Raw genomic sequence first — 56,128 nt, 5'->3', positions numbered from 1 at the left:
GCGCAGCAGCCCACCGGGCAGACGTTCCACATCGGCCCGATCTCGCCCGTCGCGGCGGGGGCGACCTCCTCGCCGCGCTCGAGGGCGGCCCGCTCGACGAGCAGGTCACGGACCATCGCCACGAACCGCTGGTCGGTGCCGGCGGTCGCCGCGCGGGCCGCGGGCAGGCCGATCTTCTTCGCCGTCGCGAGCGCCTCGGTGTCGAGGTCGTAGACGACCTCCATGTGGTCGGAGACGAAGCCGACGGGGATCACGACGGCGGCGCGCGCGCCGGCGGCGTGGATCTCGGTGAGGTGGTCGTTGACGTCCGGCTCGAGCCAGGGCACGTGCGGGGAGCCCGAGCGCGAGCAGTAGGTCAGCGCCATCTCGTGCTGGGTGCCGGTCTCCTCGGCCACCCGCGCGGTGATGGTGCGGGCGACGTCGAGGTGCTGGGCGACGTAGGCGCTGCCCTCCTCCCAGTCCCGCTCGGGGTCGCCGCTGGTGGCGCTCATGGCGGTGGGGATGGAGTGGGTCACGAAGACCAGGTGGGCATCGGAGCGCACGTCCTCGGGGAGCTCTGCCAGGGCGGCCAGCACGGCGTCGACGTTGGGCTCCACGAAGCCGGGGTGGTTGAAGTAGTGGCGCAGCTTCTGCAACTGCACGGGCGAGCCGGCGGGGCCGCCGAGCGGCTCGATGGCGTCCCAGAGGTTCTCGCGGTACTGCCGACAGCTCGACCACGAGCTGTAGGCGCTGGTCACGAAGCACGCCGCCCGCGAGATGCCGTCCTCGGCCATCTGCTGCAGCGTGTCCGTGAGGTAGGGGTCCCAGTTGCGGTTGCCCCAGTAGACCGGCAGGTCGATGCCGGCGCCGGCGAGGTCCTCGCGGATCGCGGCCAGCAGCGCGCGGCACTGGTCGTTGATCGGGGAGCGACCGCCGAAGAGGAAGTAGTGCTCGCCGACCTCCTCGAGCCGCTCCTTGGGGATGCCGCGCCCGCGCGTGACGTTCTCCAGGAACGGCACGACGTCCTCGGGCTTCTCCGGTCCTCCGAAGGAGACGAGGAGCAGCGCGTCGAAGGGGCGCACGTCGGGGGTCGCGTCGGGGGCGGTCATGACGCCATCGTAGGAACCCGCTCCACCACCCTGCCGGTGCGAGCGCGGAACGCGGTCGGATTGGTGGGGTGTGGTCCTGCCGCCTAGGTTCCACCTCGTGGTGGGAGGAGCGATGAGGACCTACCGGGACGTGCTGGCACTCCCCGGCGCCCTGGCGTTCTCGCTGACCGGCCTGGTCGCCCGGCTGCCGATCTCGATGGCCGGCCTGGGCATCGTCCTGCTGGTCGAGGGCGCCACGGGCTCCTACGGCACCGCGGGCTCGGTCTCGGCGGCCTACATGGTCACGAACGCCGTGCTCGCGATCCTCCAGGGACGGCTGCTGGACCGCTTCGGGCAGGGGCGGGTCCTCGCGGTCGCCGGCACCGTCTTCGGCGCCGCCACGTCGGTCCTCGTCTGGTCGGTCGAGGCCGGGTGGCCCTTGACGACGGCGTACGTCGCCGCGGCCGTCGCGGGCGGCTCGCTGCCCCAGATCGGCTCCGCGGTGCGCGCGCGCTGGGCACACGTGCTGGAGCGGCCCACCCAGGTGCAGACCGCCTATGCCCTCGAGGCCGTCTTCGACGAGGTCGTCTTCATCCTCGGACCGATCCTCGTCACCGTCCTGGCCACCCTCGTCGACCCCGTCCTCGGCCTGGCCGTCGCGGCCGTGGCCGGCTCGCTCGGCGCCTGGGGCTTCGCCGCGCAGCGCGCGACCGCTCCTCCCGCGCACCGCCAGCGCCCCGTCGAGGAGACGACGGCCGCCCTGCCCTGGCGCACCCTCGTGCCGCTCACCGTCGTCTCGGCCTGCCTCGGCGTCCTCTTCGGGGCGGCCGAGGTCACCACGGTGGCCTTCGCCGACGAGCAGGGCTCCCCCGCCTGGGCAGGCGGTCTGCTGGCCCTGTGGGCCCTCGGCTCCCTGCTCTCGGGTGTCGTCACCGGCACGGTGAGCTGGCGCCGCGGCCCGGCGTACCGGCTCAAGGTCGGCGCCACCGCCATGGCCTGCGCCATGGCGCCGCTCTTCCTCGTCGGCTCGCTGCCGCTGATGGGACTGGTGCTGCTCCTCGGCGGCGCTGCGATCGCCCCCACCCTGATCGCGTCGATGTCGCTGGTGGAGTCCGCCACTCCTCGCGCGCGCCTCACCGAGGGGATGGCCATGGTGCAGACCGGCCTGGTCGCCGGCGTCGCCCCGGGCGCGGCCGCCTCGGGCTTCGTCGTGGACAGCGCCGGCGCCAGCGCGGCGTACCTCGTCTCCCTCGGCGCCGGGGTGCTCGCCGCCGTGGCCGCCCTCAGCCTGCCGCGGGATGCCGCGCACCAGGACGAGGACCACGTCGAGGCGACGCCCCTCCCCGCCTCCTGAGGAACGCCGGGGCGCGGACAGCCGTTCAGACGCTGGCCGACCCCCGGGGCGTCGGCGCCTCCCAGCCCCGCCAGAGCGCGAGCAGGCGCCACACCAGGCACACCGCCGCCCCCGCGGCCGCGGCCAGGGCGAAGGGCAGGTCAGCGCGGTCCATGAGCACCGCGACGAAGGCGCCGGCCAGGGCCGGGGTGGCGTAGAGCTCGCCGCGGAAGATGACCGGCACCCGGCCGGCGAGGACGTCGCGCAGGATGCCGCCGCCGATGCCGGTGGTCATGCCCAGCAGCGCGGCCGGGACCGGACCCAGACCGTAGTCGACGGCCTTGAGCGCGCCGGCGACGCAGAAGAGCGAGAGCCCGAAGGCGTCGAAGACGTTGACCATCCGCTCCATCCGTCCCAGCGTCGGGTGGTAGCCGAAGGTGAGCAGGCCGGCGGCGACCGGCACCAGGAGGTACTTCCAGTCGGTGAGGGCCGCGGGCGGGGTCGCGTCGATGAGCACGTCGCGCAGGAAGCCACCCCCCAGCCCGGTGACGCCGGCCAGGAGCAGCACGCCGAAGACGTCGAGCTCCTTGCGCACGGCCACCAGGGCGCCCGAGATCGCGAAGACGAAGATCCCGAGGAGGTCGAGGACCACCAGGGTGCTCACGGCGTACCTCTCGTCGGTCGCGGCGATCCGGTCCTGCTCATGCCTCCATCCTCACCCGAGGCGCCGGGTGCGAGCGACGCCACGGTCACGGTGGACACCGAGGTCCGCGGGGAGGCGGTCGCGCTGGCGTAGGCTCGCGCCACCCCGGGAGTCCGGGGTGACGACGAGGAGCAGTGTCCGATCAGCAGGGAGGTGGACCGACGTGGTGCACCTGACCCTCGCGGGCACGAGCGAGGACGGGAAGCGCCTGCTCCTGGTCAGCGACACCGGCGAGGAGTTCACCCTCGACGTCGACTCCCGGCTCCGCAGCGCGCTGCGCGGCGACACCTCACGACTCGGCCAGTTGGAGATCCCCATGGACAGCGTCCTGCGCCCCCGCGACATCCAGGCCCGCATCCGCGCCGGCGAGACCCCCGAGGCCGTCGCCGAGGCCGCCCGGACCACGGTGGAGAAGATCATGCCGTTCGCGGGACCGGTCCTCGCCGAGCGCGCCCACGTCGCCGAGCGCGCCCAGCGCAGCTCGATCCGCCGCCGCAGCGGTGACGGTGCGCGCATCCTCGGCGAGGCCGTCGAGACCCACCTGCGCAGCGTCAACGTCGGGGCCGACAGCGTCACCTGGGACGCCTGGCGCCGCGAGGACGGCCGCTGGGTGCTCACCGCGGCGTACGCCGCCCAGGCCCGCACGGGCACGGCGACCTTCACCTTCGACATGCGCGGCAACTACGCCGTGGCCGAGGACGACGACGCCCGCTGGCTGGTCGGCGACCAGATCGCCACTCCTCCCGCGCCCCCGACCCAGGACGACCTCGAGCAGGTCCGCCGCCGACGCGCGGCCGCCGTCGACGAGGGCGCCGAGGAGCTGCCGCTGGGTGACGACGCCATCCACCTGGTCTCCCCCGCCCCCGTCGAGGCCTACCTCGAGCCCCCGGCCGCCCCGTCCCCGGCCGCCGAGTCCCCGGCCGCCGAGATCCCGGCCGTGGCCCCCACCGAGGCGCCCGCACCCGTCGCGGAGCCCGGCCAGCCCGAGCCCCCCGCCGCGGCGGCGGACGAGGAACACCACGACGCGCCGCCCGCCCGCCGGCCGGCGCGCAAGGGCCGCGGCCGCGCCTCGGTGCCGAGCTGGGACGAGATCATGTTCGGCTCCAAGGACTGAGGCCCCCACCGGTTCCTCCGGACCGGTGCCCAAGGCGGGCGCAGCGGGCTAGTCTCCGGCCATGTCGTACTTCGTGACCGGCGCCACAGGGTTCATCGGCCGTCATCTCGTGGCCGAGCTGCTCGACCACCGTGAGGGCGAGGTCTTTGTGCTCGTCCGCTCGGGCAGCCTCGCGCGGATGGAGGCGCTGATCCGGCGTTGGGGCACCGACCGCGTCACCCCGGTCGTGGGCGACCTCTCCGCCGACGCCCTCGGCGTCGACCCCGCGTGGGTCGAGGAGCACCGCGGCCGGATCGACCACTTCTTCCACCTCGCGGCGATCTACGACATGACCGCCGACGACGCCACCAACCAGGTGATGAACGTCGACGGCACCCGGCACGCGGTCCGGCTCGCCGAGGACCTGCGGGTCGGCTGCTTCCACCAGGTCTCCTCGGTGGCCGCCGCGGGCGAGTACCGCGGGCGCTTCGACGAGACGATGTTCGACGAGGGCCAGCACCTGCCCTCGCCGTACCACCGCACGAAGTTCGAGTCCGAGCGCATCGTGCGCGAGGAGGCGAGCGTCCCGTGGCGGGTCTACCGACCCTCGATCGTGGTCGGCGACTCCCAGACCGGGGCGATGGACAAGGTCGACGGCCCCTACTACTTCTTCCCGCTGATGAAGGCGATGCGCGACCGGTTGCCCGCCTGGCTGCCCCTGGTCGGCGTCGACCTCGGCGACACCAACGTCGTGCCGGTCGACTACGTCGCCACCGCGATGGACCACATCGCCCATACCCCCGGGCTCGACGGCCAGGCCTTCCACCTGGTCAACCCCGACCCCCAGCCGGTCGTCGACGTCGTCAACGCCTTCTGCGCCGCGGCCGGGGCCCCGCGCTTCGCCACGCCGGTCGACCGGTCGGTGACCCAGGCCGGACCACTCGCCCTGGTGCCCCGCGCGCTGCGCCCCTCGACGTACGCCGCGGCGCTGGCGCGCAACGGCCTGGTGCAGTCCGCGCTGGACCCGGTCACGAGCCAGCTCGGCGTCCCCGCCGAGGTCCTGGGCCACGTCGGGTTCGCCCCCGTCTTCGACTCCCGGCGCACCGAGAAGGCGCTGTCGGGGTCCGGGATCGGCGTCCCCGACCTGGAGACCTACGCCCGCACGCTGTGGGGCTACTGGGAGGAGCACCTCGACACCTCCAGCGGGCGCGACAAGGGCAACCGTGCCGCGCTCGAGGGCAAGCACGTCGTGATCACCGGCGCCTCCTCGGGCATCGGCCAGGTCACCGCGCTCAAGGTCGCCCAGTGCGGCGGCATCCCGGTGCTGGTGGCCCGCGGCAAGGACAAGCTCGAGGAGACCAAGGCGGTCATCGAGTCACGCGGCGGCACCGCCCACGTCTACCCGTGCGACCTCTCCGACCTCGACGCGATCGACGCCCTGTGCGCCCAGATCAGCGCCGAGCTGCCCTCGGTGGACTTCGTGGTGAACAACGCCGGTCGCTCGATCCGCCGCTCGCTGAAACTCTCCCACGACCGCTTCCACGACTTCGAGCGCACGATGCAGCTCAACTACTTCGGCGCGATCCGCCTGGTGATGGGGCTGATCCCGGTCATGCGCGAGCAGCGCCGCGGGCACATCGTCAACATCTCCTCGATCGGCGTGCAGACCAACCCGCCGCGCTTCTCGGCGTACGTCGCCTCCAAGGCCGCCCTCGACAGCTGGTCCAACGTGGTGTCCTCGGAGCTGGTCGGCGACGGGATCACCTTCACCGGCATCCACATGCCCTTGGTGCGGACGCCGATGATCGCCCCGACCAAGATCTACGACAAGTTCCCCACGATCAGCCCGGCGCAGGCCGCCGACCTGGTCATCAAGGCGATGGTCGAGCGCCCGCACGAGATCAACACCGCGCTGGGCAACGCCGGCGCGATCGCGCACACGGTGGCGCCGAAGCTGGCTTTCCGGATCCTCAACATGGCCTACCACGTGTTCCCGGACTCCGCCGCCGCCCGCGGCGACGCGGGTCAGGGCTCGCGCGAGTCCGAGCAGATCATGCTCGCGAGGGTCTTCAAGGGGATTCATTGGTGACAGGTCGCGACGGGTCCGTGATCCACCCCGACCAGCTGCCGGGGTAGAGCGCGGCCCGCACTCCGGCCAGCTCCAGCGCCAGCACGTCGAGGCAGGCGGTGACCCCGGACCCGCAGTACGCCGCGACGTCGGCCCCGGGGACCGCCCCGACCCCGGCGTACACCTCCCGCAGCTCCTCGACCGGGCGGAACCGACCGCCATCGGTGAGGTTTCGGGCCGTCGGCACGTTCACCGCACCGGGGACGTGGCCTGCCACGGGGTCCACCGGCTCGACCTCCCCGCGGTAGCGCTCGGGCGCCCTCGCGTCGATGAGCACCTCGACGTCGAGCACACCGTCGGCCTCCACGACCGGCATGTGGCCCGGTTCCCCGTCGAGGTCGCCGGGCTCGGGAGTCACCGGTCCGGTCTCGACCGGTCCGCCGTCGGCCACCCAGGCCGACCAGCCGCCGTCGAGCACGCGGACGTCAGCGTGCCCGTGGTGCCGCAGCAGCCACCAGGCCCGGGCGGCGGCGTGGCCGGACCAGTCGTCGTAGACCACGACCGGCCGGTCCGCGCGCACCCCGGCGGCCCGCATGGCCGCCAGGAATGAGGCGCTGTCGGGCAGCGGGTGCCGACCGCCCGCACCCGGCGGGGCCGCCAGGTCGCGGTCGAGGTCGACGTACGCCGCTCCGGGGACGTGGCCGGCCTCGTGCAGGGGCTCACCGGGCGGTCCGCCCAGCCGGTAGCGCACGTCCAGCAGCACCGGCCGCGGCTCGCTGGTCAGCAGCGCGCGGAGCTCGGTCGTGGACACCAGCGGCGACACCGGGAGGTCGGGCATGCCCGTCATCCTGCCCGACGCGCTTAGGATCTCGCCCCGTGGCTGAGCTCCAGTTCTTCACCGGCACGATGGACTCCGGCAAGAGCACGTTGGCGCTCCAGACCAACCACAACCACGCCGCGCGGGGTCGACAGGGTCGGATCTTCGTCACCCGCGACCGGGCCGGCACGGGCCGCCTGTCCAGCCGCCTCGGGCTCACGCACGAGGCGATCGAGGTCGACGAGGCGTTCGACTTCTGGCGCTACGTCGTCGACAGCCTGACCCAGGGCGCCCGGATCGACTACCTCGTCTGCGACGAGGCGCAGTTCTACTCCGCCGACCAGGTCGACCAGCTGGCCAAGGTCGTCGACGAGCTCCAGATCGACGTCTTCGCCTTCGGCATCCTCACCGACTTCCGCACCGCTCTGTTCGCGGGGTCGGCGAGGCTGGTCGAGCTCGCCGACCGGATGCACGTGCTCCAGGTCGAGGCGCTGTGCTGGTGCGGCAAGCGGGCCACGCACAACGCGCGCACCGAGAACGGCGTCATGGTCGTCGAGGGCGAGGTGATCGTCGTCGGGGACGTCGAGCAGCCGCAACCCGGCCCCGGCGGCGGGGACGCCGACGTGGACGTGGCCTACGAGGTGTTGTGCCGCCAGCACCACCGGCGCCGGCTCACCGCGGCCCGGGCCAAGGCGGTCTCGCTCGCACCGGAGCCGCTGCCCTTCGGCTGACCCGGGCCACGCCCTCCACCGCCGTCACCGCGTCGTTCACCACCGGTGTCCGTCCCGTGCACGGGTCGTGGATGCCGCTGTCGGCCTCGGCGGGTAGCGTGAGGACAGGCGGGGGCGCTCGGACCTCCGTCTGATCGAGCCGGGGGGCCCACATGCGCGAGGAGCGCTCGACGTTGTCGTCTGTCCATGCCACGCGGACGGGCGGCGCCCGCGCACCCGTCGGTCGCGACGACCAGCTGCGCACCGCCGAGCAGGTGCTGCGCACCGACTCGGTGCAGGTGGTCGGCATGCCCGGCACCGGCGTGACCGCGCTGGTCGAGACCGTCGTACGCCGTCGCGCCGACGCCGGGCACCCGGTGCTGCGCGTCCCACCGTCCCCGTGGTCGCCACGGCCCACCACGCCGCTCGAGCAGGTGGGGACGCTGCTGTCCCACACCGACTCCCCCACCGTCGTCGTCGACGACGCCCACCTCGTGCCGGTGCCGGACCTCGAGGCGCTCCTGGCCGCGGTCGAGGGGCGCGGTGGCCGGGTCGTGATCGGCGTCCACCCCGGCGACCTCGTCGACCGCGACATCGTCCACCTCCCCGGGCTGCCCCGCGACGCCGTCCGGCGACTCCTCGAGTCCGCCCTGGGCCACCGTCCCGGGCTCTCCGAAGAGCTCCTCGTCGCCGGGCTCGCGCGTGTGACCCGCGGCCACGTCTCCCACCTGCGCGCGCTGCTGGAGCCGGAGGTGCTGCGGGTCCTGGCCGGCCTGGCCGCTCGGGAGCAGGACCTCGACGCGCTCCGCACCCCCTTCGCCGACGCCCTCGCCACCCGCACCCATGCAACCCTCGCGGACCTGGACGAGGACAGCCGGCTCGCCGCGAGCATCGTGGCCGTCGCCGGCCCGCACGCGCCAGGCGCCCTCCTCGACGCCGCCGCCGGCATCGACCAGCTCGCCCGCGCCCGCGAGGCCCGCCTGCTCGAACGCCACGGTGAGACCCACCGCTACCGCCACGCCGCGGTCCGCGACCTCGTGCGCCGCAGCCTCCCCGTCGACGTGCTCGCCGAGGCCCGCTGGCGCCTCGGCGTCGGAGCCCAGGCCACCGGGCTGCACCACGCCCCGGCCGGGGTGTTCTGAGGGGGCGGTCGAGGCGGCCTGCCACCGCCACCTTCCGGTGGTCGAGCAGGCGAGCGCCAGCGAGCCGTCGTCGAGACCCCGCACACCGACATGTACGGCGGTTGAGGAGGCGCGCCAGCGCCGTCTCGAAACCCCGTACGCCGGTCGCTCTGCCGCCCCCCGGGTTGCTCCCTGGGTCGCCGTCGGCGGGTTGTGGCGGGTTCGCGCGGCAGCAGGTCCTGGATTTCGAGAAGGCGTGGTCGCCCTCGGCGCCGCTTGGGCTTCTTGGTCGCGGTCCGCTCCAGCCTCGCCCCCGCCTGGGGTGCTCGCTCGGGCTGGGCTTCGATCGGACGGCAGGAATGTTGCGAAAAAGTGGACCTGACCTGGGGAAATACTGTCCCTCGAACGTGTGTTCAACTATACTTTCACCATGTCCACCAGCTCCCTCCTCGACGCGATCCTCGCCGCCAGGCAGCGTGAGGACGACGCTGCACGCGAGCTGCTGATCGGGGTGGGCGAGTGGGCAGACCTCCACACCACGGGTGCGTTGATGCCGGACCTGTACGGCACCTACAGCCACCCCGACGAAGAGGCGTACGACGTCGCGGAGTCGGCGTGGGTGTCCCGGTTCGGGATGCCCGGTGCCGACACGATGCTCGACCTCGCCGGCGCCGGTGCACCCGAGGTCTCCGACTTCGCCGTCACCGAACTCGCCACCGCCCTCGGCAGGACGAAGGAGTCCGGCCGCCTCCTCGTCGGCGACGTCGTGGAGGCCAAGCACCGCCTCCCCAAGGTCTGGGCACGCATGGTGGCAGGCCAGGTCACCGCGTGGCGGGTCCGCCGCCTCGCCCAAGCCACCCGCGGACTCTCCGCCGAGGCCGTGGCGTTCGTGGACGCCCAGATCGCCCACGTGATCCACACCGCCGGCCCCGTCACCGTCGACCGCCTCGTCCTCGAAGCCACCGCCCGGTTCGAACCCGAATCGACCGAGGTGGCCGAGTGCGACACCCGCGCCAACCTGTTCTTCGACCTCGACCTCGCATCACCCGCCACCTCCGTCGGTGCGGCCTCCGCCGTGAGTGCGGACGGACTGCTCGACCGTGCCGACGCCGAGGACCTCGAAGCCGCGATCCGCCACATCGCCCACCAGCTGCTCCTCGACGGCTCCACCGACGACCTCGCGGTGCGCCGCGCCAAAGCCCTCGGCTACCTCGCCCGCGGCCAAGACCTCCTCCCCGACACCCACCCCGAGGCGACCGACCCCGAGGCGACTGACCCCGAGGCGACGCAGGATGGTCGAGCAGCGAGCGCCAGCGAGCGTCGTCGAGACCGCGCAACCCACACGCGCACCGCACCCCGCCGGGTCGTGGTCCTCACCGTCCACCTCTCCGACGTCGCCCTGACCGGCGCTCCGCAGATCGACCCCGTCACCGGCACGCTCGGCCTCAACCTGGCGCGCCTCGACAACCACCGCCAGCTGCTGACCGCCGACACCATCCGCGAGTGGTGCGGCACCCGCGGTACCCAGGTCGTCGTGAAGCCCGTCATCGACCTCCACGAGACCGTCGCAGTGTCCTCCTACGAGGTCCCCGACCGCATCGCAGCACGCGTCAAGCTCACCCGGACCACCTGCACCTTCCCCCACTGCAACAGGCCAGCCGAGTCCGCCGACCTCGACCACACCATCGAGTACTCCGACACCGGCCCACCCGACCAGACATCAACAGACAACCTCGCGCCCCTCTGCCGCCACGACCACAGAGCCAAGACCCACCCCTCCCCACCGGGCCGACCCTGGGCGGTCCGCGGACTCAGTCCAGGCCACTGGCTCTGGACCAGCCCCCACAGCCAGCACTACCTCGTCCACCCCGACGGCACCACCTCACTCTGAGCCGCACCTCCTGACCCTGCTCGTAGCCCGACCACCACCCTGGTGGCCGGTCTACCAGCACGCCCCGACGCCGTACCGCCCTCCATCCCACCGCGAGTCGCCGAGCCGGCCCGTCTTTCCGGAAGAACGCGCCGGCTGGGCGCGGCGACGGCTGCCGCGACGCGCTCGCGGGCGCTCGGTGGGGGAACCTCCGGACCAGGACCGGTGGATCTGGGATCAGGAAGCTGCGTCCAGGGCGCACAGGTAGCGACGGGTCATCAGCCGCTGGAACCACCGCGCGGCAGGACCGCCGACCTTGGTCAGGACCGTGCCCGGACGGGAGAACGCGCGGATCGTGAATACCGGCTCCCCCTGCGCGCCGCGCTCGAGCAGGAACAGCTCCTCCCCGCACTCCGGGTGACCGGGCAGGGTGCCGTAGGCGAAGCCGACCCGGTCCGGCTCGTCGACCACGGCCACGACCCGGCACGGGATGCGGACGGCCAGTGGTCCCAGGCCGAGCCGCATCTCCACGACCTCGTCGAGAGCGACCCGTGGCGCGGACGGGGCGACCCGGAGCCCGGCCCGCACGGGCACCTGCCAGGTCATCAACAGCGCGGCGGCCTCGTCGAAGCCCCGCCCGACGACCGTGCGCGAGCCCTCCACGACGTGGTAGCCCGGCGGGAGGACGGAGCGCGAGGTCCCGCCCACCTCCTCGTAGGTCAGCGGCGCGGCGCGCAGCGCGGCGACACGTTCGCCGCCGAGCGGCCTACTCGACATCCAGCAGCACCTTGCCGACCGCGCCGCCCTCGACGGCGGCGTGGGCGTCGGCGGCCCGCTCCAGCGGGTAGTGGTGCAGCGGCAGCCCGGCGTCTTCACCGACCCGCAGCGCGCCCGCCTCGACCGCAGCGGTGACGTCCTCGGCCGCAGCAGCGAGCAGGGCGGGGTCGAGGGTGTAGAGCAGGACGCCCTGGAGGCGCAGGTTCGCGGCGAAGGTCGGCCGCACCGGCACCACCGCCTCGGCACCCCCGTTGTCGGCGTAGTAGGCGATCGTCCCGTGGGTGCGCACCACGGCGACGTCGATCGCGATGTTGGCGGCCAGCGACACCTCGACGACCAGGTCGACACCGTCCGGGGCGACCTCGCGGATCGCCGCGACGGTGCCGCCCGTGTAGTCGACGACGTCGTGGGCGCCGGCTGCGCGCGCCAGCGCGGCCTTCTCCTCGCTGCTGACCGTCGCCACGACCCGGGCACCGGCCCAGCGGGCCAGCTGGATCGCGGCGTTGCCCACCGCACCGGCACCGCCCGCGACCAGGACCACCTGCCCCGCGAGCGCGCCCGGCGCCAGCCGCGTGACCGACCCCGCCGTCAGCGCCCGGTGCGCCGTGACGGCCGGGACGCCCAGCGAGGCCCCCAGGTCGTACGACGCCGTGTCGGGCAGCCGCACCAGCCGGCTCGCCGGCTGGACGGTCCGCTCGGCGGCCGTGCCGCCGGGCCGCTGCCACTGGGCCAGGATCGTCCACACGCGGTCACCGACGGCGAGGCCCTCGACCCCCTCACCGACCTCCTCGACCACGCCGGCGCCGTCCTGCCCGGGCACGACCTCGTCCCAGGCGCCGTTCATGCCGTTCGCGCGGAACTTCCAGTCCGTCGGGTTCACGCCGGCGCGGACCAGCCGCACCCGCGCCTCGCCCGGGCCGACCGGTGGCACCGGTCGGTCGACCACCTCCAGCACGTCGGCGGCGGACCCGGTCTCTCGGTAGACGACTGCTCGCATACCGGGCCCAGCCCCCAGAGCGTCCGGATCATTCCCTCACAGTGCCTCGGCCATCCCCGCGCAGGCGCGCAGCCACGAGCGCCGGGTCGCCTTGGACAGCTCGGCGTAGGGCACGACCGAGCCCGCGACCAGCGCCGGGTCGTAGGGCACGCGGTAGACCGCGCGGGTGCGCTGCTCGTAGACGTCGACCAGGTCCGCGGCGAGCTTGTCGTCGACCTTCGGCGAGGGGTCGGAGAGGACGGTGATCGTCTTGTGCTTGACGTCGGCGTACCCCGCGTCCTGCAGCGCGTCGAGCATCCACAACCCGGAGTAGCCGGTGTCCTCACGCACGGTGGAGGTGACGACCAGCAGGTCGGCGGAGTCGGCGGCGGCCAGCCAGTTCTCGGCGCGCATGTTGTTGCCGGTGTCGATGAGCAGGATCCGGTAGAAGCGCTCGAGCAGCCTGTGCACCGCCACGTAGTCGTCGGCGCGGATCATGCCGGTCACGTCGGGCCGCTCGTCGGAGGCCAGCACGTCGAAGTGCGCGTCGCCCTGGGAGCGCACGAACGCCCCGAGGTCGCCGATCCGCGACTGGTAGACGTCGCTGAAGCGCTCCAGGTCCTCGAGCAGCTCGCGCGTGGTGTTGCGGTGGCTGCTGCGCGTCCCTCGGATGCCGAGCGTGCCGCGGGTCTCGTTGTTGTCCCACGCGACCACGCCACCCCCGCGCACGGTGCCGAACGTGTAGCCGGCGGCGAGGACGCCGGTCGTCTTGGCCGCTCCGCCCTTGGGGTTGATGAAGGCGATCGTCCGCGGGCCGTCGAAGTCGCGCTGCAGCGTCCGGCGCAGCGACTCGTGCTCGGCCTCCGAGGGCCCCATCGCCAGCTTCAGCAGCCCGCCTGTGGCCCGGTTGAGCCAGCCGCGCCAGCCCCAGGTCGCGGGGCCGAACCCGACCTCGTCGGCGCGCCGGTCCAGGAAGTCCGTGGCGGTCATGAAGCGACGCGGCGCCTCCGGGGTGGCAGGAGCGATCCCAGCGGGAGCCTCGGGTGCCGCCGGGACGGCTGCCACCTGCGTCGTAGCGGTGCCCGCGGGCTCGGCCCAGGGGTCGGCGAGCGGGTCGCGGCGGCGTCCGTACGCCGCCAGCTCCTCGGTCGTGTAGAGCCGGTCGCTGGTGTCACCGGACGTGCCCTGGGTCATCGATTCCTCCGAGATGTGGGGACGGACCACCGTGTCCTTCCCAGCACCGCCGCCGATGACACCACCTGCCGGGCGCGTCACAGGCCGCAGGCGTCACAGCCCCGTGTCGCGCAGCGCGCTCCCGATCACCCGGTGGAAGGTCGGGTAGGCGAGGTGCATGCGCGTGAGCACCGGCACGGTGAGCCGCGCGTGGACCGCGGTGCTCAGCAGGCCCAGCACCTCCCCGCCGTACGGCGCCACCGTGGTCGCCCCGACGACGACCCCGCTCGAGGCGTCCGCCACGACCTTCACGACCCCCGACGCCTCGTGGATCCAGCCCCGCGAGCTGGAACCGACGTCCGCCGTGCCCACCGCGACCTCGATCCCCTCCTCGCGCGCCTGGGCCTCGGTCATGCCGACCGAGCCGACCTCGGGATCGGTGTAGGTGACCCGCGAGACCGCGTGGTACTCCCCCCACGGTCCGTCCTCGCCGAGCAGGTCCCGCACGACGATCTCTCCCTGGTAGAGCGAGACGTGCGTGAAGGGACCGCGCCCGGTGATGTCCCCGACCGCCCACAGCCGCTCCCCCGCGCGGCAGCGCTCGTCGACCTCGACCGCATCGGCCTCCGGGTCCAGCCCGACGGTCTCCAGCCCGACGTCGCCGATGTTGGGCGAGCGACCGGCGGCCACGAGCAGCCGCTCGACCTCGAGCCGACCGCCGTCCACGTCCAGCAGGAACCGCCCTGCCTCGTGGGCGACCCGGTCCACCGAGACACCGGTGCGGACGTCCACGCCCTCGTCGCGGAAGACCTGCGTCACCACCGCCGAGGCCTCGGGCTCCTCGCCTGCCAGGATCCGCTCGCCCTGCTCCAGCAGCGTCACCTGCGTGCCCATCCGGGCCAGGACCTGCGTGAGCTCGGCGCCGATGTTGCCACCACCCAACACGGCGACGGAGCGCGGCACCTCCTCGAGGTGCACCGCTTCGCGGTTGGTCCAGTACGGCGTGCCGGCCAGCCCCTCCACGGGCGGGACGCCGGGCGAGGTCCCGGTGTTGAGGACGACCCCGCGACGGCCGACGAGCAGCACCGGTCCGTCCTCGGTCTCCACGCGCACCCGGCCCGGGCCGTCGAGACGGCCGCGACCGCGCACGAGGAGGACACCCGTGTCGACCAGCGGGCCTGCGTGGGCGTCGTCGTGCCAGTCGTGGCCGGACTCCCGGATGCGGCCGGCGGCGGGCGCCAGCGAAGGCTCGACCACCTCCACGCGGCCGGAGAGCCGTGCCGCCACGCGGGCCTCGGCCAAGGCGTGGGCGGACCGGATGAGCAGCTTCGAGGGCGTGCAGCCCCAGAACGGGCACTCGCCGCCGACGAGCCGGGACTCGACCGCCGCGACCTCGAGCCCGGCACGCGCCAACCTGCTGGCGGCCAGCTCCCCACCGGATCCCACCCCGAGCAGGACGACGTCGACCTCGTGGGTCGTGAGGGGTGCGCTCACGTGCTGAGGTGCTTGGCCCGGGCCAGGCAGAACACGCCGTAGCTGATGATGCCGAGCGCGATGGCGCCGAGCAGGACCGGGCCGAAGGGTGCCTCGAGCACGGTCTGCAGCGCGACGTCGAGCCCACCGGACTTCTTGGCCGAGTGCTCGATCGCCGCCCAGACGAAGAGTCCGCCGATGATGCCGACGGCGATGCCCTTGGCGACGTAGCCGACCTTGCCGAGCACGACGTACGCCGACCCGACGTCACCGCTGGTCGCGCCGGTCTCCAGGTCCTCGCGGAAGCCCTCGGTCCAGCCCTTGTGGACCTGGTGGAGGCCGTAGCCGATGACGCCCAGCCCGACCGCCCCGACCAGGAGCTGCCCGCCGGGCATGGCCATGAGCTCGGCGGTCCAGGAGTCGGTGCCGCCCTTGGAACCGTCGCCCACCGCGACCTGCACCGCCGAGACGCCGATGGCGGCGTACAGCAGTGCCTTGAGACCGGCACCCCACTCGTGGTCGACCACGACCTCCAGGACCCGCCAGACGACGAGGAGCAGCATGCCGACGGCGACGCCCCACACCAGCGCCGCGCCCATCGGCTGGTCGGCCAGCTCGTGCAGCGCCCCGCTGCTGCTGGCGCTCCCGGACTGGTCCCCGAAGGCCAGTTGCAGCGCCAGCCAGCCGATCAGCAGGTTGACCACGCCGTAGGCCACCATCCCCAGCCGGGCGATGGTGCGCACCCAGGGGTGGTCGTCGCCGCGTCGTGCCAGGTCCTGTGCTGCTCCGCCGACTGCTCCCATGACAGGTGGTCTACCCACCCCCACGGGGGACACACACCACCCGGTCAGGACAGGTCGCCGAGCGCTGCCTCGATCGCCCGGTGGAAGGTCGGGTAGGCGTAGATCATCGAGCGCAGCGTGGGCAGCGGCACCTCGGCGTGCACCGCGAGCGCGAGGTGGCCGAGCACCTCGCCAGCGGCCGGTCCCACGACGGTGGCGCCCACGAGCACGTCGCGGTCGGCGTCGGCCACCAGCTTGACCAGGCCGTCGCCACCGGGCCCGTGCAGCCAGCCCCGTGAGCCGAGACCGCCCGACCCGACCTGCACGCGCAGCCCCCGCTCGCGTGCCTGGTGCTCGGTCAGGCCCGCGCCTGCCACCTCGGGGTCGGTGAAGGTCACGTGGGGCAGCGCGTGGTAGCTCGCCGGCGGCCCGTCCTGGCCCAGCACGTCCCGCAGCGCGATCGCCGACTGGTACATCGAGACGTGGGTGAAGGCCCCCTTGCCGGTCACGTCGCCGATCGCCCAGACGCGCTCCGCACCGGTGAGCCGCAGCCGCTCGTCGACCTCCAGCGAGCGTGTGGTCGGGTCCAGGCCGACCGTCTCCAGCCCGAGGTCGTCGAGGTTCGGGGTGCGGCCCGCGGCGACGAGCAGCTTCTCGGCGGTCACGGTCTCGCCGTCGACCTCGAGCGAGAACTGCCCGTCGGCGTGGGTCACCGACCCGATCGAGACCCCGGCCATGACCCGCACGCCCTCGTGCACGAGCACCTCGGCCAACGCCTCGGACGCCTCCGGCTCGAGCGGTCCGAGGATGCGGGGCCCGGCCTCGAGCACGGTCACGCGCACACCGAAGCGGGCGAACACCTGGGCCATCTCGCACCCGATGGGGCCACCGCCGACCACCACCAGCGAGGACGGCAGCGAGGTCACCTTCACCGCGTCGCGGTTGGTCCAGTACGGCGTGCCCTCCAGGCCGGGGATCGGCAGCCGGGCCGGGCGGGTGCCGGGGTTCAGGACCACCCCCCGCTCCACGGCGTACGACGTCGACGACCCGTCGGGGGCCTCGACCTCGACCCGTCCGGGACCGGCGAGGCGCGCGGTGCCGTGGAGCACGCTCGCCCCGGCGTCGCGCAGCCGGTCGACCGCGACGGCGTCGTCCCAGTGGTCGGTGGCCTGCTCGGCGATCCGGGTGGTGACCGGCGCCCAGGACGGCTCCACGGTGACGGACCCGGCGACCCCGGCCACCCGTCCGGCCTCGGCCAGCAGGTCAGCCGCGCGCACCATCATCTTCGACGGGACGCACCCGTAGTAGGGGCACTCCCCGCCCACGAGGTGCTTGTCCACGGCCACGACCCGCAGCCCCGCCTCGGCCGCGCCGCTGGCGAGGGCCTCCCCGCCCGGACCGAGCCCGATGACGAGGAGGTCGCAGGTCTGGTCGGTCTCGCTCATGCGGCCACCCTGCCAGGGGCACGGGAACGGCGTCAGACCTCGAGGGTGGCCTTGTCCCTCAGGATCGCGCTCAGCAGGCCGCTGACGAAGGTCGGCGAGTCATCGGTGGACAGCTCGCGCACCAGCTCGGTGGCCTCGGACACCGCGACCTGGTCAGGCACGTCCTCTGCCCAGACCAGCTCGTAGACGCCGAGCCGCAGGACGTTGCGGTCCACGGTCGGCATCCGCTCCAGCGTCCAGTCCTTGGAGTACTGCGAGAGCAGCTCGTCGATCCGGGCCTGGTGGTCGGCGACGCCGCGCACCAGGACCCCGGTGTAGTCGTTGGTGGGCGCCGGGCCGTCGGTCGTCACGCGCTGGAGCGCCTCCACCGGTGACTCGCCGCGCAGCTCGGCGGAGAACAGCACGTCCAGCGCCCGCTTGCGGGCCTTGGAACGGGCGGACACAGGCGGTGCCTCAGCCCTTCACGCGGCCGAGGTAGGACGAGTCGCGGGTGTCGACCTTGACCCGCTCCCCCTGGTTGATAAAGAGCGGGACCTGGATCTCGTGGCCGGTCTCGAGCGTGGCCGGCTTGGTGCGACCGGTGGCGGAGTCGCCGGCGACGCCGGGCTCGGTGAAGGTGATCGTCATCTCGACCGACGGCGGCAGCTCCACGAACAGCACGCGCCCCTCGTTGGTGGCCACGATGGCCTCGTTGTTCTCGAGCAGGAAGTTCGCGGCGTCACCGACGATCTCGGGCGCGACCTCGAGCTGCTCGTAGGAGCTGGTGTCCATGAAGACGTAGGACGTGCCGTCGTTGTAGAGGTACTGGTAGTTGCGCTTGTCGACGGTGGCGGTCTCGACCTTGGTGCCGGCGTTGAAGGTCTTGTCGACGGTCTTGTTGGACTCGACGTTCTTCAGCTTGGTGCGCACGAACGCAGGACCCTTGCCCGGCTTGACGTGCTGGAACTCCACCACGGCCCAGAGCTGACCGTCGAGGTTGAGGACCATGCCGTTCTTGAGGTCGTTCGTCGTTGCCATGCGCGCGAGCCAGCCTTTGTTCGTGAGAGGGGTGGAGCCAGGGTCGTGGAGGCCCGAGGGCCAGCGCCGGAGTCTACGGGGCGAGGTGGCGCACGAGCACGTCGAGGGCCATCCGGTAGCCGTCGATCCCGTGCCCTGCCACGACCTCGACGGCGTGCTCGGTCACCACCGAGTGGTGGCGGAACTCCTCGGGCCGGTCCTTGGGCTGGGAGATGTGCACCTCGACCAGTGGTGCGACCAGCTGGGCGCACGCGTCGAAGATCGCGTAGGAGTAGTGCGTCCACGCAGCGGCGTTGAGCACGACCGGCGTGGCTGCGTCGGCGGCCTCGTTCAACCAGTCGAGCATCCGGCCCTCGTGGTTGGTCTGGCGCACCTGCACGTCCAGCCCGCGCTCGCGGCCCCACTGCTCGCACAGCTCCACCAGCTCGTCGTGGGTGGTCGAGCCGTAGATCTCCGGCTGGCGGCGGCCCAGCCGACCCAGGTTGGGCCCGTTGAGGACCAGCACCGGCGTGCGCGCGCCGCTCACGCCCGCGCCACCATCGCGTCGTACGCCGCCCGCAGGTGCTCCTCGGACGGCCCGGCCAGGACGCGCGGGTCGGCCAGGTCGTGCAGCACCACGAAGCGCAGCTGGTCACCGCGCGACTTCTTGTCCACCGCCATCGCCGCCCGCAGCTCGTCGTACCCGGCTCCGGCGTAGCCCGTGGGCAGTCCCACGCGCCCGAAGGCTGCCGCGTGCCGCGCCGCGGTCGCCTCGTCCAGGACTCCGGCCAGGCGAGCCAGCTCGGCGACGAAGACCGCGCCGACCGAGACCGCCTCGCCGTGGCGCATCCGGTAGTCCTCGGCGCGCTCGATCGCGTGGCCCATCGTGTGGCCGTAGTTGAGCGCCTCGCGCCCCGGGTGGCCCGCACCGGCGGTGCCGGCGGTCTCCTTGAGGTCGCCGACGACGACGTCGATCTTCACCTGGATCGACCGCTCGACGAGCTCGCGCAGCTCTGGGCTGTCGGCGGCCCCGTCACCGGTGAACACCGCCGGGTCGGTGGTCTCCACGAGCTCGAGGATGCGCGGGTCGGCGATGAAGCCGCACTTCACGACCTCGCCCATGCCCGCGACCAGGTCGGCGCGCGGCAGCGTGCTCAGCAGCGACAGGTCGCACAGGACGCCGGCGGGCTCGTGGAAGGCCCCGACGAGGTTCTTGCCGGCGGCGGTGTTGACGCCGGTCTTGCCACCCACCGCCGCGTCGACCATCGCCAGCAGCGTGGTGGGCACGTGCACGACCGGCACGCCCCGCAGCCAGCCGGCCGCCACCCAGCCGCCCAGGTCGGTGGTCGCGCCGCCGCCGAAGGTGACCACGGCGTCGGAGCGGGTGAACCCGGCCTCCCCCAGCCGGTCCCAGCAGGCCGCGGCAGTGGCGACGGTCTTGGCCGCCTCGCCGTCGGGGACGACGACCTCGGTCAGCCGGTACGCCGAGGAGAGTGCATCCCGCACGGGTCCGGCCAGCTCGCGCAGCGTCTCGGGCACCACCAGGGCGACCCGGCTCGGGCCCCCGCCACCCCCGCCCAGCAACCCCGTGAGGCGCTCGGCGACGCCGTGGCCGACGACGACGTCGTACGGGCTGTCGCCGCCGACGTGCAGGACCGTGCAGTCGGGCTCAGGCACGGGCAGCCACCTCGCCGGCGATCTCGTCGGCCACCTCGTCCGGCGTCCGGCCGTCGGTGTCGACGGTGAACGTCGCGACCGACTCGTAGACCGGCGTGCGCTCGTCGAGGAGCGCCTTGATCCGACCCCGGACGTTGCCCATGAGCAGCGGCCGGGACGTGCCGAGCCCGACCCGCTTGACCGCGTCGGTGAGCCCGACGCTGAGGAACACCACGGTGTGCCCGGCGAGCAGGTCGCGGGTGCCCGGGTCCAGCACCGCTCCCCCGCCCAGCGACAGCACGCCGTCGTGCTCGGCCAAGGCCTGGGCCACGGCGTCGCGCTCGAGGGCACGGAAGGCGGCCTCGCCGTCGTCGACGAAGATCTCGGAGATCTCCTTGCCCTGCGAGGCGACGATGTCGGCGTCGGTGTCGCGCACCTGCACGCCCCAGCGCGCGGCGAGCAGCTCGCCCACGGTCGTCTTGCCGGCCCCCATCGGGCCGACCAGGACCACCCGCGGACCGGGGCCGCTCACCCGCGGTTCCAGGTCAGCTGCTCGGGCAGGGCGGCGAGGTAGGACTCGACGTTGCGGCGGGTCTCCCCCACCGAGTCGCCGCCGAACTTCTCCAGCACGGCGTCGGCCAGCACGAGCGCGACCATCGCCTCGGCCACGATGCCGGCGGCCGGGACGGCGCAGACGTCGGAGCGCTGGTGGTGCGCCACCGTCGCCTCCCCCGTGGCGACGTCGACCGTGCGCAGGGCGCGCGGGACGGTCGCGATCGGCTTCATCGCGGCCCGCACGCGCAGGACCTCGCCGGTCGTCATGCCGCCCTCGGTGCCCCCCGAGCGCGCGGAGACCCGCTTGATGCCGCCCTCGCCGGGCACCATCTCGTCGTGCGCCAGCGAACCCGGGGTGGCGGCCAGCTCGAAGCCGTCACCGACCTCGACGCCCTTGATCGCCTGGATGCCCATGAGCGCGCCGGCCAGGCGGCTGTCGAGGCGACGGTCCCAGTGGACGTGCGAGCCCAGGCCCGGCGGGAGCCCGTGGACCACGACCTCGACGACGCCACCGAGGGTGTCGCCGTCCTTGTGGGCCTGGTCGATCCGCTCGACCATCGCCTGCGAGGTCGCGGGGTCCAGGCAGCGGACCGGGTCCTCGTCGAGCCGCGCGACGACCTCGGCGGAGGCCGACTCCGGCCAGGAGCCGCTCGGGGCACGGACGCCACCGAGCTCGATGACGTGGGACACGATGCCGATGTCGGCGACCTGCTGCAGGAAGTTGCTGGCGACCCGACCCAGCGCCACCCGGGCCGCGGTCTCGCGGGCGGAGGCGCGCTCCAGGATCGGGCGGGCCTCGTCGAAGTCGTACTTCTGCATGCCGGCCAGGTCGGCGTGCCCGGGGCGCGGCCGGGTCAGCGGGGCGTTGCGGCCGGTGTCCTTGAGCAGCGAGGGGTCGACCGGGTCCGCGGACATTACGGTCTCCCACTTGGGCCACTCGGTGTTGCCGACCGTGATCGCGACCGGACCGCCCTGGGTGCGCCCATGCCGCACGCCGCCGGTGATCGTGACCTGGTCCTGCTCGAACTTCATCCGCGCGCCGCGGCCGTAGCCGAGGCGGCGCCGGGCCAGGGAGTCGGCGATGTCGTCGGAGGTGACCTCCACGTGGGCGGGGAGCCCCTCGAGGATCGCGACCAGGGACGGGCCGTGGGACTCGCCCGCGGTGAGCCAACGCAGCATGGGGCCAGTCTTCCACGCAGGCGGCAGCGCTCCCCTGCCGGTCAGGCGCCCGTGAGACTTCCCAGCACCGCCGGGCCCAGGCACAGGCCGACGAGCGCGCCCAGGACCATGAACGGGCCGAACGGGTAGGCCACCCGCAGCAGGCCCCGGTCGCGGCGCACCAGCGCGAGCACGACCCCCGGCACCGCGAACAGCAGGAACGGCAGGTAGACGCCGACCACGAGCTCGGCCCAGCCCGCGTGACCGAGCACCAGGCCGAGCAGCGCCGCCAGCCGGACGTCGCCGAAGCCCATGCCGGCCGAGTGCACGAACCACAGCACCCAGAAGAGCGAGCGGGCCACCAGCAGCCCCAGCAGCGCTCGCAGCGGGTCCTCGCGGTCGCCGGTGACGCCCCACTCCGCAGCCACCACGAGCAGCAGCAGCCCGGTGGCGGGCAGCACCAGCCGCGACGGCAGCAGCCGGGTGTGCCAGTCGACGAAGGCCAGGGCGACGCACACCGGGACGGCGAGCACCACGAGGGCCAGGGTCCACCCGGGGCCCACGACCGCGCCCGCCAGCGCACCCGCGGCGAGCCCGGAGAGCGCCGCGCCGGGCAGCAGGCCCGGGCGCGAGCCGAGGGCGGCGTACGTCGGCTTGGGCGGCTCGGCCTCCCCACGATCGGGGTCCGGGGCAGGCTCGGGCAGCGTGCGCACCACCCACGGGACGGCCAGCGACAGCAGGCCGCAGAGCAGGCCGCCCAGCAGGGCGCCCTCCCACACCGCGGGCAGGCTGCTCACCCGTGGCCCCGCGCCGCCAGCGCGGCCTCGCCGGCCGAGCGCAGGACCTCGACGGGCACGCTCCGGCCGGTGAACTGCTCGACCTGGAGCGCGGCCTGGTGCACGAGCAGGTCCAGGCCGGAGACGAGGGCGGTGCGGCGGTCCAGCGCGGCCGCGGCCAGCGGGGTGGGCCACGGGTCGTAGACGGCCTCGAAGAGCAGCGCGGCGCCGCAGGCCGACAGCAGTCCCGGGTCCTGGGCGTCGGCGGGCACCGTCGAGACGAGCACGTCGGCGGCCGGAACCCCGCCGGCCTCCCCGCCGTCGTGCTGCACGGCCGCCGGCTCGAGCGCCCGCACGTCCGGCGCCGAGGTGTGCGCCGCGACCGTGCGCAACGTCTCCGCGGCCCGGTCGGCCGAGCGCACGAGCAGCGTCACCTCGCGGGCGCCGAGGTCGCACAGCGCGAGCCCGATCGAGGCCGCGGTGGCACCGCCGCCCAGGACCAGGACCCGCTGCACCGGACCGTCGTGCCGCTCCCGCACCGCGGCCACGGCTCCCGGGAGATCGGTGTTGTCGCCGCGCCAGCCCGCGGCCTCGCGCACCAACGTGTTCGCGCCTCCCGCGGCCCGGGCCCGCCCCGAGACCTCCCACCCGCGCTCGTCGGCCAGCGCGAGCAGCTCACGCTTCAGCGGCATCGTGAGCGAGAGGCCACGCCACTCCGGCCCGAGCCCGTCGAAGAAGTCCGGGAGCGTGCCACCGGGCACCCTCACCGGGTCGTAGTGCCACCCCTCGAGCCCCAGCCAGGCGTACGCCGCCCGGTGCAGGGCCGGTGACAGCGAGTGCTCGACGGGGTCGCCGAGCACCGCGCACCGGGTGGTGGACGCGGTCACGGCCGGCTCAGCAGCGGTCGGACTGCGTGGCGCAGTACTCGTCCAGCTCGCCGCGGAAGGAGAGGAACTCGTCGTAGGACTCGGTGAACTTGGTCTCGCCGGTCTCGAGGTTCACCGTGACGTAGAACAGCCACGGGCCGTCCGCCGGGTTGGCGGCCGCGTCGATCGCCGCGTCGCCGGGCGCCTCGATCGGACCGGGCGGGAGCCCCGGCTGGGTGTAGGTGTTGTACGGCGAGTCCGAGACCGACTCGATCTGGTCGGTGGTCAGCCGGGCGATCGGCTCCTTGCCGAGCGCGTAGTTGACCGCGGCGTCGATCTGCAGCAGGCCGTTGGTGACCCCGTTGTCCGGGTTTTCCACGCGGTTGTAGATCACCCGCGCGACCTTCGGCATGTCCTCGCCCCTCCCCTCGGCCTCGACGAGGCTGGCGATCGTCATCAGCTCGTGGGGGGTGTAGCCGAGCCGCTCGGCGGCCTCCTCCAGCCCGGCTTCGTCGGCGGCCTGCCGCCAGCGGTCCACCATGGCCGCGAGCATCTCGGCGGGCTTGGCCTTCGGACCGAAGGCGTAGGTCGCCGGGAAGAGGTAGCCCTCGGCCTCGCCGCCGGCGTAGTCGGGCAGGCCGATCTTCGCCGGGTCGTCGAGGTGCTTCTGGAACTGCGCGGCGGAGAAGTCGGTGCCCTCGGCCAGCAGGGCCACGATCTGGTCGGTGTTGAGGCCCTCGGGGATCGTGACGCTGCTGGTCACCAGGTTGGCCGGGTCCACGAGCACGTCGAAGGCGTCCTCGGAGGCCATCTCCTTCTTCAGCTCGTAGAAGCCGACCTGGATGCCGCCGGAGCCGGGGTTGGCGTTGGCCGCGGCGATGCAGGCGTCCACGGACGCCACGACGTCCTGGTCCTTGAGGTTGCGGCAGATGATGGTGGAGCTGTCGCCGCTGGCGACCTCGAAGACGACCGAGCCGCGCCCGGGACCGGGGTAGTCCTCCGGTTCCTCGACCAGGTCGCGCAGCGCGGCCAGGCCGGCGTTGCCGGCCCACCACAGGCCGCCGGCGATGACGGCCAGCGCCACCAGCACCGCCAGGCAGCCGGGGATCCGGCTGCGCTTGCGCCGACGACGTCCGCCCGGGACGAGCTCGTCGACGTGCTGGTCCTCGCTCATGACTGCGTCCCCTCGTCCGTCCTCGCCACGACCTCGCCGGGCGCAGCCCCCGAGGCGCGCTCGGTGTCGAGCGCGTGCTGCAGGATCACGACGGCCGCCGCCTGGTCGACGACCGCACGGCGCTTGGCGCCCTTGCGACCCTGGTCGCGGAGCATAGCCTCCGCCGAAACAGTCGAGAGCCGCTCGTCGACGAGCCGCACGGGCACGTCGAGCCGATCGGCGAGGGACGCGGCGAACTCCCGGACCTTCGCCGCCGCAGGCCCCTCACCGCCGTGCAGCGAGCGCGGCAGCCCGACCACGACCTCCAGGACGGTGGTCTCCTCCGCCAGGTCGGCCACGATCCGGCGCAGCCGCGCCAGGTCGCCCTTGCCGCGGCGCACCGTCTCCACCGGCGTGGCCAGCATCCCCGAGGGGTCGCTGCGCGCCACGCCGATCCGGGCGTCGCCCGGGTCGACGCCCACCCGGGTGCCGTGCCTCATGGGACTCAGGCCCCGACGACCTTGCCGACCTCGCCGGCCACGAGCGCGAGCGCCTCGTCGAGCCGGGAGGCGTCCGCGCCGCCCCCCTGCGCCACGTCGGCCTTGCCGCCGCCCTTGCCACCCAGCAGCGGCGTGAGGGTGCGCACCAGGTCGCCGGCCGACAGGCCGCGCTCCTGGGCGAGCTCGTTGGTGGCAGCGACCAGGGCGACCTTGCCGTCAGAGACGCCCGCCACGACCACGACGCCTGGCTCGCCCTGCGGCAGCCGGCTGCGCACGTCGAGGGCCAGGGTGCGGACGTCGCCGCCGCCGGCGCCCTCGACCCGGTGCGCGACGACGAGGACCGGACCCACCCGGCTGGCCCCTGCGGCGACCTCGGCGCCGGCACGCAGCAGCTGCTGCACGCGCACCTGCTCGATCTCCTTCTCCGCGGCCCGCAGCCGGGAGACGAGGTCCGAGACCCGCTCGGGCAGCTCCTCCGGGCGCGCCTTGAGGGTCTCCGAGAGCTGGTTGACGAGGGTGTGCTCACGGGCCAGGAACCGGTAGGCGTCGCTGCCGACCAGCGCCTCGACCCGGCGTACGCCGGAGCCGATGGAGGACTCGCCCAGCAGCTTGATGACCCCCAGCTTGCCGGAGCTGGCGGTGTGGGTGCCGCCGCACAGCTCGCGGGCCCAGTCGCCGACCGAGACCACGCGCACGGTGTCGCCGTACTTCTCGCCGAACAGCGCCATCGCGCCGGACCTCACGGCCTCGGCCTGGGACATGTACTCCGCGTGCACGGCGAGGTCGTCGAGGACCACGTCGTTGACCCGCGCCTCCACGTCGGCCATCACCGAGGCGGGGACGGCACCGGTGGCGGAGAAGTCGAAGCGGAACCGACCGGGGGCGTTCTCCGACCCGGCCTGGGTGGCGGTCTCCCCCAGCGCCTCGCGGAAGGCCTTGTGCACCATGTGGGTCGCGGTGTGGGCGCGGCTGATGGCCGTGCGGCGGGCCAGGTCGACGTGCGACTGCGCGGCCACCCCGCTGCTCACCTCGCCCTCGAGCACCCGGGCGCGGTGGACGACCAGCCCGGTGATCGGCGACTGGACGTCGAGCACCTCGACCCGGGCGCCGTTGGCCAGCTCGATCACGCCGGTGTCGGCCAGCTGGCCACCGCCCTCGGCGTAGAACGGGGTGCGGTCCAGGACCAGCTCGACCTCCTGGCCGGCGCCCGCGACCGGCACGACGGCGCCGTCGGCGACCAGTCCGCGCACGACGCCCTCGGTGGTGGTCTCGGTGTAGCCGGTGAAGTCGACGGCCGCGCCGAGGGAGTCGGCGACCTCGCGGTAGGCACCGGTGTTGGTGTGCGCGCCCTTCTTGGCCTTGGCGTCGGCCTTGGCCCGCTCGCGCTGCTCGCCCATGAGCCGGCGGAAGCCGTCCTCGTCGACGGCCAGCCCCTGCTCGGAGGCCATCTCGAGGGTCAGGTCGATCGGGAAGCCGTAGGTGTCGTGCAGCGCGAAGGCGCGCTCGCCGGAGAGCACCGAGCCGCCGGACTTCTTCACCTCGCCCGCGGCGACGTCGAAGATCTGGGTGCCGGCCTTGAGCGTCGAGCGGAACGCGTCCTCCTCGGCGTAGGCGACCGTGGAGATCCGGTCCCAGTCGCGGTGCAGGTCGGCGTAGGTCTCGCCCATCTTGTCGCGGCTGACGGGGTAGAGCTCCGGCAGCGCCGGGTCCTCGTAGCCGAGCAGGCGCACCGAGCGGATGGCGCGGCGCATGAGCCGACGCAGGACGTAGCCGCGGCCCTCGTTGCCGGGGGTGACGCCGTCACCGATGAGCATCATCGAGGAGCGCACGTGGTCGGCGACCACGCGGAAGCGCACGTCGTCCTCGGGGTTCGTGCCGTAGCGCTTGCCCGTGAGCTGCTCGGCCTTCTCGATCACGGGGTACATCACGTCGATCTCGTACATGTTGTCCTTGCCCTGCAGCAGGAACGCGACCCGCTCCAGGCCCATGCCCGTGTCGATGTTCTTCTTCGGCAGCGAGCCGGCGATGTCGAAGTCCTCCTTGGACCGCACCGCGGACAGCTCGTCCTGCATGAAGACGAGGTTCCAGAACTCCAGGTAACGGTCCTCGGCCGAGAAGTCGCCGTCGGGGCCGTACGCCGGGCCGCGGTCGATCAGCAGCTCCGAGCACGGTCCGCCCGGGCCGGGGACGCCCATGGACCAGTAGTTCTCCCTGGGACCCAGGCGGGCGATCCGGTCGTCGGGCAGGCCGGTGACCTTCTTCCACAACGCCAGCGCCTCGTCGTCGCCGTCGAGGATGGAGGGGTAGAGCAGGCCCTCGTCGAAGCCCCACCCGCCGTCGGCGACCGGCTTGGTGACCAGCTCCCAGGCCAGCTCGATGGCCCGCTCCTTGAAGTAGTCGCCGAAGGAGAAGTTGCCGCACATCTCGAAGAAGGTGCCGTGGCGCGAGGTCTTCCCGACGTCCTCGATGTCGGGTGTGCGCACGCACTTCTGCACGCTGGTCGCCCGGGTGTAGGGCGGGGTCTCCTGGCCCAGGAAGTAGGGCTTGAACGGCACCATGCCGGCGGGGACGAAGAGCAAGTTGGGGTCGTCGGCGAGCAGCGAGGCCGACGGCACCACGGTGTGTCCGGCCGCCTCGAAGTGCGCGAGGAAGTTGCGGCGGATCGCGGCGGTGTCCATCAGGGGGTGCCTCTCTGCTGTCGGTGGGCGAGCTCGGGTGTGTCCGGGGGGCTGCTGATCTGCGGGGGCGAGGATGCTCCGAGCCGGGCCCGCACCGCGTCCTCGGCCTCGGCACGGCCCTGGGCGACCTCGTCGCGGAAGAGCCGGGCGCCCACGGCCAGCGCGCCGAGCCGGTCGTGGAGGCCGTCGTAGGTCAGCACCTCGGCCGCGCGCCGGCCACGCACCATCGCGTAGATCCCGGCGCCGGCCCCGGCTGCGAACCAGAGCCCGCGACTCATGCGGCTGCTCGCTCGCGGTCGTGCAGGTCGCGGCGCGCCGCGCGCAGGTCGGCGCGGCGCTGCTTGCGCGCCCGCTTGACCTCGCGCCGCATCTCGAAGCGGATCCGGTGCCGGGTCTCCGGGCTCAGCGCCCGGCGCAGGCCGGCCGCGAGCGTGGCGGCCTGCACGACGCTCTCCCGCAGCACCAGGTCGGCGAAGACCGGGGCGGGTACGACGGGTGCCGCCGCTGCCGGCGCAGGCTCCTCGCCCAGGTGCGTGATGACGTACTCACGGTCCGTGGCCACGGTCGCGGCGGCGCCCCCCGGAGGGACCGTCTCCTCCCGCGCGGACAGACGCTGCTCGAGCTCGCCGACACGACCCAGCAGCGCGTCGGCCTCGTGCCGGACGCGCACCAGCGAGCGTCGGGTCGCACCCACCAGGAGCACCAGGACCAGCAGCGCCGCCAGCACGCCGGCCACCAGCGCGACGACGACCCAGACGGGGGCGGTCCACTGCTGGTTCATGGGGCCTGACCCTACCTGCCGCGGATCCGCCGGCGGACCCGCTCCCAGCGCTCCCGGATCGCGCTCTCGGCACCGATGTCTTTGGGCTGGTAGTAGGTCGCGTCGGCGACGACGTCGGGGGCGTACTGCTGGGCGGCGATGCCGAAGGGCTCGTCGTGGCTGTAGGTGTAGCTCGCGCCGTGCCCGAGCTTCCTGGCCCCTCCGTAGTGGGCGTCGCGCAGGTGCGCGGGGACCGGCCCGATCTTGCCCGCACGCACGTCGGCGGTCGCCGCCGCCAGGGCGGTCGTGACGGCGTTGGACTTCGGGGCCATGGCCAGGGCGATCGTCGCGTGCGCGAGGTTGAGGCCGGCCTCGGGCATCCCGATGAGCTGCACGGCCTGGGCTGCGGCCACCGCGAGCGGCAGCGCCGCAGGGTCGGCCAGCCCGACGTCCTCGCTGGCGAGGATGACCAGCCGCCGCGCGATGAACCGCGGGTCCTCGCCGGCCTCGACCATCCGCGCCAGGTAGTGCAGCGCAGCATCGGCGTCCGAGCCGCGCACGGACTTGATGAAGGCGCTCGTGACGTCGTAGTGCTGGTCGCCCTGTCGGTCGTAACGTACGGCGGCCTGGTCGACCGCCGTCTCCGCGGTCGACAGGTCGATCACCTCGCTCCCGCGGCCCGTGGCCGCTCCGGCCGCGGCCTCGAGGTAGGTCAGGGACCGGCGCGCGTCGCCCCCGGCCAGCCGCACGAGGTGGTCGGCGGCGTCCTCGGTGAGCGTGAACCGGCCGCCCAGGCCGCGCTCGTCGACCAACGCCTGGTCCAGCACCCGGCGTACGTCGTCGTCGGTGAGGGACTCCAGGCGCAGCAGCAGGCTGCGCGAGAGCAGCGGGGAGATGACCGAGAAGAAGGGGTTCTCCGTGGTCGCGGCCACCAGCGTCACCCACCGGTTCTCGACCCCCGGCAGCAGGGCGTCCTGCTGGGCCTTGGAGAAGCGGTGCACCTCGTCGACGAAGAGCACCGTCTCGCGGCCGCCGCGCACCAGCTCGCTGCGGGCCGACTCGATCGCGGCCCGCACCTCCTTGACCCCGGCGGAGACCGCGGAGACCTCGACGAAGCGCCGGTCGGTCCGGCCGCTCACGATCGAGGCGATGGTGGTCTTGCCGGTGCCGGGCGGGCCCCACAGCAGCAGCGACAGCGAGCGCTGGTCCTCGATCAGCTGGCGCAGCGGGGAGCCCGGCTCACGCAGCTGCGGCTGCCCGACCAGCTCGTCCAGCGTCCGCGGTCGCATCCGCACGGCGAGCGGTGCCGAGGCGGTCGTGTTGGCCGCCAGGCTCCCGGACGCAGCGGAGCCGCCCCCGGCCGGGTGACCGGGGGCGGCGAAGAGCGCGTCGTCGTCGCTCAGGCCGAGACCATCTGCTGCGAGCCGAGGTCGAACCACTCCTTGTCGTAGCCGGGGTTGGTCCCGACCGGCTGCGGGGTGGTGCCCGGGTCGGGGCTGCCCTGCTTGTCCACGCCCAGCAGCCCGGCGGTCACCGGAGTGGCGGGGTGCCGACCGATCTCACCGGCGAAGTGGCAGGCGACCTTGTGCCGGGGGCCGATCTGCAGCAGCGGCGGCTCGACCTTGGCGCAGATCTCCTGGGCCAGCGGGCACCGGGTGCGGAACCGGCAGCCCGAGGGCGGGTTGATCGGGCTCGGGACGTCGCCCTCGAGCCGGATCCGCTCCCGGCGACCGTGACCCGCGGACTTGATGTCCGGCACGGCCGAGAGCAGCGCCTGGGTGTAGGGGTGGTGCGCGTGGCCGTAGATGCTGTCGCGGTCGGCGATCTCCACGATCTTGCCGAGGTACATCACTGCCACCTCGGGGCAGAAGTGCCGCACGACGGCCAGGTCGTGGGCGATGAAGAGGAACGCGATGTCGAACTCGGCCTGCAGCTCCTGGAGCAGGTTGATGACTTGGGCCTGGATGGAGACGTCGAGGGCCGAGACCGGCTCGTCCGCGACCAGCAGCTTGGGGTTCAGCGTCAGGGCCCGCGCGATGCCGATGCGCTGTCGCTGCCCGCCCGAGAACTCGTTGGGGTAGCGGTTGTAGTGCTCGGGGTTGAGCCCCACGATCTCCAGGAGCTCCTGGACGCGCGGCAGCACCTTGTTCTTCGGGACGACCTTGTGCACCTCCAGCGGGGCGCCGATGATGGCGCCGACGGTGTGCCGCGGGTTCAGCGAGGTGTAGGGGTCCTGGAAGATCATCTGCACGTCGCGCCGGATCGGCTTGAGCTCGCGGTTGGACATGGTCGCGAGGTCGACCTGCTTCTCGCCGAAGCGCATCGAGCCGGCCGTCGGGGTGTAGAGCCGGGTGATGAGCCGCCCGGTGGTCGACTTGCCACAGCCCGACTCCCCCACCAGGCCCAGGGAGCCGCCGCGCGGCACCTGGAAGGAGATGCCGTCGACGGCCTGCACGTGGCCGATGGTGCGGCGGACCAGGCCCGAGGACTTCACCGGGAACCACATCTTGAGGTCCTCGACGGTGAGCACCGGCTCCACGTCCGTGCGCAGCTGCGCGGCCGCGTGCCCGGAGTCGGCCAGGTCGGCGAACGACAGCCGCTGCTCCCGGTTGTCGGCAGAGAGCTCCTCGCCCTCGGTCACGGCCGGGTTCTCCGGCTGCTGGGGAGGGTGGTTGACGTCCGTCATCTTCTCAGCTCTCCTCGAGCAGGTCGGGGGCGATGACCGGCAGCACCTCGGTCTCGAAGACCGTCGCCGGGTCGCTCAGGTGGCAGCGCGTGAGGTGTCCGGGCCCGCTGGGGCCGGGCTCCAGCCGGGGCAGCGCCGTCGAGCACAGGTTGCCCTGCACCTTGTCGCTGTGGGCACACCGGGGGTGGAACGCGCAGCCCGAGGGCGGGTCCAGCAGGCTCGGCGGGTTGCCCGGGATGGGCACCAGCTTCGCGGCGGTGTCGCCCGCGACGTCCGGCACGCTGGACAGCAGGCCCCACGTGTAGGGCATGAGCGGCCGCGTAAGGACCTCCTTGGCGGGCCCGTGCTCGACACCGCGACCGCCGTACATCACCAGGATGTCGTCGGCCATCTCGGCGATCACCCCGAGGTCGTGGGTGATGATGATGACTGCGGAGTCGAACTCGCGCTGGAGGTCCTGGAGCAGGTCGAGGATCTGTGCCTGCACGGTCACGTCGAGAGCCGTCGTCGGCTCGTCGGCGATCAGCAGCTTCGGGTCGTTGATCAGACCCATGGCGATCATCGCCCGCTGCCGCATGCCGCCGGAGAACTGGTGCGGGAAGTCGTCGACGCGACGGTCCGGCTGGGGGATGCCCACCCGGTCCAGCATCTCGACCGCCTTGCGGCGCGCGTCGCGCTTGCTGGCGGAGGGGTGGTGCACGAGGTAGGCCTCGGCGAGCTGAGAGCCGACCTTGTAGAAGGGGTGCAGCGCAGCGAGGGCGTCCTGGAAGATCATCGCGACCTCGCGGCCGCGGAGCTTGCGCAGCTTGGACTCCCCGAGCCCGACGACCTCCTGGCCACCGACCTTGATCGATCCGGTGATCCGCGCCGTGCGGGTGTCGTGCAGTCCCAGGACCGCCATGGACGACACCGACTTGCCCGAGCCGGACTCCCCCACGATGCCCAGGGTGCGACCCTGCTCGACGGAGTAGCTGAGCTCGGTGACGGCGTTGACGAGGCCGTCCTCGGTGGGGAACTTGACCGTCAGGTCCTCGACGACGAGGAACGGCTCGGTCACGACAGCCTCACTCTCGGGTCGAGGACGCTGTACAGCAGGTCCACGACCAGGTTGGACACGATCAGGGCGATGGCGGCGAAGAGCGCGGTGGCCTGGACGATCGGCAGGTCCTTCTGACCCACCGCGTTGAGGGCCCACAGCCCGATGCCGTTGATGTCGAAGATCTTCTCGGTGAAGATCGTGCCGGCCAGCAGGGTGCCGAAGTCGATGCCGAAGATCGTCACGACGGGCACGAGCGCCGCGCGGAGCGCGTGCTTGTAGACCACCGTGCGCTGCGGCAGGCCCTTGGCCTTCGCGGTGCGCACGTAGTCCTCGCTCAGCGCCTCGACCATGGCGCCGCGGGAGTAGCGGGTGTAGGCGGTGCAGCCCCACAAGCCGAGGCACAGCCAGGCGAGCCCGAGGCCGCCTGCCCATTCCACCGGACTCTCCGTCAAGGGCACGTAGCCGGGTTGTCCGATGACCGGCAGCTCGTAGAGCACGGCGAAGTAGAGGAACGCGAGCAGGGCGAAGAGGTAGTAGGGGATCGAGCTCACGACGAGGAAACCCGAGACGAGTGCCTTGTCAGCCGTCGATCCGCGGCGCCGGGAAGCAGCCACGCCGATGGGCACGCCGATCACCAGGTAGAGCGCCGCCCCTCCGACCGCCACCGAGACGGTGGCCGGGATGCGGCTCTGCATGTCCTCCCAGACCGGCTTGCCGGTGCTGTAGGACAGGCCGAGGCACGGCGCCTCGCAGCGGGTGGTCTGCCCGGCCACGGTGATGTCACGACCGGTGACGATGCCGCCGACGTAGGTGCCGAACTCCGAGGCCCACGGGTTGTTGTAACCCAGCTCCTCGGTGAAGACCTCGAGCTTCTCCGGGCTGCAGCGGTTGCTGGTCTTGCTGTCGCACATGGCGCGGGCCGGCTCGGAGGGGCCGTACCAGAACAGCAGGAAGATCGACAGGGACACCAGGGTCAGGACGACGAGGCCGGCCAGCAGCCTCTTGACGATGTAGGCGAACATCTCACTTCCCTCGGGTACGGGACGGGTGGATCCCTGCGGGGAAGGACCCCCGGGGAACGAGTCCCCGGGGGTCCCCCCGCGTGGGGTGGACACTCACCGACCGGGTGGGTCAGTCAGCGTCCGGAACCTGCGTGATGCGAGCGCTGGACGCTCAGGGCATCACGAAGAGGTTCTTGTAGTTCGGCGCACCCAGGGCCTCGTCGCCCGAGGGGTTGCCGATCTTGGAGCCGAACGCGAACAGCTGGTTGTAGTACGCGGTCGGTACGGCCGGGAAGAACTCCGTCTGGATCTGCTCGTCGATCGCGCCCCACTCGGCGGCCTGCTCCTCGATCGGCAGCTCCGCGACACCGGCGATGCGCTCGTCGATGGCGTCCTCGGCGAACTCACCCACGTTGTAGGTGGCGCCACCGCGGAACAGCGAGGGGATGAAGGTCGAGCCCGAGGGCCAGTCGGAGCACCAGGCGACCGCACGGACGTTCAGGCTCTTGTTGAGCTTGTCGTCGGGGTTGAGGTAGGTCGAGTACGGCGACTCCTGGACCGGGGTCGACTTGACCTTGAAGCCGGCCTCCTCGTAGGCCTTGACGACAACCTCGTTGGCCGCGACCACGAGCGGGTCGGGCTCGTAGTAGATCATGTCGATCGTCGGCGGGGTCTCAGACTCCGCGAGCAGCTCCTTGGCCTTCTCGATGTCGAAGGTGAACTGCTCACCGTCGACGAAGTAGTCCGGCTTGCCGGCCATGCCCGGGGGCATGATCGAGTTCGCCGGGACACGGGTCACGCCGGGCACCTGGCCGCCGGCCTGCCACGCATCCTCGTAGGGGTAGGCGTAGGCGAGGGCCTTGCGGAAGGCGAGGTCGGTCTTGCCGTACACCGGGTAGATGAACGAGGTGCACTGAGTCGACTGCTGGACCAGGCGGTCACCCAGGGTCTCCAGGGCGTCCTGGTAGCTGGCGGCCGACAGGTCCGTCGACAGCGCGGTCTGCGACTCGGTGTTGTCCGACAACATGATCTGGTCGGTCTGGTCCGGGTCGGCGTTGAACTTGAAGACGAACTTGTCGGCGTACTGGTGGCGCGCCGGGTCCGACTCGGGGTCCCACTGGTCGTTCTTCACCAGGACGAGCTCGTCCTGCGGGGTGAAGGACTCCACCTTGTAGGGGCCGTTCGACATGATGTTCTGGCCGTAGGCCGGCGGCTGCGAGGTCTTGCCCAGCGGGGCCGGGCCCATCGCCATGAAGGCGCCCCAGTAGTCCATGTCCGGGAAGGGCTTGGACATGTTGATGGTGACGGTGTTGGCGTCGTTGTCGAACTCCACACCCTCCCACTCGGTCCAGTCGGTGTCCTTGTCGGTGTAGGGGCCCTCGAACTCGTCCGCACCGGCGAAGAACTGCGTGGAGTACTCGGTGCCCGGGCCACCCGGGAACGCGGTGGAGTCCATGGAGCGTGCGATGCCGAAGGCGACCTCCTCGGCCGTGATCGGCGAGCCGTCCTCCCACGTGGCGTTGTCGCGCAGCTGGAACGTCCACTGCGTGTAGTCCTCGTTGGGGGTGCCCAGATCGACCGCGAGGTCCGGCACGAGGGTGGCGTTGCCGTCCTCGTCGACGCGGTACTGGGTCAGCGAGCGGCTGGTCAGCGCCTGCTGGATCGAGTTGCCGGTGACGGACCACCCGTTGGTCGGGTCGAGGTCGTCCGGGCCGTAGTCACCGGGGAGGAACACCGTGATGGTGCCTCCTGCCTCGGCGCCCTCGAGCTCGGGGGCGGGGCCCTCGGCGTCGGGGTCCTTGTCTTCGCCCGCGTCGGTCTCCCGGAAGTCACCGGTCTCGGTGTCCGAGGGGCCGTCACCGGAACCACAGGCCGCGAGAGCCATGAGCGAGGCAACGGCGAGCGCTGCCAGCGGCTTGGTCCGTCTCATTGACGTTTCCTTTCTGGTGCGCACCCGGGAAGGGGCCCGGGTGACGTGTGGTGGCCGCTCAGCGGCGGGTCTTGGGGTCGAGCGCGTCACGCAGCGCGTCCCCCAGGAGGTTGAGCGCCAACACGATCGCCACGATGGCGATCAGCGGCTGGTAGAGGTAGAGCGGGTAGTTGTCGAAGAACCCGATCCCCTGGTTGAGGGTCTGGCCCCACGAGGGCCGCGTGGTCACGCCGATGCCGAGGAAGGCCAGGCCCGCCTCGGCTGCCACGAAGGCAGGCAGCATCAGCGACGAGGCGACGATGATGGGGGCGACGAGGTTGGGCAGCAGCTCCTTGAGCAGCAGCCGGCGCGTGGGCATGCCCATCACCCGGGCCGCCTGGACGAACTCCCGCTCGCGCAAGGAGAGCACCTCGCCACGCACCAGGCGCGCCACCGACATCCACCCGAAGCCCGCCAGGACCGCGATCAGGGCGATGACCTGGATCGTGGCGTAGTTGTCGCTGTCGCGGAAGCGCTCGTTGATGATCGGGGCGATCGTCAGCGCGGCCAGGATGAAGGGCAGCGTCAGGAAGAAGTCGGTGATGAACCCGAGGATTCGGTCGACGACCCCACCGAGGAAGCCGCCGAGCAGCCCCACGGTGACTCCGACGAGCATGGCCACGATCGTGGCGGTCGTCGCGATCTGCAGAGAGTTCTGCGCGCCCTGGAGCCAGAAGGCCAGGTTGTCGGTGGCCGTGCGCGGCGCGATTCCGAAGGGGTGGTCCCACGTGAAGCCGCCGTACGGCGGGCCGAACTCGGCGCGAGGGGTGCCGTCGAGGTTGAGGAACTGCGAGGGGTAGGCCGTCTCGGTGGTCACTCCGAAGAGCTTCTGCAGCGGCCCGGCGAAGATCGCGATGACGACGAAGAAGAGCACCACGGCCAGGCAGACCAGCGCGATCTTGTCGCGGAGCAGGCGCCCCAGCGCGATCCGCATCGGGGACTTGCCCGTGATGGCCCTGGTCTTGCTGCTGCCGGGGTCCTCGCCCTTCGGCTCCTCGCTCAGCTGCCCCAGGGTCTCGGGGCCGGCGGTCTGTGCCGACATGCTCTCCCCATCGTTCCGAGCGGCCGAGGGTCTCCCGGCCGTGCGCTGTGCGCCGTCGTGGACTCTATGTGCTCCCCCACGGCAGGACGATCACTCAGCGGTAACGATCCGGACACGGGGACGGCGGCGCCGCAACCGGTTTCCACCGGTCGGGACGCCGCCGTCGATCAGCGCGTGCATCAGGCCTCTGGCGCGAGTTCCTCCGTCGGACGGGCGTCGACACCGGCTTCCTTGCGCTGCTCGGGACTGATCGGCGCGGGCGCGGCCGTCAGCGGGTCGTACCCGCCACCGGACTTCGGGAAGGCGATGACGTCGCGGATCGACTCGGCCCGCCCGAGGATCGCGCAGATGCGGTCCATGCCCACGGCGATGCCGCCGTGCGGGGGCGCGCCGTGCTTGAAGGCGTCGAGCAGGAAGCCGAACTTCTCCTGCGCCTCCTCGGGTCCGATGCCCATGACCTCGAAGACCCGCTTCTGCACGTCCTCGCGGTGGATACGGATCGAGCCGCCGCCGAGCTCGCTGCCGTTGCAGACGATGTCGTAGGCGTAGGCCAGCGCCGGACCGGGGTCGGTGTCGAAGGTGTCGAGGAACTCCTCCTTCGGGCTGGTGAACGCGTGGTGCACGGCCGTCCAGGCACCGCCGCCGACAGCGACGTCACCGCTGGCCACCGCCTCGGACGCGGGCTCGAACAGCGGGGCGTCGACCACCCAGGTAAAGGCGTACGCCGACTCGTCGATGAGCCCGCCCCGGCGGCCGATCTCCAAGCGTGCGGCACCGAGCAGCGCGCGGCTCGAACGGGTCGGGCCGGCGGCGAAGAAGACGCAGTCGCCCGGCGCGGCCCCGACGTGGGCGGCCAGGCCGGCCTTCTCCTCCTCGGAGAGGTTCTTGGCGACCGGTCCCCCGAGCTCGCCGTCCTCCTGCACCAGCACGTAGGCCAGGCCCTTGGCGCCGCGCTGCTTGGCCCACTCCTGCCAGGCGTCGAGCTGCTTGCGCGGCTGCGAGGCGCCACCGGGCATGACCACGGCACCGACGTACTCGGCCTGGAAGACCCGGAACGGGGTGTCCTTGAAGTAGTCGGTGCACTCGACGAGCTCCTGGCCCATGCGCAGGTCGGGCTTGTCGGAGCCGAAGCGGCGCATGGCCTCGGCGTAGGTGATGCGCGGGATCGGCCGCGGGATCTCGTGGCCCTCCAGGGCCCACATCTCGGCCAGGACCTCCTCCATGAGCGCGATGACGTCGTCCTGGTCCACGAAGCTCATCTCGATGTCGAGCTGGGTGAACTCCGGCTGCCGGTCGGCGCGGAAGTCCTCGTCGCGGTAGCAGCGGGCGATCTGGTAGTACCGCTCGAGGCCACCGACCATGAGCAGCTGCTTGAACAGCTGGGGGCTCTGCGGCAGGGCGTACCAGCTGCCGGGGTGCAGGCGCGCGGGCACGAGGAAGTCGCGGGCGCCCTCGGGGGTGGAACGGGTCAGCGTCGGGGTCTCGACCTCGACGAAGGCGTGCCGGTCGAGCACGTCGCGCGCAGCCTTGTTGATCCGGCTGCGCAGCCGGATCAGCCGGGCCGGCTCGCTGCGGCGCAGGTCGAGGTAGCGGTGCTTGAGCCGCACCTCCTCCCCCACGTCGACGTGGTCGCTGATGGGGAACGGCAGCGGCGCGGAGGCGCTCAGGACCTCGACCTCGGTCGCGACGACCTCGACGGCACCGGTGGCCAGGTTGGGGTTCTCGTTGCCCTCCTTGCGGGCCACGACCTCGCCGACGACCTTGAGGCAGTACTCCGAGCGCAGCTGGTGCGCGACCTCCTCGTCGCGGACGACGACCTGGACGACCCCGGAGGCCTCGCGCAGGTCCAGGAACGCCACCCCGCCGTGATCGCGCCGGTTGGCCACCCACCCGGCGAGGGTCACGGTCTGGCCGACGTGCTCGGGGCGGAGGGCCCCGGCGTCATGGGTGCGGATCACTGCTTCTCCTTGACATGGTTGGTCGAGCCGACCGCGTCGGTCGAGCTTGTCGAGACCACCTGCGGTCGCAGGTCCTCGGTCGGGGGTGCCCAGGTGGCGGGATCGGCCTCCACCTGCTCACCGGTGCGGATGTCCTTGACCTGGCCCGGGCCGTCGGCCTGCGGGAACCAGACGTGCGGGATGCCGCGGCGCTCGGCGTACCGGATCTGCTTGCCGAACTTCGCGGCGGTGGGCGCCACCTCGCAGGGGATGCCGCGGGCGCGCAGGGCCCCGGCCACGGCCTCGCTGGCCGGGCGGGACTCCTCGTCGGTGAGCGCGACCAGCACCGCGCTGGGCACCTTGCGGTCGGCGGCCAGGCCGGTGCGGGCGATCAACGGCACCAGGACGCGGCTGACGCCGAGGGAGATCCCGACCCCGGGGTAGGTCGTGCGGCCGTCGCTGGCGAGGGAGTCGTAGCGGCCGCCGGAGCAGATCGAGCCCAGCGACTCGTAGCCGTCCAGGCGGGTCTCGAAGACGGTGCCGGTGTAGTAGTCCAGCCCCCGAGCGATGGCGAGGTCGGCGACGACGCGCACCTGCTCCGAGGTGAGGTCGGCGACCGATCGGACCAGCGTGGCGAGCTCGTCGAGGCCCTCGTCGAGCAGCGGGTGCTCCACCCCGAGGTCGCGCACGCGCCGGACGAAGCCCTGCTCTCCGACGGCGTCCTCGGCGCGGATCGTGGCCAGGGCGAGCACCCGGTCGGCGGTCGACGCGTCGATCGCGGCCTCGGTCAGCAGGAGCGCGTGCACCTTCTCCGCCGGGAGCTTGTCGAGCTTGTCGACCAGGCGCATGACCTCGTCGGTCTGGTGGCCCTCGGCGACGCCGAGACCGGCGTAGAAGCCCTGGATCAGCTTGCGGTTGTTGACCTGGAGCCGGAAGCCGGGAAGACCGAGGGTGGCCGGGTCGCTGAGCCGGCGCAGCGCATCGACCATGACCCGCGTGACCTCCACGTCGTGGTGGAAGGGCAGCTCGTCACGGCCGACGACGTCGATGTCGGCCTGGGTGAACTCGCGGTAGCGGCCGTCCTGGGGACGCTCGCCGCGCCAGACCTTCTGCACCTGGTAGCGCCGGAACGGGAACTCCAGCTTGCCGGCGTTCTCCAGGACGTAGCGGGCGAAGGGCACCGTGAGGTCGAAGTGCAGCCCGATGCCGGAGTGGCCCTCGGCGGACTCCTCGTGCAGGCGTCGCAGGAGGTAGACCTCCTTGGAGGTGTCGCCCTTGCGCAACAGCTGGTCGATCGGCTCGACGGCACGGGTCTCGATGCCGACGAAGCCGTGCAGCTCGAAGGTGGTGCGCAGCACGTCGATGACCTGCTGCTCGACCAGGCGCTGCTCGGGCAGCAGCTCGGGGAACCCGCTGAGCGGGGTCGGCCTGGCCATCACAACCCCCGCGTGACGGGGCTGGTCCCACCGGCTCCGTCGCCGTCGACGAGGTCGAGGAGGTAGGGGTTCGTGGCGCGCTCGCGGCCGATCGAGGTCTGCTCACCGTGGCCGGGCAGCACCACGACGTCGTCGGCCAGCGGCAGGACCTTGGTCGCCAGGCTCCGCAGCATCGTCGGGTGGTCACCGCCCGGCAGGTCGGTGCGCCCGATCGAGCCCGCGAAGAGCAGGTCGCCGGAGAACATCACCTCCGACACCTCGCCCGAGGGCTGCCCACCGGGGAGGTAGGGGGTGCGGAAGGTGACCGATCCCTCCGTGTGGCCCGGGGTGTGGTCGACGGTGAACCGCACGCCGGCCAGCTCGAGCTCCTGCAGGTCGGCCAGCTCGCGGACGTCGTCGGGCTCGGCCCACTCGTAGGAGCCGCCGAGCAGCATCTGGGTGGTCTCGCGCGACATGCCGGCCATCGGGTCGCTGAGCAGGTGTCGGTCCGCGGGGTGGATCCAGGCGGTGGCGTCGTACGAGCCGGCCACCGGGGCCACGCACCACATGTGGTCGACGTGGCCGTGGGTCACCAGCACCGAGACGGGCTTGAGCCGGTGCTCGCGCACCACCTCGGCGACGCCCGAGGCGGCGTCCTTGCCGGGGTCGACGACGACGCACTCCTGGCCCGGTCCGGTGGCCACGACGTAGCAGTTGGTGCCCCAGGGACCTGCGGGGAAGCCTGCGATCAGCACCGGCCCACCCTAGCGACGAGGGTGGGCCGGGCCGAACCGAGATCCTCGGTGGTCCCGGCCCGGCCAGGTGGGGACGGCTCGGTAGCATGACCGCGCTGCCGCACCCGACACCGAAGAGGAACTCCCAGTGACGAGCCATGAGTGGGGCCGAGTCGCCGATGACGGCACGGTCTTCGTGAGGACCGCCGACGGCGAGCGGTCCGTGGGGCAGTACCCCGAGGGCACGCCCGAGGAGGCCCTCGCCTTCTACACCGAACGGTTCGCCGCTCTCGCCTTCGAGGTCGAGCTGCTCGACCAGCGCATCCGCTCCGGGGTGATGTCCCCGGAGGAGGCGGCCGAGTCCGTCAAGACGGTCTCCGCGCAGGTGGACGGCGCCAACGCGGTGGGCGACCTGGCCGGTCTGCTGGCCCGGCTGGAGGCACTGGCCCCCGTCATCGAGACCCAGCGCGAGGCCAAGCGCGCCGAGAAGGCCCAGAAGCAGGCCGAGGCCCGCGAGGCCAAGGAGAAGGTCGTCGCCGAGGCCGAGAAGATCGCCGAGGGCTCGGACTGGCGCGGTGGCGCCAACCGGCTGCGCGACCTGCTGGAGCAGTGGAAGAAGATCCCGCGCATCGACCGCGCCGGGGACGACGCGCTGTGGCGCCGCTTCTCCTCCGCCCGCACCACCTACACGCGCCGCCGCAAGGCGCACTTCGCCGAGGTCAACGAGAAGCGCGAGGGCGCGCGGGCGGTCAAGGAGCGCCTGGTCAAGGAGGCCGAGGAGCTCGCGGGCTCGACCGAGTGGGGCCCGACCGCGGGTCGCTACCGCGACCTGATGCAGCAGTGGAAGGCCGCCGGCCCGGCACCCAAGGACGTGGACGACGCCCTGTGGAAGCGCTTCCGGGGCGCGCAGGACGCCTTCTTCGGCGCGCGCGACGCCGAGAACGCCAAGCTCGACGAGGAGTTCGCGGCGAATGCCGAGGTCAAGGAGGCGCTCCTGGTCGAGGCCGAGGCGCTGCTGCCCGCCCTGCAGTCCGGCGAGGCGGACCTGGACGCCGCCAAGAAGGCCTTCCGCGACATCTCCGAGCGCTGGGACGCCGCCGGCAAGGTGCCGCGGGCCCGGATCAAGGAGCTCGACGGTCGGATCCGGGTGGTCGAGAACGCCATCCGCGACCGCGAGCAGGAGCAGTGGCGGCGCTCGGACCCCGAGAAGTCCGCCCGCGCCGACGGCATGGTCGCCCAGCTGCGCTCGGCCATCGAGAAGGTCGAGGCCGACCTGGAGAAGGCCCGGGCCGCCGGCAACGAGCGCAAGGTCGCCGAGCTGGAGGAGAACCTCGTCTCCCGCCGGGCCTTCCTCGAGACCGCCGAGCGGGCCAGCGCCGAGTACTCCTGACCTGCTCCTCGATCAGCCCGTCACCCGGTAGGCGTCGAAGACGCCCGGCACGTTGCGCACCGCCCGCAGGACGTTGTCGAGGTGCTTGGTCTCGGCCATCTCGAAGGTGAAGCGGCTCTTGGCCACGCGGTCCCGCGTGGTCGAGAGGTTCGCCGACAGGATGTTCACGTGGGCGTCGGAGAGCGCCATCGTGATGTCGGAGAGCAGCCGCGCCCGGTCCAGCGCCTCGACCTGGATGTTGACCAGGAACGTCGAGGACTCCGTGGGCGCCCACTCGACCTCGAGCAGCTTCTCGGGCCGTGCCTCGAGGTCCGAGGCGTTGGTGCAGTCGCGCCGGTGCACCGAGACGCCCCCGCCCTTGGTCACGAAGCCCAGGATCGGGTCGGGCGGCACCGGGGTGCAGCACTTGGCCAGCTTCACCCACAGGTCCGAGGCGCCCTTGACCACGACGCCCGCGTCGCCGCCCGCAGTGCTGCGCCGTGAGCGGCGCCCGGTGATCGTGACGGCCTCGGCGAGGTCCTCCTCGGCTCCCCCCGTGCCGCCGTGCAGGTCGATCACGTGCTTGACGACCGCCTGCGCCGAGAGGTTGCTCTCCCCCACCGCGGCGTAGAGCGCGGAGACGTCGCCGAGCTTGAAGTGCTCGGCGACCAGCGTGAGCGAGTCGTGGGTGAGCAGCCGCTTGAACGGCAGTCCCTCCTTGCGCATGAGCTTGGCGATCTGCTCCTTGCCCTGCTCGATCGACTCCTCGCGCCGCTCCTTGGTGAACCACTGGCGGATCTTGGAGCGCGCCCGGTTGGACTTCACGAAGCCGAGCCAGTCGCGCGAGGGAGCGGCGGTCGGGGACTTGGAGGTGAAGACCTCCACCACGTCGCCGTTGTCGAGGGTCGACTCCAGCGGCACCAGGCGCCCGTTGACCCGGGCACCGATCGTGCGGTGGCCGACCTCGGTGTGCACGGCGTACGCGAAGTCGACCGGGGTGGAGCCCGAGGGCAGGGCGATGACGTCGCCACGCGGGGTGAAGACGTATGTCTCGGCCCTGTTGATCTCGAAGCGCAGGGACTCCAGGAACTCCCCCGGGTCCTCGACCTCGTTCTGCCAGTCCAGCAGCTGCCGGACCCACGTCATGTCCTGGGTGTCCTCGGCCCGCTTCTCGGTGTCGACGCCGTTGCGGCCGTCCTCCTTGTACTTCCAGTGGGCCGCGACGCCGTACTCCGCACGGCGGTGCATCGCGAACGTGCGGATCTGCATCTCCACGGCCTTGCCCTGCGGTCCGATCACCGTGGTGTGCAGGGACTGGTACATGTTGAACTTCGGCATCGCGACGTAGTCCTTGAACCGGCCGAGCACCGGGTTCCACCGTGAGTGCAGCACGCCGAGCACGGCGTAGCAGTCGCGGTCGTCGTCGACGAGGACCCGGATCCCGACCAGGTCGTAGATGTCGGAGAACTCCCGACCGCCCAGGATCATCTTCTGGTAGATCGAGTAGTAGTGCTTGGGTCGCCCGGTGACCTTGGCCTTGATCCGGGCCTCGCGCAGGTCGTTCTCGACCTGGCTGATCACCTCGGCCATGAACTGGTCGCGCGAGGGGGAGCGCTCGGCGACCATCCGCACGATCTCGTCGTAGATCTTGGGGTGCAGGGTGGCGAACGCGAGGTCCTCCAGCTCCCACTTGATGGTGTTCATGCCCAGGCGGTGCGCCAGCGGGGCGTAGATGTCGAGGGTCTCGCGGGCCGTGCGCTCCTGGCTCTTCTGCGGCACGAACCGCAGCGTGCGCATGTTGTGCAGCCGGTCGGCCAGCTTGATGACGAGCACCCGGATGTCGCGCGACATCGCGACGATCATCTTGCGGATCGTCTCGGCCTGCGCGGAGTCGCCGTAGACCACCTTGTCGAGCTTGGTCACCCCGTCGACCAGGCGCGCGACCTCGTCACCGAAGTCCTCGGTCAGCTGCTCGAGGGTGTACGGCGTGTCCTCGACCGTGTCGTGCAGCAGCGCCGCGACCAGGACCGGCTCGGTCATCCCGATGCCCGCCAGGATCGTGGTGACCGCCAGCGGGTGCGTGATGTAGGGATCCCCGCTCTTGCGCATCTGCGTGGCGTGCAGCTCCTCGGCCATGGAGTAGGCACGCTCGAGGAGGGCCAGGTCGGCCTTGGGGTGGTTGGCCCGGACGGCGCGGAAGAGCGGCTCGAGCACCGGGTTGTGGGTCTGGGTGCGCGTGCCCATCCGGGCCAGCCGGGCCCGCACGCTCCGGGCGGAGGACGTCGTCGACTCCCCGCTGCGCTCGGCCGAGGCAGCCCGGTCTGGGCGTCGGGGCGGGACCCTGGGGCCCGACGTGGACGTGCGCTCCTCCGACATGGGAGCAGTCTAGGAGCAGGGTCGTCCGGGCGGTCGTCGCCCGGCGGTGACGGGTCTCAGCCGACGGTGAGCAGGCTGGTGACCTCGACGTCGCCGAGAGCCTCGCGCCACGGGAGGAACGCGAGATCCATCAGGACCGCGACCCCGACGACGCTCGCACCGCACGCCTCGACCAGGTCGGCCGTGGCGCGGGCGGTGCCCCCGGTGGCGAGCACGTCGTCGACCAGGAGCACCCGGTCGCCCGGCGACACGGCGTCGCGGTGCAGCTCGAGGGTGGCCGAGCCGTACTCCAGGTCGTAGGAGACCGCGTGGACCTCGCGCGGCAGCTTGCCGGCCTTGCGCACGGGGACGAACCCGGCACCCAGGGCCAGGGCGACGGGAGCGGCGAGGATGAAGCCGCGGGCCTCCATGCCGACCACGACGTCGACCCGCGGTGCGCCGTCGGGGTGAACGCCCGCCGAGGCCAGCCCGGCCACGACGGCCGCCAGACCGGCGGGGTCGGCCAGCAGCGGCGTGATGTCCTTGAAGACCACGCCCGGCTCGGGGTGGTCGGGCACGTCCACGACCAGGCGCGCGAGGGCGTCGCGCGCCCGGTCGAGGGCGTCGGTCACCGGGTGACTCCTACTTCTTGCCGCGCTGCGAGCGGGGCTTGCGGCTGGGCTGCTGGCGCCCGGCGGCAGGGCTCTGCCCCACCTCGCCACGGGTCTTGGGCACGTTGCGTCCCCGGCCCATCGGCTCGTGGGTGGTCACCGGGGGCGGCGCCTGGCGCGTGGGCGCCGGCGCGCCGTCCTCCGAGGGCGGGGCGAGGCCGGGGTCGTTGGCGATCGGCATGTCCTCGGCGAAGCTCGGCACCGTCGCGTAGCGGTCGGCCCGGCGCAGCCGGGCTGCCGCGCGGTTCTCGTGCTCGGCGATGTCCTTCTCCCCCGACTTCAGGTGCACCAGGATGCGCGGCGCCAGCACGACGGAGGAGTAGACGCCCGCCGCCATGCCCACGAACTGCGAGAGCGCGAGGTCCTGCAGCGAGGAGGCACCCAGCTGGACGGCGCTGACGTAGAGGATCGCGCCGATCGGGATGAGGGCCACGATGCCGGTGTTGATCGAGCGCACCAGCGTCTGGTTGACCGCGAGGTTCGCCGCGTCGGAGTAGGTCTGGCCCGGGCGGCGGAACTCGCGGGTGTTCTCGCGGACCTTGTCGAAGACGACGACGGTGTCGTAGAGCGAGAAGCCGAGGATCGCCAGCAGACCGGTGACCGCCGACGGCGTCACGGGGAAGCCGGAGAGCGCGTAGACCCCGACGGTGATCGCGATGTCGTGGGCCAGCGCGGCGAGCGCGGCCACCGACATCTTCCACTCGCGGAAGTAGAGCGCGATGAAGATCATCACCAGGACCAGGAAGACGCCCACGCCGATCGCGGCCCGCTGGGCGACCTGGGTGCCCCAGCTGGCGCCGATCTCGTCCTGGGAGATCTGGTCGCTCACCGGGACGGTGCCGTTGATGACCTCCACGACGGAGTCGCTGGCCTCGGCGGTGAGGTCCTCGACCTGGATGAGGATCGACTGGCCGGAGGTGGTGACCACCGGGGTGTCGGCACCCTCGATGCCGGCCTCGGCGATCGCCGTCCGGAGCTCGTCGGCGTTGTCCTGGGTGACCTCGGAGGCGGCCAGCGGGACGCGGTACTGCGTGCCGCCGGTGAACTCGATGCCGAAGTTGAGGCCCTTGATGAGGACCACGGCCAGCGCCGCACCGACCAGGACGAGCGAGATGGCGTACCAGAGCGGTCGGCGGTTGACGAAGTCGATCGACTTCCGCCCGTTGTAGAGCTCGTTGCCGAGCCGGGAGAACTTGCCCATCAGGCCTTACCTCCAGCCGGCACGCCGTCCATGCCGAGGGTCTCGGGACTCAGGCCGGACAGGCGCCCGCCCCCGTTGAAGAAGCGGTAGCGCGCGAGGTAGGACACGGCCGGCCGCGTGAAGAAGAAGAGCACCAGCAGGTCGATGATCGTCGAGAGCCCGAGGGCGAAGCCGAAGCCCTTCACCGCGCCGGTCGCGAAGATGTAGAGCACCAGCGCGGAGAGCAGGGAGACGGTGTTGGCCGCGAGGCGGGTGACCCGCGCACGGCGCCAGCCGCTCTCCACCGCGACCCGCATCGACTTGCCGTCGCGCATCTCGTCACGGATGCGCTCGAAGAAGAGGATGAAGGAGTCGGCGGTGACACCCACGGCGATGATGAAGCCCGCGATGCCGGGCAGCGTCAACGTGAAGCCGGCCGTCTCGCTGAGCAGCAGCACCGCGGCGTACGTCGTCGCGGCCGCCACGGCCAGGGAGCCGAGCACCACGAGGCCGAGGCCGCGGTAGTAGAGCAGGCAGTAGATCATCACCAGCGCCAGGCCCAGGCCGCCGGCCCACAGGCCCGCGCTGAGCTGGTCGCCGGCGAGCGACGGGCCGATGGTCTCGACCGAGACGTCGTCCTCGAACTCGATGGGCAGCGAGCCGTAGCGCAGGCTGGTCGCCAGGCTGTTGGCGCTGGTCTCGGTGAAGTTGCCGCTGATCTGGGCGTTGCCGTCGAGGATGACGCCGTCCATCGTGGGCGCAGAGAGCACCTGGCCGTCGAGCACGATCGCGAACTGCTTCTCGGTCCCGAACAGGGCCTGGGAGATCTCGCCGAAGGTGTCGGTGCCCTCGCCGTTGAAGGACAGCGTGACGACGTAGTTAACCTGGTTCTGCGGGATGGCAGCGCCGGCGTCGTCCAGGTCGGTGCCCTCGATCATGGAGGCCGACAGGAGGTAGGCGATGCCGTCCTCGTCGCACGTGATGAGCGGGGACTCGGGGCGGTCGGGCATCGCCGGGACCTGGCTGGGGTCCTGGCAGCCGCCCGAGGCGTTGAAGGCGTTGAAGGCGTCGACGCAGGCGGTGGTCGGGTTGTCGATCCACTCCAGCGGCCGCTCGGTCAGCTCGTCCTCGGCCGCAGCCGCGACGCAGGCCTCGTAGGGGTCGCCCTGCTGGTTGCCCTGGTTGCCGCCCTGGTTGCCCTGCTGGCCGCCCTGGCCACCGTCCTGGTTGCCTCCCTGGCCACCGTCCTGGGGGGACGCGCTGGGGCTGGGGCTGGTGGACTCGCCGGACATCTGCGCCCACGCGCCGAGTGCCGCGCGGTTGTTGCCCTGCTGGCCGTCCTGCTGGCCGTCCTGCTGGCCGCCCTGCTCGCCACCGGCGCCCGGCGTGAGCGACTCCACGTCCAGGCCCTCCGGCAGACCGGTGGTGGTGGTGCAGCGACCGTCGACGCTCGAGCACGCGACCAGGCGGAAACGCAGCTGGGCCGTGCGCTGCACGGTCTCGACGAGGTCGCGGCTGTTCTCACCGGGGATCTCGACGACGATGATGTCGCCACCCTCGGTGACGACGTCGGCCTCGGCCACACCGGAGCCGTTGACCCGGTCGTCGATGATCTGGCGCGCCTCCTCGAGACTGTCGGACTCGACGTCCTCGTTGGCGGCGACCAGCGTGATGCGGGTGCCGCCCTGGAGGTCGAGTCCCAGCTGCGGCTTCCAGGACCCGGCGAGCGCCACCAGGCCGAAGGCGACCGCCAGGGCCAGGAAGAACACCACGAGGGTGCGGCCCGGCCGGACCATGTTGCGTGCCATGTACGTCAGTTCTCCTCCGGGGACGGCGTCGGCCGCTCCCCTGGCTCGTCGGTCCGGGGCTCGTCGGTCCGGGGCTCCTCGATCCGGCGACCGACCGCGCCGCGCGCGACCCTGATGGTCACGCCGGGGGCGATCTCGAGCCCGATCGTCTCGTCGTCGACCGAGGTAAGGGTGCCCAGGACCCCCGAGGTGAGCATCACCTCGTCGCCCGCGTCCAGTGCCTGCTGCATCGACTGGAGCTGCTTGGCCCGCCGCTGCTGCGGACGGATCAGCAGGAGCCAGAAGATGAGGGCGATGGCCAGGAACGGCAGGAGTGCCGCGAGGTCCTGCACGACGACGTACCTCTCAGGCGAGGGTGTGGGTGGACGACGGCCGCCCCCCGGGGGCGGCCGTCGGGAAGTGTAACCGCGGGCTACTCCGCGTCGAACAACGCGGGGTCGCCACCCTGCGTGGCGGACGGCGGCACCGCGAGACCGAGGTGCGTCCAGGCGGCAGGCGTCGCGACCCGCCCCCGCGGGGTGCGGGCGAGGAAGCCCAGGCGGACCAGGAACGGCTCGGCGACCTCCTCGACGGTCTCGCGCTCCTCGCCGACCGCCACGGCCAGGGTGGAGATGCCGACCGGTCCCCCGCCGAAACGACGGCACAGGGCGTCGAGGACCCCCCGGTCCAGGCGGTCCAGCCCGAGCGGGTCGACCTCGTAGAGGTCCAGGGCCCGCTCGGCCACGTCGTGGGTGACCAGGCCGTCGGCGCGCACCTGGGCGTAGTCGCGGACGCGGCGCAGCAGCCGGTTGGCGATCCGGGGCGTGCCGCGCGAGCGAGAGGCGATCTCGGCGGCGCCGTCGGCGGTGAGCGCGACGTCCAGCAGCCTGGCCGAGCGGTGCACGATCAGGTCGAGGTCGGCGGGGTCGTAGAACTCGAGCTGGGCGGTGAAGCCGAAACGGTCGCGCAGCGGACCCGGGAGCAGCCCCGCCCGGGTGGTGGCGCCGACGAGGGTGAAGGGCGGGATGTCGAGCGGGATCGCGGTCGCGCCGGGCCCCTTGCCGATGACGACGTCGACCCGGAAATCCTCCATCGCCATGTAGAGCATCTCCTCGGCGGGCCGGGACATGCGGTGGATCTCGTCGATGAACAGCACGTCGCCCTCGTTCATCCCCGACAAGATGGCCGCGAGGTCACCGGCGTGGGTGATCGCGGGGCCGCTGGTGAGCCGCAGCGGGGCGCCCATCTCGTGGGCGATGATCATCGCCAAGGTGGTCTTGCCGAGGCCAGGCGGACCGGAGAGCAGGACGTGGTCGGGAGCGCGGCCGCGCAGCCGGGCCGCCTCGAGCACCAGCCCCAGCTGGTCGCGCACGCGGTGCTGGCCCACCACCTCCTCGAGGCTGCGCGGGCGCAGCGCGGCCTCCACGGCGCGCTCGTCGCCGTCGGCGTCGGCTGCCACGAGGGAGCGCAGGTGGTCGCGCTCGCCGCGCACGAGCGGGTCGAGCGGGTCGAGCTGGTCCAGGTCGTCGTCGTGCATGTCCCCGGGCACGCGCCTCACGCCCTCGACAGGGCGCGCAGGGCGGCGCGGAGCAGCGAGGCGACGTCGGGTGTCTCGCCCGCGGTGGGCGCGACCTCGTCGACGGCACGGTCGGCGTCCTTGGCCGACCAGCCCAGGCCCTGCAGGCCCTGGCGCACCTGGTCGCGCCACGCCTCGGTGGGGGCGGCTGCAGCGACCTGGCGCTGGCCGACCGGTGCGCCGATCCGGTCCTTGAGCTCCAGGATGATGCGTTGGGCGCCCTTCTGGCCGATGCCCGGAACCCGGGTGAGGGTCTTGACGTCCTCGGAGCCGACCGCACGGCGCAGGTCGTCGGGGCCGAGCACGGCCAGCATCGCCTGAGCCAGCTTGGGCCCCACGCCGCTGGCGGTCTGCAGCAGCTCGAAGCAGGTGCGCTCGTCCTCGTCGAGGAACCCGAAGAGGGTCAGGGAGTCCTCCCGGACGACCAGTGCGGCGGGGAGCATCGCGGTCTGGCCGGTGCCTACCTTGGGCGACAGCGTCGCCAGCGTGCCCGGGGTGCACAGCAGCTCCAGCCCGACGCCGCCGACCTCGACGACGGCGGTGGACAGGGTGACGGCGGCGACCGGGCCGCGGACGTAGGCGATCATCGGCGGACTGCTCCTCTGCTCGTGATGGCGGTGCGCGCCCGGGCCAGCTGCTCGAGCCGGGCCTGCTCCAACCGCGCCTGGGCACCTCCGCGCCAGATGTGGGTGATGGCCAGCGCCAGCGCGTCCGCGGCGTCGGCCGGCCTCGGCGGGCTATCCAGGCGCAGGATCCGGGTGACCATGAGGCCGACCTGGTCCTTGGTGGCCCGGCCGCTGCCGGAGACGGCGGCCTTGACCTCGCTGGGGGTGTGCAGCGCGACCGGGAGGCCGCGCCGCGCCGCGCACACCAGTGCGATCCCGCTGGCCTGCGCGGTGCCCATGACCGTGCTGACGTCGGAGCGGGCGAAGACCCGTTCCACGGCCACGGCGTCGGGTCGGTGCTCCTCGATCCAGGCGTCGATGCCCTTCTCGATGCTCACGAGGCGCTGCGCGACCGGCAGGTCGGAGCTGGTGCGGATGACGTTGACGTCGACCAGGTCCAACGGGCGACCCACGGAGCCGGACACGACACCCATCCCGCAGCGGGTCAGGCCCGGGTCGATCCCCAGCACGCGCACCGGGGCACCTCCCTCGTCAGCGGTCGAACGTGTGTTCGCAACGCTAACCGTCGCCACCCGCCGTGGCCGTCGCCGACACGCCGGTCAGACGTCTGCCGCCTCCATGACCTCGTCGGGGATGTCGGCGTTGGTGAAGACGTTCTGCACGTCGTCGAGGTCGTCGACGGCGTCGACCAGCTTGAAGACCTTCGCTGCCACGTCGGGCTCGCCCACGGGGATGTCGAGCTGCGCGACGAACTGGACCTCGGCGGAGTCGTAGTCGATGCCGGCGTCCTGCAGGGACGTGCGGACCGCGACCACGTCGGAGGGACCGGACTGGACCTCGAAGCTGTCGCCGTGGTCCTTGACCTCCTCGGCTCCGGCGTCCAGCGTCGCCTCGAGCACGTCGTCCTCGGAGACCTCCTTGGCCTCCTGGGACTTCGGCACCACGACGACGCCCTTGCGCTCGAAGAGTCGCGAGACCGAGCCCGGGTCGGCCATCGTGCCGCCGTTGCGGGTCACCGCGGTGCGGACCTCCATCGCGGCGCGGTTGCGGTTGTCGGTGAGGCACTCCACCAGCAGGGCGACGCCCTGGGGGCCGTAGACCTCGTACATGATCGTCTCGTAGTCGACGCCGCCGCCCTCGAGGCCGCCGCCGCGCTTGACCGCGGAGTCGATGTTCTTGTTGGGGACCGACTGCTTCTTGGCCTTCTGGATGGCGTCGTAGAGCGTCGGGTTGCCGGCCGGGTCGGGGCCGCCCATCTTCGCGGCGATCTCGATGTTCTTGATCAGCTTCGCGAACAGCTTGCCGCGCTTGGCGTCGATCGCGGCCTTCTTGTGCTTCGTGGTCGCCCACTTGGAGTGCCCGGACATGCCTCTTCCTTCTCCGCTCTCGGGAGGCCCTCAGGAGCCTCGGACCAGGTCCACGAACAGGCCGTGCACCCGGGAGTCCTCCCCCACCTCGGGGTGGAACGACGTAGCCACCAGGTTCCCCTGGCGGACCGCGACGATCCTACCGGCGGCCGCTCCCGCCGTGCTGTCGCGGTCGACGCGGGCCAGCACCTGCACCAGCGCGCCGACCTCCTCGACCCACGGCGCCCGGATAAAGACGCCGTGAACGGGCTCGACCAGCCCCTCGACGCGCACCGGCCCCTCGAAGGAGTCGACCTGACGACCGAAGGCGTTGCGCCGCACGGTCATGTCGATGCCGCCGAAGGTCTCCTGGCCCGGCGCCCCGTCGAGGACCCGGTCGGCGAGCAGGATCATCCCGGCACAGGTCCCCAGGACCGGCAGGCCGGCGCGGATGCGCTCCCTGAGCGGCTCGAGCAGCTCGAAGGTGCGGGCCAGCCGCGCGATGGTCGTGGACTCCCCGCCCGGGAGCACCAGCGCATCGACGGCGGCCAGCTCCTCGGGACGACGCACGCGCGTCGTGGCCACGCCGAGGCGCTCGAGCGCGGCGACGTGCTCGCGGACGTCACCCTGGAGGGCCAGCACGCCGACGAGCGGGGACGAGGAGGTCACCGGAGGAGCCTAGGGTGGACGCGTGCTCTCCCGACGGGTGGTCCCCGTGGCCGCGCTGCTGCTCACGCTGGCGCCGCTCACGGGCTGCAGCGACGACGAGACGGCCACGCCTCCACGCCCGCTGGCGTCACTGGCTCCGGGGACCGCGACGGCCGCGCCGACGGTGACCGAGGACCCGGTCGACGCGGAGGCGGTCCAGCCGGAGGACGAGGCGCAGGCGGCGTACCTCGCCTGGCTGGGCGCGCTCGCGGCCCAGGACGCGGAGACCGCGTGCGCGGTCCAGCACCCGGAGCTCACGATCGCGCTCCGGCAGGAGGCGATCCTGGTCGGCAGGGCCGGGCTCGGCGACCCGTGCACCGGCTTCGAGGCCCTGCTGTGGGAGGACCCGGCGCGCCGGACCGAGCCGGTCTCGGTCGAGACGACGACGCTGACCGGCGAGAAGGCCGTGCTGGCGGTCGGGTTCGGCGCGAGCGCGGTGACGGTGGACCTGGAGTACCAGCGCGCGGCCTGGCGGGTGCTCGCCGAGGAGCCGCGCACCCTCGGCAGCCCGGAGACCCGACGTTGGGTCGAACGGTGGTGCGACCTGGAGACCGGGATGGACCGTGAGGAGCTGGAGGCGCTGATGGGGCCGGCGAGCGGGACCTACTCGGTCCTCGACGGCGGCGAGCCGCAGCTCTACTGGACCGACCGGCAGTACGACTTCCGCGCGTACCTGACCGAGGTCGGCCCGCCCGGCACGGCCCTGGAGCTCGTGGGCGACTACGACGCCCTGTCCGCGCAGGACCGCGAGTCCCTGGACTGCCCCGAGCTGCGCTGAGCACGCGGCCCGGGGCCGGGGCTCACCAGCCGCGCTCGGCCAGGCGGTGCGGCTGCGGGATGTCCTCGACGTTGATGCCGACCATGGCCTCTCCGAGCCCGCGCGAGACCTTGGCGACCATCGCCGGGTCGTCGTGGAAGGTCGTGGCCTTGACGATCGCCTCGGCGCGCTGGGCCGGGTTGCCGGACTTGAAGATGCCCGAGCCCACGAAGACGCCGTCGGCGCCGAGCTGCATCATCATCGCGGCGTCGGCCGGGGTGGCGATCCCGCCGGCGGTGAAGAGCACCACCGGGAGCTTGCCGGTGGTGGCGACCTCGCGGACCAGCTCGTAGGGCGCCTGCAGCTCCTTGGCGGCCACGTAGAGCTCGTCCTCGGTCAGGGCGCCGAGGCGGCGGATCTCGCCGAGGATGGTGCGCATGTGGGTGACGGCGTTGGAGACGTCGCCGGTGCCGGCCTCGCCCTTGGAGCGGATCATCGCAGCGCCCTCGGTGATGCGGCGCAGGGCCTCGCCGAGGTTGGTGGCGCCGCAGACGAAGGGCACGGTGAACTGCCACTTGTCGATGTGGTTGGCGTAGTCGGCCGGGGTCAGCACCTCGGACTCGTCGATGTAGTCCACGCCGAGGCTCTGGATGACCCGGGCCTCCATGAAGTGGCCGATGCGCGCCTTGGCCATGACGGGGATCGAGACGGCCTCGATGATGCCGTCGATCATGTCGGGGTCGCTCATGCGCGAGACGCCGCCCTGGGCGCGGATGTCGGCGGGGACCCGCTCGAGCGCCATGACGGCCACGGCGCCGGCGTCCTCGGCGATCTTCGCCTGCTCGGCGTTGACCACGTCCATGATCACGCCGCCCTTGAGCATCTCGGCCATGCCGCGCTTGACGCGGGTGGTGCCGGTGCCGGCGCTCTGCTCAGGGGTGCTCGCGGCGGGGGTCTCGTGCGTGTCGGCCATGCCTCAGATCGTACGGCGCGGGGTGGCACACCCCCACGTCGGGAGCATCACGCGGACGGGGGTGCCGCGGCGTCGTGGGCGAGCGCCTGGCGCCGGACCTTCAGGATGCGGAAGACGACGGTGTAGCTGTTGGCGAAGGCGAGGATCCACAGCGCGGCGTACATCAGCACCGGCAGGTCGAAGATCGCACCGAGCCCGGTGGCCACGAGGATCAGCACGAGCCGGTCGGCGCGCTCGGCGAGCCCGCCCTTGGCGTCCATGCCGAGCGACTCCGCGCGGGCGCGGGCGTAGGACGTCACCGAGCCCATGACCAGGCAGTAGAGCGACAGCGAGAGGTAGAGCTGGGAGTCCCCGTCGGCGGCGAAGTAGAGCACCAGGCCGCCGAAGACCGCGCCGTCGCCGATCCGGTCGAGCGTGGAGTCCCAGAAGGCGCCGAACTTCGAGGAGCGGCCCAGCTGGCGGGCCATGGCCCCGTCGACGAGGTCGCTGAAGACGAAGGCGGTGATGACCAGCACGCCGGTCAGCAGCATCCCCTGGGGGAAGAAGACCAGCGCGCCGGCCGCGACGCCGAGGGTGCCGACGAGCGTCACGGCGTCCGGGCTGACGCCCAGCCGGATGAAGAGCCGCACGAACGGCATCAGCACGACGCCCTGCCAGAACCCCTTGAACCTGTCCAACACGGCGCTGACCCTACGGCCCCTGGAGGCCGAGCAGCGCCTCGGCGGCCTCGGCCACCGCGGTGGGCACCCCGGCGAGGTACCACGTGCGCCCGGCCGCCTCGACGTGGCGCACCTCCCCGCCGAGGGCGGTGAGGATCGCGGCGCCCGGCAGCCAGTCCCACGCCGGCACGCTGTGCTGGCAGACCAGGTGCAGCCGGCCCTCGGCCACCGCCATGGCGTCGAGGGTGCCCGAGCCGAGCATCCGCAGGGTCGCCGCCCGGCCCACGACCCGGGCGAACGCCTCGCCGACGAGGGTGCCGAGGTACGGCGGGTGGAGGTACGTCGCCACGCAGGAGCTGCCGAGCGGCCGGTCCTCCAGCGCTGCCAGCGGCTCGCCGTTGCGGGTCGGCGGGACGTCGCGGCCGCCGACGTACGTCGTGGCGGTGGCCTCGTGGCGCACGGCCCCGAGCACCGGGACGGCCCCGTCGGCCCCGTCCTCGCAGAGGGCCAGCGCGGTGCACCACCAGTCCAGCCCCTGGGCGAAGTTGTAGGTGCCGTCGACCGGGTCGACCACCCAGGTCCGGCCGGAGGTGGACGCGCGGGCGGCCCCCTCCTCCCCGACCAGCCCGTCGTCGGGCCGCTGGGCCAGCAGGAGGGCCTCGACGAGCTCCTCGGCGGCGTGGTCGGCGTTGGTCACGACGTCCGACAGCGAGGTCTTGCTGCGGGTCTCCAGGCCAAGGGTGCGCTGCTCGGCGGCCACGGCGGCCGCGCGCTCCACGACCTCGACGGCCAGGGCACTGTCACTGGCTGCTGCGGACCCGCGATCGTTCACCCGGGGAAGGCTAGCCATCCTCCCCGTCCGGCACGTGACACGCAGGTGACGGCGGCATGTGCGCGTAGGGTCGTGGGACGGGGCCACCCAGGCCCCCCAGCAGAGGGTCCGCACATGAGCGACAAGTCGCCCGGGCACGGCAAGTCCCCGAAGGGGAAGTCCATCAAGGAGAAGCGCGCCGACAAGCGCGCCAAGGCGACGGGGTCCGACGTGGTCGACCCTGTCGCGCAGCTGGGCAAGAAGCGCTGAGCCAGCACCGCTGAGCAGCCGACGCCTCGCGGGTCACCGCCAGGCGTCGGCCAGCAGCGCCCGGGTGTCGCCGAGCAGCTCGGGCAGGGTCTTGGTGCGCCCGATGATCGGCATGAAGTTCTGGTCGCCTGGCCAGCGCGGCACGACGTGCTGGTGCAGGTGGGCGGCGATGCCGGCGCCGGCGACCTCACCCTGGTTCATGCCGAGGTTGAACCCGCCCGCCCTCGAGACGTGCCGCACCGTGCGCATCGCCGCGCGCGTGAGGTCGGCGATCTCGGCGGCCTCCTCGTCGGTGGTCTCGGTGTAGTCGGCGATGTGGCGGTAGGGGCAGACCATGAGGTGCCCCGGGGAGTAGGGGTAGAGGTTGAGCAGCACGAAGGCCAGCCGGCCCCGGCGCACGACCAGCCCCTCGTCGTCGGGCAGGCTCGGGACGCGGCAGAAGGGGCACTGGCCCGAGGTCGCGTCGGCGGGCTTGTTCTCGCCGCGGATGTAGGCCATCCGGTGCGGGGTCCACAGCCGGTCGAGGTGGTCGGACTCCCCGACGCCGTCCTGGTGCAGGCTCACGTCCGGTCCTGGGCCGAGTGGTCCTGGGCCGACTGGTCCTGGGCCGCCGAGGCGAGCAGCTCGTCGACCGGCTGGTCGCGGTGCAGCTCCAGCCCGAGCGAGCGGGCGTGGCCGTCGAGGATGTACCAGACCGAGTCGGTGACGAGC

At 72.5% G+C, this 56,128-nt stretch carries 55 protein-coding genes (2 of these 55 cut by a window edge); 9 read left to right on the top strand and 46 right to left on the bottom strand.

All coding sequences use genetic code 11. The features are described from left to right. Positions 1-1,088, bottom strand: the 5' portion of a protein-coding gene (locus Q1V71_RS09840; protein ID WP_300643326.1) for a ferrochelatase. 58 nt of this gene lie to the left of the window's left edge; the window shows 1,088 of its 1,146 coding nt (coding positions 1-1,088); its start codon is at positions 1,086-1,088; its stop codon lies beyond the left edge, outside the window. 112 nt (positions 1,089-1,200) lie between these two features. Between Q1V71_RS09840 and Q1V71_RS09835 the strand changes: the two genes are divergently transcribed. Continuing rightward, the gene (locus tag Q1V71_RS09835; protein WP_300643324.1) at positions 1,201-2,421 is read left to right on the top strand and encodes an MFS transporter; all 1,221 of its coding nucleotides are present in this window, start codon (positions 1,201-1,203) and stop codon (positions 2,419-2,421) included. Positions 2,422-2,446: 25 nt separating this feature from the next. Here the strand turns inward: Q1V71_RS09835 and Q1V71_RS09830 are convergent, their stop codons facing one another. Next, positions 2,447-3,064, bottom strand: coding sequence for a trimeric intracellular cation channel family protein (locus Q1V71_RS09830; protein WP_300643323.1), 618 nt, complete (start codon positions 3,062-3,064; stop codon positions 2,447-2,449). Between the two features lie 202 nt (positions 3,065-3,266). Between Q1V71_RS09830 and sepH the strand changes: the two genes are divergently transcribed. Then, the gene (gene sepH / locus Q1V71_RS09825) at positions 3,267-4,217 is read left to right on the top strand and encodes a septation protein SepH (protein ID WP_300643321.1); all 951 of its coding nucleotides are present in this window, start codon (positions 3,267-3,269) and stop codon (positions 4,215-4,217) included. Between the two features lie 61 nt (positions 4,218-4,278). Continuing rightward, positions 4,279-6,285: an SDR family oxidoreductase gene (locus Q1V71_RS09820; protein WP_300643320.1), complete on the top strand. Its 2,007-nt coding sequence runs from the start codon at positions 4,279-4,281 to the stop codon at positions 6,283-6,285. Here the strand turns inward: Q1V71_RS09820 and Q1V71_RS09815 are convergent. Continuing rightward, positions 6,266-7,102: a sulfurtransferase gene (locus Q1V71_RS09815; RefSeq protein WP_300643318.1), complete on the bottom strand. Its 837-nt coding sequence runs from the start codon at positions 7,100-7,102 to the stop codon at positions 6,266-6,268. The genes Q1V71_RS09820 and Q1V71_RS09815 overlap by 20 nt on opposite strands. A gap of 38 nt (positions 7,103-7,140) precedes the next feature. Between Q1V71_RS09815 and Q1V71_RS09810 the strand changes: the two genes are divergently transcribed. From Q1V71_RS09810 to Q1V71_RS09800, 3 genes are all read left to right on the top strand, one after another. Then, complete coding sequence (locus tag Q1V71_RS09810) at positions 7,141-7,812, top strand: thymidine kinase (RefSeq protein ID WP_300643316.1); 672 nt, start codon at positions 7,141-7,143, stop codon at positions 7,810-7,812. Positions 7,813-7,985: 173 nt separating this feature from the next. After that, positions 7,986-8,933, top strand: coding sequence for a hypothetical protein (locus tag Q1V71_RS09805; protein ID WP_300643314.1), 948 nt, complete (start codon positions 7,986-7,988; stop codon positions 8,931-8,933). Between the two features lie 409 nt (positions 8,934-9,342). Then, entirely contained in the window at positions 9,343-10,803 is a 1,461-nt protein-coding gene (locus tag Q1V71_RS09800) for an HNH endonuclease signature motif containing protein (RefSeq protein ID WP_300643312.1), read from the top strand. A 216-nt stretch (positions 10,804-11,019) separates the two neighbouring features. Here Q1V71_RS09800 and Q1V71_RS09795 read toward each other — a convergent pair whose 3' ends face one another. The 28 genes from Q1V71_RS09795 to Q1V71_RS09660 all read right to left on the bottom strand — a co-directional run bounded on the left by Q1V71_RS09795 (position 11,020) and on the right by Q1V71_RS09660 (position 40,350). Further along, the gene (locus Q1V71_RS09795; protein ID WP_300643310.1) at positions 11,020-11,559 is read right to left on the bottom strand and encodes a DUF1990 family protein; all 540 of its coding nucleotides are present in this window, start codon (positions 11,557-11,559) and stop codon (positions 11,020-11,022) included. After that, complete coding sequence (locus tag Q1V71_RS09790) at positions 11,549-12,556, bottom strand: NADPH:quinone reductase (protein ID WP_300643308.1); 1,008 nt, start codon at positions 12,554-12,556, stop codon at positions 11,549-11,551. The genes Q1V71_RS09795 and Q1V71_RS09790 overlap by 11 nt, the downstream gene beginning before the upstream one ends. 36 nt (positions 12,557-12,592) lie before the next feature. Continuing rightward, positions 12,593-13,729 (bottom strand): hypothetical protein, encoded by a 1,137-nt coding sequence (locus Q1V71_RS09785; RefSeq protein ID WP_300643306.1) that lies wholly within the window; start codon positions 13,727-13,729, stop codon positions 12,593-12,595. Positions 13,730-13,822: 93 nt separating this feature from the next. Further along, complete coding sequence (locus Q1V71_RS09780) at positions 13,823-15,202, bottom strand: NAD(P)/FAD-dependent oxidoreductase (protein ID WP_300643304.1); 1,380 nt, start codon at positions 15,200-15,202, stop codon at positions 13,823-13,825. Beyond that, positions 15,199-15,984: a DUF1206 domain-containing protein gene (locus Q1V71_RS09775; protein ID WP_300643302.1), complete on the bottom strand. Its 786-nt coding sequence runs from the start codon at positions 15,982-15,984 to the stop codon at positions 15,199-15,201. The genes Q1V71_RS09780 and Q1V71_RS09775 overlap by 4 nt, the downstream gene beginning before the upstream one ends. A gap of 44 nt (positions 15,985-16,028) precedes the next feature. Further along, positions 16,029-17,408 carry an NAD(P)/FAD-dependent oxidoreductase gene (locus tag Q1V71_RS09770; protein WP_300643300.1) on the bottom strand — a complete coding sequence of 460 codons (1,380 nt, stop codon included), beginning with the start codon at positions 17,406-17,408 and terminating at the stop codon, positions 16,029-16,031. Positions 17,409-17,440: 32 nt separating this feature from the next. Beyond that, complete coding sequence (gene nusB / locus Q1V71_RS09765) at positions 17,441-17,851, bottom strand: transcription antitermination factor NusB (RefSeq protein WP_300643298.1); 411 nt, start codon at positions 17,849-17,851, stop codon at positions 17,441-17,443. Between the two features lie 10 nt (positions 17,852-17,861). Next, positions 17,862-18,425: an elongation factor P gene (gene efp / locus Q1V71_RS09760; protein WP_300643296.1), complete on the bottom strand. Its 564-nt coding sequence runs from the start codon at positions 18,423-18,425 to the stop codon at positions 17,862-17,864. A 73-nt stretch (positions 18,426-18,498) separates the two neighbouring features. Continuing rightward, a complete protein-coding gene (locus Q1V71_RS09755) occupies positions 18,499-18,951 on the bottom strand; it encodes a type II 3-dehydroquinate dehydratase (protein ID WP_300643294.1) in 453 nt (150 codons plus the stop codon). Beyond that, complete coding sequence (aroB, locus tag Q1V71_RS09750; protein WP_300643292.1) at positions 18,948-20,081, bottom strand: 3-dehydroquinate synthase; 1,134 nt, start codon at positions 20,079-20,081, stop codon at positions 18,948-18,950. The genes Q1V71_RS09755 and aroB overlap by 4 nt, the downstream gene beginning before the upstream one ends. Further along, on the bottom strand, positions 20,074-20,553 hold the full coding sequence (locus tag Q1V71_RS09745) for a shikimate kinase (protein WP_300643479.1): 480 nt from the start codon (positions 20,551-20,553) through the stop codon (positions 20,074-20,076). The genes aroB and Q1V71_RS09745 overlap by 8 nt, the downstream gene beginning before the upstream one ends. A 35-nt stretch (positions 20,554-20,588) precedes the next feature. Further along, positions 20,589-21,794, bottom strand: coding sequence for a chorismate synthase (gene aroC / locus Q1V71_RS09740; protein ID WP_300643290.1), 1,206 nt, complete (start codon positions 21,792-21,794; stop codon positions 20,589-20,591). Positions 21,795-21,835: 41 nt separating this feature from the next. After that, a complete protein-coding gene (locus Q1V71_RS09735) occupies positions 21,836-22,570 on the bottom strand; it encodes an A24 family peptidase (RefSeq protein WP_300643288.1) in 735 nt (244 codons plus the stop codon). Next, complete coding sequence (locus tag Q1V71_RS09730; RefSeq protein WP_300643286.1) at positions 22,567-23,436, bottom strand: shikimate dehydrogenase; 870 nt, start codon at positions 23,434-23,436, stop codon at positions 22,567-22,569. Before Q1V71_RS09730 ends, Q1V71_RS09735 begins: the two co-directional genes overlap by 4 nt. Before the next feature lie 7 nt (positions 23,437-23,443). Further along, on the bottom strand, positions 23,444-24,589 hold the full coding sequence (mltG, locus tag Q1V71_RS09725; RefSeq protein ID WP_300643284.1) for an endolytic transglycosylase MltG: 1,146 nt from the start codon (positions 24,587-24,589) through the stop codon (positions 23,444-23,446). Then, positions 24,586-25,068, bottom strand: a complete 483-nt coding sequence (gene ruvX / locus Q1V71_RS09720; RefSeq protein ID WP_300643282.1) for a Holliday junction resolvase RuvX — start codon at positions 25,066-25,068, stop codon at positions 24,586-24,588. The genes mltG and ruvX overlap by 4 nt, the downstream gene beginning before the upstream one ends. 5 nt (positions 25,069-25,073) lie before the next feature. Beyond that, complete coding sequence (gene alaS / locus Q1V71_RS09715) at positions 25,074-27,746, bottom strand: alanine--tRNA ligase (protein WP_300643280.1); 2,673 nt, start codon at positions 27,744-27,746, stop codon at positions 25,074-25,076. Continuing rightward, positions 27,746-28,024, bottom strand: a complete 279-nt coding sequence (locus tag Q1V71_RS09710; protein ID WP_300643279.1) for a DUF6167 family protein — start codon at positions 28,022-28,024, stop codon at positions 27,746-27,748. The genes alaS and Q1V71_RS09710 overlap by 1 nt, the downstream gene beginning before the upstream one ends. Next, positions 28,021-28,527 (bottom strand): hypothetical protein, encoded by a 507-nt coding sequence (locus tag Q1V71_RS09705; protein WP_300643277.1) that lies wholly within the window; start codon positions 28,525-28,527, stop codon positions 28,021-28,023. The genes Q1V71_RS09710 and Q1V71_RS09705 overlap by 4 nt, the downstream gene beginning before the upstream one ends. An 11-nt stretch (positions 28,528-28,538) precedes the next feature. Further along, positions 28,539-29,945, bottom strand: coding sequence for a replication-associated recombination protein A (locus Q1V71_RS09700; protein WP_300643275.1), 1,407 nt, complete (start codon positions 29,943-29,945; stop codon positions 28,539-28,541). Next, a complete protein-coding gene (locus Q1V71_RS09695; RefSeq protein ID WP_300643477.1) occupies positions 29,906-31,012 on the bottom strand; it encodes an ABC transporter ATP-binding protein in 1,107 nt (368 codons plus the stop codon). The genes Q1V71_RS09700 and Q1V71_RS09695 overlap by 40 nt, the downstream gene beginning before the upstream one ends. A 184-nt stretch (positions 31,013-31,196) precedes the next feature. Next, complete coding sequence (locus Q1V71_RS09690; RefSeq protein ID WP_300643273.1) at positions 31,197-32,249, bottom strand: ABC transporter ATP-binding protein; 1,053 nt, start codon at positions 32,247-32,249, stop codon at positions 31,197-31,199. Further along, positions 32,246-33,253: an ABC transporter permease gene (locus tag Q1V71_RS09685; protein ID WP_300643271.1), complete on the bottom strand. Its 1,008-nt coding sequence runs from the start codon at positions 33,251-33,253 to the stop codon at positions 32,246-32,248. Before Q1V71_RS09685 ends, Q1V71_RS09690 begins: the two co-directional genes overlap by 4 nt. Before the next feature lie 151 nt (positions 33,254-33,404). Continuing rightward, on the bottom strand, positions 33,405-35,162 hold the full coding sequence (locus tag Q1V71_RS09680) for an ABC transporter substrate-binding protein (protein WP_300643269.1): 1,758 nt from the start codon (positions 35,160-35,162) through the stop codon (positions 33,405-33,407). A 58-nt stretch (positions 35,163-35,220) separates the two neighbouring features. Then, positions 35,221-36,243: an ABC transporter permease gene (locus tag Q1V71_RS09675; RefSeq protein ID WP_300643267.1), complete on the bottom strand. Its 1,023-nt coding sequence runs from the start codon at positions 36,241-36,243 to the stop codon at positions 35,221-35,223. 179 nt (positions 36,244-36,422) lie between these two features. Next, a complete protein-coding gene (aspS, locus tag Q1V71_RS09670) occupies positions 36,423-38,201 on the bottom strand; it encodes an aspartate--tRNA ligase (RefSeq protein ID WP_300643265.1) in 1,779 nt (592 codons plus the stop codon). Continuing rightward, positions 38,198-39,616, bottom strand: coding sequence for a histidine--tRNA ligase (gene hisS / locus Q1V71_RS09665; RefSeq protein ID WP_300643263.1), 1,419 nt, complete (start codon positions 39,614-39,616; stop codon positions 38,198-38,200). The genes aspS and hisS overlap by 4 nt, the downstream gene beginning before the upstream one ends. Next, the gene (locus Q1V71_RS09660) at positions 39,616-40,350 is read right to left on the bottom strand and encodes an MBL fold metallo-hydrolase (RefSeq protein WP_300643261.1); all 735 of its coding nucleotides are present in this window, start codon (positions 40,348-40,350) and stop codon (positions 39,616-39,618) included. The genes hisS and Q1V71_RS09660 overlap by 1 nt, the downstream gene beginning before the upstream one ends. Before the next feature lie 127 nt (positions 40,351-40,477). Between Q1V71_RS09660 and Q1V71_RS09655 the strand changes: the two genes are divergently transcribed. Beyond that, positions 40,478-41,719 (top strand): DUF349 domain-containing protein, encoded by a 1,242-nt coding sequence (locus Q1V71_RS09655; RefSeq protein WP_300643259.1) that lies wholly within the window; start codon positions 40,478-40,480, stop codon positions 41,717-41,719. 12 nt (positions 41,720-41,731) lie between these two features. Here Q1V71_RS09655 and Q1V71_RS09650 read toward each other — a convergent pair whose 3' ends face one another. The 10 genes from Q1V71_RS09650 to pdxT all read right to left on the bottom strand — a co-directional run bounded on the left by Q1V71_RS09650 (position 41,732) and on the right by pdxT (position 51,908). Continuing rightward, positions 41,732-43,942: a bifunctional (p)ppGpp synthetase/guanosine-3',5'-bis(diphosphate) 3'-pyrophosphohydrolase gene (locus tag Q1V71_RS09650; protein WP_300643476.1), complete on the bottom strand. Its 2,211-nt coding sequence runs from the start codon at positions 43,940-43,942 to the stop codon at positions 41,732-41,734. Between the two features lie 188 nt (positions 43,943-44,130). Next, the gene (locus Q1V71_RS09645) at positions 44,131-44,685 is read right to left on the bottom strand and encodes an adenine phosphoribosyltransferase (RefSeq protein WP_300643257.1); all 555 of its coding nucleotides are present in this window, start codon (positions 44,683-44,685) and stop codon (positions 44,131-44,133) included. Between the two features lie 10 nt (positions 44,686-44,695). After that, on the bottom strand, positions 44,696-45,925 hold the full coding sequence (secF, locus tag Q1V71_RS09640) for a protein translocase subunit SecF (RefSeq protein WP_300643255.1): 1,230 nt from the start codon (positions 45,923-45,925) through the stop codon (positions 44,696-44,698). Continuing rightward, complete coding sequence (gene secD, locus Q1V71_RS09635; RefSeq protein WP_300643253.1) at positions 45,925-47,712, bottom strand: protein translocase subunit SecD; 1,788 nt, start codon at positions 47,710-47,712, stop codon at positions 45,925-45,927. Before secD ends, secF begins: the two co-directional genes overlap by 1 nt. Before the next feature lie 5 nt (positions 47,713-47,717). Further along, the gene (yajC, locus tag Q1V71_RS09630) at positions 47,718-48,044 is read right to left on the bottom strand and encodes a preprotein translocase subunit YajC (RefSeq protein WP_300643251.1); all 327 of its coding nucleotides are present in this window, start codon (positions 48,042-48,044) and stop codon (positions 47,718-47,720) included. 80 nt (positions 48,045-48,124) lie between these two features. Beyond that, positions 48,125-49,228, bottom strand: a complete 1,104-nt coding sequence (gene ruvB / locus Q1V71_RS09625; protein WP_300643474.1) for a Holliday junction branch migration DNA helicase RuvB — start codon at positions 49,226-49,228, stop codon at positions 48,125-48,127. 17 nt (positions 49,229-49,245) lie between these two features. Then, positions 49,246-49,854 (bottom strand): Holliday junction branch migration protein RuvA, encoded by a 609-nt coding sequence (gene ruvA / locus Q1V71_RS09620; protein WP_300643249.1) that lies wholly within the window; start codon positions 49,852-49,854, stop codon positions 49,246-49,248. Continuing rightward, positions 49,851-50,408 carry a crossover junction endodeoxyribonuclease RuvC gene (gene ruvC / locus Q1V71_RS09615; protein ID WP_300643247.1) on the bottom strand — a complete coding sequence of 186 codons (558 nt, stop codon included), beginning with the start codon at positions 50,406-50,408 and terminating at the stop codon, positions 49,851-49,853. Before ruvC ends, ruvA begins: the two co-directional genes overlap by 4 nt. A gap of 84 nt (positions 50,409-50,492) precedes the next feature. Next, complete coding sequence (locus Q1V71_RS09610) at positions 50,493-51,260, bottom strand: YebC/PmpR family DNA-binding transcriptional regulator (RefSeq protein WP_300643245.1); 768 nt, start codon at positions 51,258-51,260, stop codon at positions 50,493-50,495. A 30-nt stretch (positions 51,261-51,290) separates the two neighbouring features. Beyond that, positions 51,291-51,908 carry a pyridoxal 5'-phosphate synthase glutaminase subunit PdxT gene (gene pdxT / locus Q1V71_RS09605; protein ID WP_300643244.1) on the bottom strand — a complete coding sequence of 206 codons (618 nt, stop codon included), beginning with the start codon at positions 51,906-51,908 and terminating at the stop codon, positions 51,291-51,293. Positions 51,909-51,930: 22 nt separating this feature from the next. Here pdxT and Q1V71_RS09600 point away from each other — a divergent pair, with 22 nt between their 5' ends. Beyond that, positions 51,931-52,725, top strand: coding sequence for a hypothetical protein (locus tag Q1V71_RS09600; RefSeq protein WP_300643242.1), 795 nt, complete (start codon positions 51,931-51,933; stop codon positions 52,723-52,725). Positions 52,726-52,747: 22 nt separating this feature from the next. Here Q1V71_RS09600 and pdxS read toward each other — a convergent pair whose 3' ends face one another. The 3 genes from pdxS to Q1V71_RS09585 are packed head-to-tail and all read right to left on the bottom strand — an operon-like array spanning position 52,748 to position 55,168. Continuing rightward, the gene (pdxS, locus tag Q1V71_RS09595; RefSeq protein WP_300643241.1) at positions 52,748-53,677 is read right to left on the bottom strand and encodes a pyridoxal 5'-phosphate synthase lyase subunit PdxS; all 930 of its coding nucleotides are present in this window, start codon (positions 53,675-53,677) and stop codon (positions 52,748-52,750) included. A gap of 47 nt (positions 53,678-53,724) precedes the next feature. Beyond that, the gene (gene pgsA / locus Q1V71_RS09590) at positions 53,725-54,315 is read right to left on the bottom strand and encodes a phosphatidylinositol phosphate synthase (RefSeq protein ID WP_300643472.1); all 591 of its coding nucleotides are present in this window, start codon (positions 54,313-54,315) and stop codon (positions 53,725-53,727) included. Between the two features lie 52 nt (positions 54,316-54,367). Continuing rightward, positions 54,368-55,168 carry an inositol monophosphatase family protein gene (locus Q1V71_RS09585; protein ID WP_300643239.1) on the bottom strand — a complete coding sequence of 267 codons (801 nt, stop codon included), beginning with the start codon at positions 55,166-55,168 and terminating at the stop codon, positions 54,368-54,370. A gap of 114 nt (positions 55,169-55,282) precedes the next feature. Between Q1V71_RS09585 and Q1V71_RS09580 the strand changes: the two genes are divergently transcribed. Further along, complete coding sequence (locus Q1V71_RS09580) at positions 55,283-55,417, top strand: hypothetical protein (RefSeq protein ID WP_300643237.1); 135 nt, start codon at positions 55,283-55,285, stop codon at positions 55,415-55,417. Positions 55,418-55,450: 33 nt separating this feature from the next. Here Q1V71_RS09580 and Q1V71_RS09575 read toward each other — a convergent pair whose 3' ends face one another. Both Q1V71_RS09575 and Q1V71_RS09570 read right to left on the bottom strand, forming a co-directional pair. Next, positions 55,451-55,981 carry an HIT domain-containing protein gene (locus tag Q1V71_RS09575; RefSeq protein ID WP_300643235.1) on the bottom strand — a complete coding sequence of 177 codons (531 nt, stop codon included), beginning with the start codon at positions 55,979-55,981 and terminating at the stop codon, positions 55,451-55,453. Next, a protein-coding gene (locus Q1V71_RS09570; protein WP_300643233.1) for a TetR/AcrR family transcriptional regulator crosses the window boundary here: on the bottom strand, positions 55,978-56,128 show its 3' portion. 596 nt of this gene lie beyond the right edge of the window; the window shows 151 of its 747 coding nt (coding positions 597-747); the start codon falls outside the window, past its right edge — the gene reads right to left on this strand; the stop codon is at positions 55,978-55,980. Before Q1V71_RS09570 ends, Q1V71_RS09575 begins: the two co-directional genes overlap by 4 nt.

The sequence above is a fragment of the Nocardioides sp. genome, assembly GCF_030149505.1.
Taxonomy (GTDB): domain Bacteria; phylum Actinomycetota; class Actinomycetes; order Propionibacteriales; family Nocardioidaceae; genus Nocardioides.
This window is presented reverse-complemented; position numbering and strand designations above follow the sequence as displayed.

Excerpts from the sequence above, each read along its gene's own strand:
- Q1V71_RS09835 (WP_300643324.1), top strand. The coding sequence starts at position 1,201 with ATGAGGACCTACCGGGACGTGCTGGCACTCCCCGGCGCCCTGGCGTTC.
- Q1V71_RS09820 (WP_300643320.1), top strand. The coding sequence starts at position 4,279 with ATGTCGTACTTCGTGACCGGCGCCACAGGGTTCATCGGCCGTCATCTC.
- Q1V71_RS09815 (WP_300643318.1), bottom strand. The coding sequence starts at position 7,102 with ATGCCCGACCTCCCGGTGTCGCCGCTGGTGTCCACGACCGAGCTCCGC.
- Q1V71_RS09800 (WP_300643312.1), top strand. The coding sequence starts at position 9,343 with ATGTCCACCAGCTCCCTCCTCGACGCGATCCTCGCCGCCAGGCAGCGT.
- Q1V71_RS09795 (WP_300643310.1), bottom strand. The coding sequence starts at position 11,559 with ATGTCGAGTAGGCCGCTCGGCGGCGAACGTGTCGCCGCGCTGCGCGCC.
- Q1V71_RS09790 (WP_300643308.1), bottom strand. The coding sequence starts at position 12,556 with ATGCGAGCAGTCGTCTACCGAGAGACCGGGTCCGCCGCCGACGTGCTG.
- Q1V71_RS09785 (WP_300643306.1), bottom strand. The coding sequence starts at position 13,729 with ATGACCCAGGGCACGTCCGGTGACACCAGCGACCGGCTCTACACGACC.
- Q1V71_RS09775 (WP_300643302.1), bottom strand. The coding sequence starts at position 15,984 with ATGGGAGCAGTCGGCGGAGCAGCACAGGACCTGGCACGACGCGGCGAC.
- Q1V71_RS09770 (WP_300643300.1), bottom strand. The coding sequence starts at position 17,408 with ATGAGCGAGACCGACCAGACCTGCGACCTCCTCGTCATCGGGCTCGGT.
- efp (WP_300643296.1), bottom strand. The coding sequence starts at position 18,425 with ATGGCAACGACGAACGACCTCAAGAACGGCATGGTCCTCAACCTCGAC.
- Q1V71_RS09745 (WP_300643479.1), bottom strand. The coding sequence starts at position 20,553 with ATGGGGGCCGGCAAGACGACCGTGGGCGAGCTGCTCGCCGCGCGCTGG.
- aroC (WP_300643290.1), bottom strand. The coding sequence starts at position 21,794 with ATGCTGCGTTGGCTCACCGCGGGCGAGTCCCACGGCCCGTCCCTGGTC.
- mltG (WP_300643284.1), bottom strand. The coding sequence starts at position 24,589 with ATGAGCGAGGACCAGCACGTCGACGAGCTCGTCCCGGGCGGACGTCGT.
- ruvX (WP_300643282.1), bottom strand. The coding sequence starts at position 25,068 with ATGAGGCACGGCACCCGGGTGGGCGTCGACCCGGGCGACGCCCGGATC.
- alaS (WP_300643280.1), bottom strand. The coding sequence starts at position 27,746 with ATGGACACCGCCGCGATCCGCCGCAACTTCCTCGCGCACTTCGAGGCG.
- Q1V71_RS09710 (WP_300643279.1), bottom strand. The coding sequence starts at position 28,024 with ATGAGTCGCGGGCTCTGGTTCGCAGCCGGGGCCGGCGCCGGGATCTAC.
- Q1V71_RS09705 (WP_300643277.1), bottom strand. The coding sequence starts at position 28,527 with ATGAACCAGCAGTGGACCGCCCCCGTCTGGGTCGTCGTCGCGCTGGTG.
- Q1V71_RS09695 (WP_300643477.1), bottom strand. The coding sequence starts at position 31,012 with ATGTGGTTCCCGGTGAAGTCCTCGGGCCTGGTCCGCCGCACCATCGGC.
- Q1V71_RS09685 (WP_300643271.1), bottom strand. The coding sequence starts at position 33,253 with ATGTTCGCCTACATCGTCAAGAGGCTGCTGGCCGGCCTCGTCGTCCTG.
- Q1V71_RS09680 (WP_300643269.1), bottom strand. The coding sequence starts at position 35,162 with ATGAGACGGACCAAGCCGCTGGCAGCGCTCGCCGTTGCCTCGCTCATG.
- Q1V71_RS09675 (WP_300643267.1), bottom strand. The coding sequence starts at position 36,243 with ATGTCGGCACAGACCGCCGGCCCCGAGACCCTGGGGCAGCTGAGCGAG.
- hisS (WP_300643263.1), bottom strand. The coding sequence starts at position 39,616 with ATGGCCAGGCCGACCCCGCTCAGCGGGTTCCCCGAGCTGCTGCCCGAG.
- Q1V71_RS09650 (WP_300643476.1), bottom strand. The coding sequence starts at position 43,942 with ATGGGCACGCGCACCCAGACCCACAACCCGGTGCTCGAGCCGCTCTTC.
- secF (WP_300643255.1), bottom strand. The coding sequence starts at position 45,925 with ATGGGCAAGTTCTCCCGGCTCGGCAACGAGCTCTACAACGGGCGGAAG.
- secD (WP_300643253.1), bottom strand. The coding sequence starts at position 47,712 with ATGGCACGCAACATGGTCCGGCCGGGCCGCACCCTCGTGGTGTTCTTC.
- ruvB (WP_300643474.1), bottom strand. The coding sequence starts at position 49,228 with ATGCACGACGACGACCTGGACCAGCTCGACCCGCTCGACCCGCTCGTG.
- ruvA (WP_300643249.1), bottom strand. The coding sequence starts at position 49,854 with ATGATCGCCTACGTCCGCGGCCCGGTCGCCGCCGTCACCCTGTCCACC.
- Q1V71_RS09610 (WP_300643245.1), bottom strand. The coding sequence starts at position 51,260 with ATGTCCGGGCACTCCAAGTGGGCGACCACGAAGCACAAGAAGGCCGCG.
- pdxS (WP_300643241.1), bottom strand. The coding sequence starts at position 53,677 with ATGGCCGACACGCACGAGACCCCCGCCGCGAGCACCCCTGAGCAGAGC.
- pgsA (WP_300643472.1), bottom strand. The coding sequence starts at position 54,315 with ATGCCGTTCGTGCGGCTCTTCATCCGGCTGGGCGTCAGCCCGGACGCC.
- Q1V71_RS09580 (WP_300643237.1), top strand. The coding sequence starts at position 55,283 with ATGAGCGACAAGTCGCCCGGGCACGGCAAGTCCCCGAAGGGGAAGTCC.